Below are 56,357 nucleotides of genomic sequence, written 5' to 3'. Positions count from 1 at the left end.
AGGGAAAGATATGATGCGCAAAACGCTGCTGGCGGCAGTCCTAACGTTCACGGCGATGGCCGCACATGCCGATTATCAGTGCAGCGTCACCCCGCGTGACGATGTGATTTTGAGCCCACAAACTGTGCAGGTGAAGGGGGAGAACGGCGACCTGGTTATTACCCAGTCCGGTGATGTTACCTTTAACGGTAAACAGTACAACCTGAACGCCGCACAGCGTGAGCAGGCCAAAGATTATCAGGCGGCGTTGCGTAGTAGCCTGCCATGGATTGATGAAGGTGCCAGAGCGCGCGTGGAGAAAGGTCGCGTGGCGCTGGACAAAATCATCGCCAAAGAGGTCGGCGAAAGCAGCAACATGCGTGGCCGCTTAACCAAGCTGGATGCGCAGTTGAAAGCGCAGATGAACCGCATCATTGAGCATCGTACTGACGGCCTGACCTTCCATTATAAGGCGATTGATCAGGTTCGCGCGGACGGACAACAGTTGGTGAATCAGGCGATGGGCGGTATTTTACAGGACAGCATCAACGAGATGGGGGCGAAAGCCGTGCTCAAAGGCGGTGGTAATCCGCTGCAGGGCGTACTCGGAAGCCTCGGCGGTTTGCAGACCTCAATTCAGAACGAATGGAAGAATCAGGAACAAGACTTCCAGCAGTTTGGTAAAGATGTTTGCGCCCGCGTCGTGACGCTGGAAAACGATCGTAAAACGCTGGTTAGCGCTCTGAAATAATCTTCACCTCTTTTTAACGGCACAGAAACATTCTGTGCCGTTTTATTTTGTACTTTTCTGTTTTTTTGATATCCATCTCTAAGAATGACAATTTGATGGAGATATAAATCTGGTTAATTGGATGGCGTCACATTATTCATCTGTAAGATAGACATAATGCTGCAAATTCAAGTAACTGGAGAAATAACATGGAGTTTTTCAAGAGAACGGCACTTGCCGCACTGGTTATGGGTTTCAGCGGCGCGGCGCTGGCATTGCCAAACATCACCATTTTAGCTACTGGCGGAACGATTGCCGGCGGCGGTGATTCCGCGACAAAATCTAACTACACGGCAGGCAAGGTCGGCGTAGAAAATCTGGTTGATGCCGTACCTCAGTTGAAAGATATCGCCGTTGTGAAAGGCGAGCAGGTGGTGAACATCGGCTCCCAGGATATGAATGACGAAGTCTGGTTAACACTGGCGAAAAAGATTAATACCGAGTGTGATAAAACCGACGGCTTCGTGGTAACTCATGGTACGGATACCATGGAAGAAACCGCCTATTTCCTCGACCTGACCGTCAAGTGCAACAAGCCGGTGGTGCTGGTCGGCGCAATGCGTCCGTCTACAGGTATGAGCGCTGATGGCCCGTTCAATCTGTATAACGCAGTGGTTACCGCAGCAGACAAAGCCTCTGCCAACCGCGGTGTGCTGGTGGTGATGAACGACACCGTTATGGATGGCCGCGACGTGACCAAAACCAACACTACCGATGTCGCCACCTTCAAATCCGTTAACTATGGCCCGCTGGGCTACATCCATAACGGTAAGATTGACTACCAGCGTACGCCTGCGCGTAAGCACACCACGTCTACGCCGTTCGATGTGTCTAAGCTGACCGAACTGCCGAAAGTTGGGATTGTTTACAACTACGCTAACGCATCCGATCTGCCGGCAAAAGCGCTGGTGGACGCGGGTTACGCTGGGATCGTCAGTGCGGGTGTAGGTAACGGTAACCTGTATAAAACCATTTTCGATACGCTGGCAACTGCCGCGCACAAAGGTACCGTTGTGGTGCGTTCATCCCGTGTACCAACCGGCTCCACCACGCAGGATGCTGAAATTGATGATGCGAAATACGGGTTTGTGGCTTCAGGCTCTCTGAACCCGCAAAAAGCGCGTGTTCTGCTGCAGCTTGCGCTGACCCAAACCAAGGATCCTAAGCAGATCCAGGAAATGTTTAATCAGTATTAATCGATGAAGGTGGCTGCGCTTATCGCCCTAACCCTGTAGGTCTGATAAGCGCAGCGCCATCAGGCAATTTGTCGGATGGCGGCTCAAGGCCTTATCCGGCCTACATCGTTACCGTATTACTCCGCCAGAAACAGCTCCAGCAGCGAATTCAAAAACAACTTACCGTGTTGGGTGATCTGCCAGTACTCATCGCATTCAATCAGGTAGCCCTGGGCGATAGCCTCATCGATCTGCCGGCGAATAACGTCTTCGGTAAGCCCGGTATATTGCGTGAACTCTGCACGCGGCGCGGCTTCCAGTAACCGGAAACGGTTCATAAAGAACTCGAACGGCTTGTCGGCTTCGGCAACATCACGCTGGCTTTCCAGGTAACGCCCTTGCATGTATCCGCGTGGGTGCCGCGTTTTGGTGGTGCGCAGGATGCGTCCGTCCGGGAACGTGATTTTGCCATGCGCGCCGCAGCCAATACCGAGATAGTCGCCAAAACGCCAGTAATTAAGGTTGTGCTGACACTGATAGCCTGGTTTCGCATAGGCTGAGGTTTCGTACTGCTGATACCCTGCGGCGGTCAGCAACTGGTGGCCTTGCTCAAAAATATCCCACAGCGCATCATCGTCCGGTAACACCGGCGGTCGGGAACCGAACAGCGTGTTGGGTTCGATGGTCAACTGATACCAGGAAAGATGCGGCGGGTTGAGCGCGATGGCCTGCTGTAAATCGCCCAAAGCTTCTTCCAGCGTCTGATCCGGTAAACCATGCATCAGGTCGAGGTTAAAGCTGCGTAGCTCCAGACCGCTCGCCAGGTTTGCCGCTCGTTTGGCTTCTTCCGGCCCGTGAATACGTCCCAGACGCTCGAGTTTGGCGGAGCTAAAGCTCTGTACGCCAATCGAGATGCGGTTGACACCAGCGCGTTGATAATCAACAAAGCGATCGGCTTCCACCGTCCCGGGATTCGCCTCCATCGTGATTTCTGCATCTGCGGCCAGATTCAGCCGTGCGCGTACGCCGTCGAGCAGCGTTTGCATTGCCGGGCCAGAAAGCAGGCTCGGCGTACCACCCCCGATAAAAATCGTCTTTACTTCACGTCCCTGGGCGTGAGCCACCTCAGTATCCAGATCGCTCAGCAGATGCTGCACATAGTCGTCATGAGGGACTTCGCCTTTTAGCGCATGCGAGTTGAAGTCGCAGTACGGGCATTTCTGCACGCACCACGGGATGTGAATATAAAGACTTAGCGGCGGAAGCTTAACCATTACGCAGGGCATCCAGCAGCAGCTTCAGCGCCTGTCCACGGTGAGAAATCGCACTTTTTTCTTCACGGGTCAGCTCGGCGGCGGTTTTCCCTTCAGACGGTACAAAGAAGATGGGGTCGTAGCCAAAGCCACCGTTTCCGGCAGGTTCGCGGGTAATCACGCCCGGCCAGCTTCCGTGACAAACTAAAGGAGTAGGATCGTCTGCATGGCGCATATACACCAGCACGCAATGGAATTGTGCCTGACGCTTGTCATCAGGAACATCCTGCAGGGTGTGAAGCAGTTTTTCCAGGTTCTGCCGATCGGTCGCATCTTCGCCGGAGTAGCGGGCTGAATAGATGCCTGGCGCGCCGCCAAGGGCATTTACCGCCAAACCTGAGTCATCAGCAATGGCCGGTAAGCCGGTAATTTGCGCGGCATGACGCGCCTTCAGAATGGCGTTCTCAATAAACGTCAGTCCGGTCTCTTCTGCAGAATCAACACCCAGATCCGTTTGGGCAACAACATCAAGACCGAAATCACTCAGAAGAGAGGCGAGTTCACGCACTTTACCGGCATTGCCGGTCGCGAGGACAACTTTTTGCATGGGATACCTAATCAGTTAGCGCCGCAATTTCGGGCGGGATCTGTTGCGGATGAATGATTTTAACCTGTTTGTGACGACCAAGCTCGCCCTTCTCAATGACGACCTGGCTTTTTGCTACGCGGAACTGTTTACCGAGAAACTTCACCAGATGGCTATTGGCTTGTCCATCAACCGGTGGGGCGGTAATGGCGACTTTTAGCTCGTCGCCATGTAAACCCACAATACTGTCACGGCTGGCTTTAGGCTGAATGTAGAGCCGTAAAACCAGACCGTCGTCGCAGGGTGTAACGGCACTCATAGCGCCATCCACAGCCCCGGCAGCAGCATGTTGCCTGTCGCCTGTAACACTTCTGCGATGCCCATATTAATGACATAGAGCAGCAGAACCAGAATCATTGGCGAGAAATCGATCCCGCCCATGCCTGGAAGTATGCGACGGATAGGGCGCAGCAGCGGATCTGCCAGTTGAATCAGCACGTACTCCACGGGGCTGCGGCCCTGGCTGACCCAGCTCATAATCGCCATCACCAACAGTACCCAGAAAATCAGCAATCCGATGGTCTTCAGGACAATCAGCACGGCGGCGATCCAGATGATCGGCTGGAACGTGACCACCTTAAACAGCACGATTGCTTTGATAAAGCTGAGAATCAGCGCCACTAATGCCGATGCGCTGTCGATCGGTCCCATCGGGGGAATAATGCGGCGTAACGGCCCAATAATAGGTTGAGTGATTTTCACTATAAACTGCGAGAACGGGTTGTAAAAATCGCAGCGAGACCATTGCATCCACACGCGCAGCAGCAGCGCCATGGTATACAGCTCAATTACCGTTGAGAGCAGGAAGGTCAACGTATTCATGGTGTTCCTTAGTTTTCCTTATTTTTTAGTGTAATCACGAGCACCAAAAATGGCAGTGCCGATGCGCACCATCGTGCTACCCGCCGCGATTGCGGCATCCATATCATCAGACATCCCCAGTGAGAGCGTGTCGATACTTGGGTAACGTGTTTTCAACCCAGCAAATGCTACCGCCATTTGCTGTGCAACTTCAAACTGCCTTACATAATCTGACTCTGGCGCCGGGATTGCCATCAAACCACGTAGGGTAATGCGCGGCAGTGCAGCGACGTCAGCGGCCAGTGCCTCAAGCTCTGCCAGCGGAATTCCTGACTTACTGTTCTCATCGCTGATATTAATTTGAATCAGTACATTGAGCGGTGGCAGTTGTGCCGGGCGCTGTTCGCTCAAACGGGCAGCGATACGCAGACGGTCGATCGTATGGCACCAGTCAAAATGTTCCGCGACCAGACGACTTTTGTTGGACTGCAGTGGGCCAATAAAGTGCCACTGCAGATCGTTGACGCCTTTTTCCTGGAAGTAGCGGATTTTATCCACCCCTTCCTGCACATAGTTTTCACCGAAGGCACGCTGCCCTGCGGTAATGGCTTCTTCGATGGCGCTCGCAGGTTTGGTTTTGCTAACTGCAAGCAACATAACTTCTTCTGAAGACCGCCCGCAACGCGTCGCGGCGGCTGAGATTTTGTCCCGGACATGTGCCAGGTTATGCGCGATATCGTTCATTTTCCGAGGATGTTCATATGAATATGGAAGAAATAGTGGCCCTTAGTGTAAAGCATAACGTGTCGGATCTACACCTGTGCAATGCATGGCCTGCGCGCTGGCGCATACGTGGAAAAGTCGAAATCGCGCCATTTACTATGCCTGGTGAGGCTGCAGATAGGCTGAGTATAAAATGTGAGTCTGTAGGAGGACGTAAACAGATTTAACTGACAGAATTTTCATTTCATTTTATTCAGCTCCAGTTTGCTGTAGTGTGAATATCCTGCAGTTATAAAATTATTTATGAGGTTTGTTTATAATAAAACAAAAATATTAGATGATTGGTAAGGTGAATATTATAGCTTCATTTGTTATCAAGCGATAATATACATTGCAAATATAAATTGTGGGGGTATTTGTGATGTCAATGAATAGAATTTGAAGCATTTAATGTTCAAGGTGATGGTTCGCTTTGTGATATTTCATACTCTTCGTCTATAAATGAGGTGTTACAAATGTGGAATAAAGAAGCCGCTATAAATTTTGTTAGGCACAATGCTCATGCGCACGCTACTGGTTATTGTGCCAGGGCAGTAACAGCAGCTATCGAACATGGCGGCGTATCCTTGCATCATGATAATGCTAAAAATATGGGGAAATATTTAGTATTAGCTGGTTTTCGTGAAGTATATGGCGATCCTATTAAAGGTGATGTTGCTATAATTCAACCATATACTGGAGGAAATACAGCAGGGCACATGGCGATTTTTGATGGGCATTACTGGTGGTCGGATTTTAAACAGGAACATGGCGTGTATCCCGGACCGGGTTATCGTAAAAGTCAGCCTTCATATAAAATCTATAGGCATAACTGATGAAGCGATTAATATTATTTACTTTTCTAGTCTCATCGTTTGCTATGGCAGGAATAATACCTGCTGGTACTCAGGCATTAAAGTTCAATACCTGGTATATCAAGCTGGTTACTCATAATATCATCCCAGTTGCAGATAATCCGACGGCATTAGAACCTTATGTTATTATCGATACATTGAATAAATTAAAGCAGGCATATATAAGCGATAATCTTGAAGAGGATTATTTCCTAAAAGTTCAGGATGTTGCAGATGAAGACTGGAGTAATCATATTAGTATTGATCTAATTATAACTGATCCTATTTGTACCAATGTCTATTTGACATTTGGAACGGGTGAGTCATCTCAAAAAGTTATTGACTGCATGGTAGAAGAAAAAGGTGTATGGAAAATCAAGAGTGTCGCTACTCGCCATTAGTCGTTGTTTTCACCAATTGAAAATAATCCTGCGACGATGGCTTCTTCGATGGCGCTCGCAGGTTTGGTTTTGCTGAATGCAAGCAACATAACTTCTTCTGAAGACCGCCCGCAACGCGTCGCGGCGGCTGAGATTTTGTCCCGGACATATGCCAGGTTATGCGCGATATCGTTCATTTTCCGAGGATGTTCATATGAATATGGAAGAAATAGTGGCCCTTAGTGTAAAGCATAACGTGTCGGATCTACACCTGTGCAATGCATGGCCTGCGCGCTGGCGCATACGTGGAAAAGTCGAAATCGCGCCATTTACTCCGCCTTGCGTGGAGGATCTGCTGATGTGCTGGCTCAGCGAGCAACAACAGGTACAGTGGCGGAAACAGGGGCAGATTGATTTTGCTATTGCGCTGGCAGATTCCCGACGTCTGCGCGCCAGCGCTTTTGTTCATCAACAGGGAACGTCGCTGGCGCTAAGATTGCTCCCGCTTGATTGTCCACGTTTAGACGATCTCCAGACTCCCGAGGCCATACCTGAGCTGCTGCACAGTGAACATGGATTGATTCTGGTCACGGGAGCCACCGGCAGCGGTAAATCAACGACCCTGGCAGCGATGGTGGAGTACCTTAATCAGCATATTGCGGGGCATATTCTGACGCTGGAAGACCCGATTGAATATCGCTACACCAGCCAGCGCTGTCTTATTCAACAACGGGAGGTGGGCGTACACTGTGCTTCTTTTGCCGCTGGCTTGCGCGGCGCGCTGCGTGAAGATCCTGACGTCATTTTGCTGGGCGAACTGCGCGACGTGGAAACCATTCGTCTGGCATTAACGGCAGCGGAAACCGGGCACCTGGTGCTGGCAACGTTACATACGCGAGGGGCTGCGCAGGCTATCGCACGGCTGGTGGATACCTTTCCCGCGCAGGAGAAGGATCCGGTGCGTAATCAACTGGCAGACAGCCTGCGGGCAGTGCTTTCGCAAAAGCTGGAGGAAGATAAGCTGGGAGGACGCGTGGCGCTATTCGAGCTGCTCGTCAACACGCCCGCCGTGGGCAATTTGATTCGTGAAGGGAAAACGCATCAGCTACCCGGCGTAATTCAAACCGGGCAGCAGACAGGCATGCAGACGTTTGCACAAAGTCTGCAGCAGCGACAGGCGCAGGGGCGGCTTTAGTAGCCCTGCTCGAAATAGCTTTCGAGGATGACCACGGCAGAAGCGGAGTCTACTTTGCCTTTATTCAATGCCCGGTATCCGCCTTGCTCAAACAGGCCAGAGCGGGCTTCGACGGTGCTCAAGCGTTCATCGTGCAGCGTTACGGTAACGCCAAAGCGACCGTGAATGCGGTTAGAGAACTTGCGCGCGCGCGCAGTAAGGGGTTGTTCGGTGCCATCCATGTTGAGCGGCAGACCTACGATAATTTCGTCCGGCTGCCACTCTTTGAGCAGACGTTCAATCAAACTCCAGTCCGGCGTACCGTCCTGCGCTTTGATGGCGGGCAAGGGTCTTGCCGTACCGGTAATGCGTTGGCCAACCGCGACGCCGATACTTTTTGTACCAAAATCAAAAGAGAGTAATGTTCCGCTCATCAGGCATGTCCCGCCACGCCAGGCATGGTCTGAATATCAATCCCGATAAGCTTCGCCGCATCGCGCCAGCGATCGGAAATCGGCGTTTTGAATAAGATGTTGAGGTCTGCGGGGGCCGTGAGCCAGGCGTTATCCAGTAGCTCTTGCTCCAGTTGACCTTTTTCCCATGATGAATAACCCAGCGCAACCAGCACTTCGGACGGTTGCTCTTGCGTACCCAGGGTTTCTAATACATCGCGGGAGGTGGTGATGATGGTGTTATCTGAGATGCGGATACTGGATGCAAAGCGTGACGGCGGGGTATGCAGAATAAACCCACGGTCTTCCGCCAGCGGTCCGCCGAGCATCACCGGTTTATCCAGACGAATGGCCGGATCGCGTTCTTCTGGCGTAATCTTCAGCTTTTCCAGAATTCCTTCAATCTGTAAGTTTTCCAGAGGCTTATTAACGATAATCCCCATTGCTCCGTTCTCATTATGTTCACAGATGTACACCACGGAACGGCGGAAAATCGGATCCTGGAGAGCAGGCATGGCAATCAGAAAGTGATGCTGTAAATTCATTGTCAGAGGTTCTGTTTCCTGGTTCAAAAAAGCAACAGAGCCCAGTATGTGGGCAAAGCTCGAAGATGTCACCCTCTGAAGATAGCTTTGCCGGATGGCGGCTTCGCCTAATCCGGCCTACGGGGTGTAATTCCAGGCCGAATAAGACGCGATGGCGTCGCTATCCGGCAACATATTTATTTCTGCAAACGCGCTTCAATGGCATCCATCAGCATACCGGTAATCGAAACCGGGAACTCCGCTTCAATTTCACGAATACAGGTTGGGCTGGTGACGTTAATTTCTGTCAGGCGATCGCCAATGATATCCAGACCGACAAAAATCAAACCTTTCGCTTTCAGCGTTGGCCCAATGCGGCGTGCGATTTCCCAGTCGCTGTCGGTTAATGGACGCGGCTCGCCACGGCCACCGGCGGCCAGGTTGCCACGGGTTTCACCGCCCTGTGGAATACGCGCCAGGCAGTACGGAACGGGTTCGCCATCGACCACCAGCACGCGTTTATCGCCATCTTTAATTGCTGGCAGATAGTTCTGCGCCATGCAGTAGCGGGTACCATGCTCGGTCAGCGTTTCAGCAATCACGCCGAGGTTCGGATCGCCTTCCTTCACGCGGAAAATAGATGCGCCGCCCATGCCGTCCAGCGGTTTGAGAATGATGTCGCTGTGTTTTTGCCAGAAGGCTTTCAGCTGCGCTTTGTTACGCGTGACCAGCGTTTCCGGCGTCAGGTCGGCAAACCATGCGGTGAACAGCTTTTCGTTGCAATCGCGCAGGCTCTGCGGTTTGTTGACGATTAGCGTTCCTTTCTCTTCTGCACGTTCCAGAATATAGGTCGCGTAGATGAACTCGGTATCAAACGGCGGATCCTTACGCATCAGAATGACGTCCAGGTCTGCCAGCGGGAGATCCTGCTCGCTCTTAAACTCATACCACTTGTCGTAGTTCTGCTCTACGCTCAGGGTATGTGTGCGGGCGCGGGCTTCACCGTTTTCCAGATAAAGATCGGCCATCTCCATATAATGAATTTCGTAACCGCGACGTTGCGCTTCCAGCAGCATAGCGAAGCTGGAATCTTTCTTGATGTTGATGCTTGCGATGGGATCCATCACGATGCCGAGCTTAATCATGTTCTTCTCCGTTTATGCCTTAGCCCAGATCGCCAAAACGCACTTGTAGCGCGGTAATAGCGGTGAGCGCAGTTGTCTCAGTACGCAGAACGCGAGGTCCTAACAGAATATCAGTAAACTGATAGCGTGCGGTCATGGCAATTTCATCTGCTGACAACCCGCCTTCCGGGCCAATCAGCAAGCGGATGCGTTCCACCGGCAGCGGCAGCGTATTGATGCTGGCGCTGGCGCGCGGATGCAGGTTCAGTTTCAGACCTTCATCCTGTTCCGCGCACCACGCTTCCAAATCCATTGCCGGGCGAATTTCAGGCACCCGGTTACGACCGCACTGTTCGCAGGCGGCAATAGCGATTTTCTGCCACTGCTGGAGCTTCTTGTTCAGGCGTTCGCTGTCCAGTTTAACGCCGCAGCGCTCAGAAAAAAGTGGCGTAATGAGGCTTACACCCAGTTCGATCGATTTCTGGATAGTAAATTCCATTTTTTCTCCGCGCGACATCACCTGACCCAGGTGGATGTGCAACGGCGATTCACGATCGTCGAGTTCGGCGTTAAGCACCTTCACATCCACGCTTTTTTTACTGGCGTGGGTGATTTCAGCGTCGAATACCTGATTGCTGCCATCAAACAGCTGTAGCGCCTGGCCCGGTCCCATACGCAGCACGCGGCCAATATGGTTGGCTGCATCTTCACACAGTGATATTTGGCTGCCGGAAGTGAGTGGCTCAGGGTGATAAATGCGAGGAATGCGCATAGTTTAACATCCGCGTCTTAGCCCTGGGCTACGAAAGGCCAGGGCATGGTTAAAAATATTGACGCTAGTGTAGGTTAGCTCTTTTGCGCCTGGCAAGCGCGTTGCACATATGGGTTATGGTTACCCTGTACCTTCGCGATGCGTTCGTCGCGCTCACACTCCCAGTCGGTGACCGGATATTGCTTATTCCAGGCATTAAAAAGCTGGGTTTGCTGGCGAGAGAGCGTCAGGTCGTACTGGTCACGCATGTAAAAATAGGTGCGTGCGATGGCGCCGCGGGCGCGGGCTGGTGGTTCGGCAACTTTCTCTTTGAAATCAACCTTCATAGTGCATTGCCCATACTGACCTTCGCCACCGTTCCACTGGCTGTACATAAAGTTTGCACGATCGCCATTTACTTCACCGACCGCAGGCTGCAGGTTATGCATATCGCTTTCCATTTTGCGATAGACCGGATCTTTGGCGCAGTTTTTGCGCCCTCCATCCTGCCAGCACTGGCGCTGATGACCAAATTGCCAGGCGGGGACAACGTGCTCCCATTCAATTCGGCTGGCGCGGTTTTCATTTTTTCGTACTTTATAGCCACATGATTCGAGGTCAACGACCCCTTTTTTGCCTTGCCAGTTAATTTTACAGCCACAATAGAAATCGCCCGGCGCATCGGCGTTAACTTTGACGCCTGCCGCTTTTGCCTGAGAAAAGCTGTTGATGCCTTCGGCTAAAACCGGACCTGAAAACGCTGCGGCTAACAGGGCCGCAGCAAAAGAAAGATTACGGTACATCACGAACTCCGTGTCAAAACGAGCCCGCAACGTAGCGAAAGTTATTCCTGTATGCAATCAGTTAGATCAGAAAAGTTCCTGATAATTCTGAAGATTATTCCACAACCAGCGGTTCGCCACAGTGAACGCAGCGGTAGGTGGCCTCACCACGTACAACACGGTTATGTCGACGAACGGTCAGTTGGTGTTCCTGACACTTACAGCGGTAAGTAAAGGTCTTACGCTGCACCGATTGCAGTTCAAATTGATGCGTACGCCGGGCTGGTACGCCCAGCACGCTCTCCATCATCCATTTCCACTCTTTCCCGTGCGGCGACACGCGGCCAAAGTGCTTCCACACCAGTAAATGCGCCAGTTCGTGGGGCACCACTTCGTTAACGAACGCGTCGACATTCTCCATCAGCAGGACGGGGTTAAGGCGAATTTCATAGGTTTGTAGCCACGCGGTACCCGCGGCGGTTCCGCGCTGTTGGTAAACCAGCTTTGGCTCCGGGTATTGGCGTTCCAGCTTGAGATTGGCCTGGGCGAGTTTTTCCCGCAGGCTGCGCATAACGGCTTGCTGGATGGCGATAGGGAGACGGGAGGTTTTCATAACGGCAGAGGATAGTGCGACAAGGAAGGGACTGCAAGAGGTAGGCTTCCTCCCGCTGGGGGAGAAAGCCTTTCGTGATTAGTCGTGTGCGCCAATTTCGCGCAGTTTACGACCTTTCATCAGGTTACGTTCAATGTGTTCCAGAGAGACGTTTTTAGTTTCAGGGATCAGCCACAGAGTCAGGAAGATGAACAGTACGTTCAGGCCACCGTAGACCCAGAAGGTGTTGGCGCTGCCCAGCGAGTTCAGCATCGTCAGGAAGGTTGCGCCGACGATCATGTTGGCAATCCAGTTGGTTGCGGTAGAGCAGGTGATGCCGAAATCGCGACCTTTCAGCGGCTGGATTTCAGAGCACAGTACCCAAATCAGCGGACCGGCGCTCATCGCAAAGCCAACGATAAACATCAGCAGCATCAGCACTGCGAAGTATTGTGCGGCAGCCGAGTGAATCCCCACGTGCATCATTGTACCCAGCACGCCCATACCGACGGCCATGACGATAAAGCCGAGGATCAGCGTAGGCTTACGGCCCCAACGGTCAACCAGGCCAATGGCGATAAAGGTTGCCAGCACGTTGGTCAGGCCAACGATAACCGTTCCCCACATCTGCTCGGTGGTGTTGGTATAACCCGCCAGTTCAAAGATTTTTGGCGCGTAATACATAATGACGTTCATCCCGGTGAACTGCTGCATCACCTGTAACAGCACGCCAAGGAACACTGCGCGGCGGAAGTTGCTGTTCTCTTTAAACAGCGCCCATCCGCTCTGCTTCACCTGCAGGCTTTCACGAATTTCATCCAGCTCACGTTTAGCTTCAGCACTGGTGTCACGCAGACGCAACAGTACGCGTTCGGCATCGACAAAGCGGCGTTTAGCAGCAAACCAACGCGGGCTGTCCGGCAGGAAGATGACGCCAACCAGCAACAGCAAGGCAGGGATGATGATCACACCCAGCATCCAGCGCCATGCGCCGCTGTAGCTAAACGCTGTATCGGAAAGATACGCACCTAAAATACCGATGGTAATCATCAACTGATACATAGAGATCATGCTGCCGCGAATTTTTTCCGGGGCAATTTCAGACAGGTACAGCGGCGCGGTATAAGACGCAACGCCTACAGCCAGGCCGAGCAGGACGCGGGAAACCAGCAGCACTTCAACGTTTGGCGCTGCGGCGGAGAACAGCGAACCGGCAACAAACAGAATTGCGCCGATCATCAGACTCTTTTTACGACCCAGCTTGAAGGAGAGCCAGCCGCTGCCGACGGCGCCCACTGCCGCACCAAACATCATGGAACTCACCACCCATTCCTGAGTGTGCGGGGTAATTTGAAACTCGTCGGTGATGAAAGGTAAAGCACCGGCAATAACACCGATATCCAGGCCAAAAAGTAATCCAGCCAGGGCTGCCAGGAAGCAGACAAAAAATGTCATAGCTTTGTTGGAACGCCCCGTTTTTTTATTGTCAGGCATGATGCCCTCCGGTTGGGTAGCTAGTTTTGTTGATGTTAAGGGTAGGTGAGTACGGGGTAAAAAAATGCGAATCACATCACATTAGTGTAATCGGTTACACTGACATTCATACGGATTATTGATTAATTATTTGAAAGTTAACATTATTTATTTAGGGCTGGAAAAGTTGGTTGCCTGATTTTAAGACAATACTGAAATATAATGTAACGGTGATGCAGCTTTAGTAGTAAAGGTGTGTTAAGTCAAGGTGGATAGAAATACTGAGCTATGTAATCGCTTTCATTTGTTGTTTAATGCAATGGAAATCAAGGTTGTTTTAGCAATGAGGTAGGAGAGAGAAAAGGACATAAAAAAAGACCAGCGCGAAGCTGGTCTTATAAGCGTTGAGCTGTGGGGGAAATTACTTCAGACCGGCAGCTTCACGCAGCAGAGCGGCTTTGTCGGTTTTTTCCCATGGGAAATGTTCGCGACCAAAGTGACCGTAAGCAGCGGTTTCTTTGTAAATCGGGTGCAGCAGATCCAGCATCTGAATCAGGCCATACGGACGCAGGTCGAAGAACTCACGCACCAGCAGGGTCAGCTGTTCTGAAGGCACTTTTTCAGTACCGAACGTTTCCACCATGATAGAGGTCGGTTCAGCCACGCCGATTGCGTAGGAAACCTGAATCTCGCAGCGGTCAGCCAGGCCTGCGGCAACGATGTTTTTCGCTACATAGCGGGCTGCATAGGCTGCGGAACGGTCAACTTTAGACGGATCCTTACCAGAGAATGCGCCGCCACCGTGACGTGCCATACCGCCGTAGGTATCAACAATGATTTTACGACCCGTCAGGCCGCAATCACCCATTGGGCCGCCGATAACGAAACGACCGGTTGGGTTGATGAAGAATTTGGTCGAAGCGGTCAGCCATTCAGTCGGCAGCACCGGCTTGATGATCTCTTCCATAACGGCTTCTTGCAGCGATTTCTGGTCGATATCTTCAGAGTGTTGAGTAGACAGAACAACTGCATCGATACCGACGATTTTGCCGTCATCATACTGGAAGGTGACCTGGCTTTTTGCATCCGGACGCAGCCAGGATAAGGTGCCGTTTTTACGCACTTCAGCCTGACGCTGCACCAGACGGTGAGCATAGGTTATTGGGGCAGGCATCAGCACGTCGGTTTCGTTGGTTGCATAACCAAACATCAGACCCTGGTCGCCTGCGCCCTGTTCCAGCGGATCGGCACGGTCAACACCCTGGTTGATGTCCGGAGACTGTTTACCAATCGCGCTGAGTACCGCACAAGAGTTGGCGTCAAAACCCATGTCGGAATGCACATAGCCAATTTCGCGAACTGTGTTACGGGTGATCTCTTCGATATCAACCCATGCGCTGGTGGTGATCTCACCGCCAACTAAAACCATGCCGGTTTTGACGTAGGTTTCGCAGGCAACGCGTGCTTTCGGATCCTGCTCCAGGATTGCATCCAGCACAGCATCAGAGATTTGGTCAGCGATTTTGTCAGGATGCCCTTCTGATACGGACTCGGACGTAAAAAGGTGTTTTGCCATATTTAATTTCACCTAAGGAGAATTTGGTTAGCTCAAACTGTCGAGTGGAATAGCCATGTGTAGAAGATTCTACCATGAGTCTGCAGATGACGAACACTGGCAGTCTGAGTGTTAATCGGTATAGATGGATTAACATCTGGACGGCTATTTTAGGACAGTTCTTCGCCTGATTTCCAGCTTTTTTTGATTGAGGTCGCATTGTACTGAAAATGAAACTGGAAATTTTTCCTGACGGTGCTGGCAATGTGCATATTTATCTTTTGCATTTTCGTACTGTTGTCGGTATAAAACGCGGCGCGCGGCTCATATCCGTCATACTTCAAGTTGCATGTGCGTTGGCAATACTCGCCCCGTCCCTGGGGCTCGCCCTATGGGCGCTGTGGACAGCGTTCAAATCCGTTCCTGACGGATTTGTCTCGCTCGCCCCAGTCACTTACTCATGTAAGCTCCCGGGGACTCTCTGCGTTGCCGCCTTCCCACAACTCGAATTATTTAGGATAGACAAAAGCACACGACGTTTTCATCGTGTTGCCACTTCCAGCCGGGTTAAAACTTTAGCTTTGGCTTGTGGGTTCGTTCCGTAAGGAGCAACCGTGGAGGTGATACGAGATAATGAACCGTTGTATTCTGCTGAATCTGTCGCACCGTTCTGGTGTACATATGTTCCCCGCAATCTGCATCTCTGCTTTGCATACCTGTCGATGTTATATACACAAAATCATTCATGCTGGTCGAGGCTGCATGAAGGATGAAGTGTGTACCCATCTCGGCGTATCTCAGGACTCAAGAGCCGGTAACGGTCACTAAGAACTGAACAAGGGCGCTCTTGGTAAACAAGAGTTTTCTCGTGGTTTCGCCGAACCGTCAGCATTAAGTTCGGTTACGTGTTTACATTGATATGAAAAAGAAACCGGTCGCACAGTCGGAGCGTCAGCACTATCTGCTGGAAATTCTGCCTGTATTTGGGTTGTTATCGCGTCTTCGGATTGCGATAGTAGTCAACTGTTTTACACTTGTTAATAAAATTTGAGGTTCGCTATGTCTGACGACATTTCTTTGGGTTCGCCTTCGTCAGCAGGCGAACACGGTGTACTACGCTCCATGCAGGAGGTTGCAATGAGTTCCCAGGAAGCCAGCAAGATGCTGCGTACTTACAATATTGCCTGGTGGGGTAATAACTACTATGACGTCAATGAACTGGGTCACATCAGCGTGTGCCCGGATCCGGACGTACCCGAAGCGCGCGTTGACCTTGCTGAGCTGGTGAAAGCCCGTGAAGCACAGGGCCAGCGTCTGCCTGCATTGTTCTGCTTCCCGCAGATCCTGCAACACCGTCTGCGTTCGATTAACGCCGCCTTTAAACGCGCCCGTGAATCTTACGGCTACAACGGTGACTATTTCCTCGTTTACCCGATCAAGGTCAACCAGCACCGCCGCGTGATTGAATCGCTGATCCACTCCGGCGAACCGCTGGGACTGGAAGCGGGTTCTAAAGCTGAACTGATGGCCGTTCTGGCCCACGCCGGAATGACCCGTAGCGTGATCGTGTGTAACGGTTATAAAGACCGCGAATACATCCGTCTGGCGCTGATTGGCGAGAAAATGGGCCATAAGGTCTATCTGGTCATCGAGAAGATGTCTGAAATCGCTATCGTGCTGGATGAAGCTGAACGCCTGAATGTTGTTCCGCGTCTGGGCGTGCGTGCGCGTCTGGCGTCGCAGGGCTCCGGTAAATGGCAGTCCTCCGGCGGTGAAAAATCGAAATTCGGCCTGGCGGCAAACCAGGTGCTGCAACTGGTAGAAATTCTGCGCGAGCGCGGCCGTCTGGACAGCATTCAGTTGCTGCACTTCCATCTCGGCTCCCAGATGGCGAATATTCGCGATATCGCCACCGGTGTGCGTGAATCTGCCCGTTTCTACGTTGAGCTGCACAAGCTCGGCGTGAACATCCAGTGCTTCGACGTCGGCGGTGGTCTGGGCGTGGATTACGAAGGCACTCGTTCGCAGTCCGACTGTTCCGTAAACTACGGCCTCAACGAATACGCGAACAACATTATCTGGGCCATTGGCGATGCCTGCGAAGAGCACGGCCTGCCGCACCCAACTGTTATCACCGAATCCGGTCGTGCGGTTACCGCGCACCATACCGTGCTGGTGTCTAACATTATCGGCGTTGAGCGTAGCGAACACACCGAAGCAACGCCCCCGGCTGACGATGCGCCGCGTGCCCTGCAAAGCATGTGGGAAACCTGGCAAGAGATGCACGAGCCGGGAACCCGTCGTTCGCTGCGTGAATGGCTGCACGACAGCCAGATGGATCTGCACGATATTCACGTTGGCTACTCTTCAGGCTCCTTTAGCCTGCAGGAACGCGCGTGGGCAGAGCAGCTCTATCTGAACATGTGTCACGATGTGCAAAAACAACTCGACCCAAGCAACCGCGCGCACCGACCGATTATCGACGAGCTGCAGGAGCGTATGGCGGATAAGATCTACGTCAACTTCTCCCTGTTCCAGTCGATGCCGGATGCGTGGGGGATCGATCAGCTGTTCCCGGTAATGCCGCTGGAAGGACTGAACCAGGCGCCAGAGCGTCGAGCGGTGCTGTTGGATATCACCTGTGACTCTGATGGCGCTATCGACCACTACGTTGATGGTGATGGCATTGCGACCACCATGCCGATGCCGGAATACGACCCGGAGAACCCGCCGATGCTGGGCTTCTTTATGGTAGGGGCGTATCAGGAGATCCTTGGCAACATGCACAATCTGTTCGGTGATACCGAAGCGGTTGACGTGTTCGTCTTCCCTGACGGCAGCGTAGAAGTTGAGCTGTCTGACGAAGGAGATACCGTGGCGGATATGCTGCAGTACGTGCAGTTGGATCCAAACACCCTGCTGACGCAGTTCCGTGACCAGGTGAAAAACACCGATCTGGATACCGAGCTACAGCAACAGTTCCTCGAAGAATTTGAAGCGGGTCTGTACGGATACACCTATCTGGAAGACGAGTAAAGCTGTGCGGGTTCGCTTGAATCCGTACAAATTAACGGCGATAATTCGGCAATACAAGTAGTCACGTAAATCAATCCCTTCCTCGTCGGGCTTAACGACGCGGAGGGGATTTTTTTTCATCGATTTTTAAAGAGGTCAGTACATGAGCACCTTAGGTCATCAATACGACAACTCCCTGGTTTCTAACGCCTTTGGTTTTTTGCGTCTGCCGATGAACTTCATGCCGTACGACAGCGACGCCGACTGGGTGATCACCGGCGTACCGTTTGATATGGCAACGTCTGGCCGCGCGGGCGGTCGTCATGGTCCGGCTGCGATCCGTCAGGTTTCCACTAACCTGGCGTGGGAGCACAACCGCTTCCCGTGGAACTTCGACATGCGCGAGCGTCTGAACGTGGTGGACTGCGGCGATTTGGTTTATGCGTTCGGCGATGCGCGTGAAATGAGTGAAAAACTGCAGGCGCATGCTGAAAAGCTGCTTTCTGCTGGTAAGCGCATGCTCTCCTTTGGCGGCGACCACTTCGTCACGCTGCCGCTGCTGCGCGCACACGCTAAGCACTTTGGTAAAATGGCGCTGGTACACTTTGATGCCCACACCGACACCTACGCTAACGGCTGTGAATTCGACCACGGCACCATGTTCTACACTGCGCCGAACGAGGGTCTGATCGATCCGAATCACTCAGTGCAGATTGGTATCCGTACCGAGTTCGACAAAGATAACGGTTTTACCGTGCTTGACGCGTGCCAGGTGAACGATCGCGGCGTAGATGACATCATTGCGCAGGTTAAGCAGATTGTTGGCGATATGCCGGTCTACCTGACCTTTGATATCGACTGCCTGGATCCGGCGTTTGCTCCGGGTACCGGTACGCCGGTCATCGGCGGTCTGACGTCTGACCGCGCGATTAAGCTGGTGCGTGGTCTGAAAGATCTGAACATCGTCGGGATGGATGTGGTGGAAGTGGCTCCGGCCTACGATCAGTCGGAGATCACCGCGCTGGCGGCGGCTACGTTAGCACTGGAAATGCTGTATATTCAGGCGGCGAAGAAAGGCGAATAATAGTCGGACTATTTTACTCGTCATTTTGGGTCCGGGCAGTGCTCGCCACCCTCACGTACTACGTGTACGCTCCGGTGGCTGTGCGCTGGCCGGGCCCAAACTGACTTCGCCAATTACGTCCGATAATGGGATGAAATCTGTAGGCCGGATAAGGCATTCACGCCGCCATCCGGCACTGTTTGAAGATTACTTAATTCCGTCTGCGCTCATGCGATCGCGAATATGTTGCGCACGTTCTGCGGAAGCCGGGTGATCGTCAAACATTGAGCTTTGACGTCCCGCTTCCAGTTTTGCCAGTTTCTCAAAGCTGGTGGCTAAGCCTGCCGGACTGATCCCTCGTTTGCGCAACAAATCATACGAGTAATCATCCGCCTCGGATTCCTGACGCTGGGAGAACTGCGAGTTCACCAGTTTCTCGCCAAGATCGCCCAATTGCGACTGTGACAGGCTGCCGACAATGCCGCCAGCTGACGCCGCCGCTGCACGTACGGCGTTTGTACCCAGCGCAACCTGCATGCCTTTTTTCACGTGGCCCAGCGCAACGTGGCCCATTTCATGGCCGATCACCGCTTCAACTTCGTTGTCGGTCATCATATCCATCAGGCCGCTGTACACGCGGATACAGCCGTTCGCCATGGCAAAAGCATTCACATCTTTCGCCATATAGACTTTGTAGTTCACCGGCTGGCCGTTAATGTTATCGCCAAGCGCGGCGGCGATTTTACCCAATCGCGTTGCGTACTCGCTTCCAGCCGGGGCGATGGTAGCTTTGCTGTCCATATCCTTACAGGCCTGATCGCTCAGCGCTTTTACCTGCGCATCGCTCAGGCTGTAGGCCTGAAAAGCCTCTGCGCCAGAAGAAAGCAGTCCGTTAGAGTCCATGTTCTGGCAGCCGGTCAATGCCGCCGCCATGCTCGTAGCAAGCAGTAAAGCGCGAATTTTCATTTTTTCTCTTCCGCACAAAGTCAGGATTATTCTAAAAAATGCGTCGTTTGCAGGTGAACCGACGCCCGGCCTAAGTATAAAGAAAAGAACAATAAGCGGGCGAGAAGATTGCGCAACTTGCGCGCACGATCCAGAGATTTCTGAAGCGGTAAAAGGATGCTCCATGTACATGACACGCGGCTTGGGTTACATTGTTGGCACTTTTTTCCGGCGTAGCCCAAAACGCGCTGTCGTCAAGTCGTTTAGGGCGTGGCCTTCATTATCCGATCTGGAGTCAAAATGTCCTCACGTAAAGAGCTTGCCAATGCTATTCGTGCGCTGAGCATGGACGCAGTACAGAAAGCCAAATCCGGTCACCCGGGTGCCCCGATGGGTATGGCTGACATTGCCGAAGTCCTGTGGCGTGATTTCCTGAACCACAACCCGACTAACCCGTCCTGGGCTGACCGTGACCGCTTCGTGCTGTCTAACGGTCACGGCTCCATGCTGATTTACAGCCTGCTGCACCTCACCGGCTACGATCTGCCGATGTCCGAGCTGCAGAACTTCCGTCAGCTGCACTCCAAAACTCCGGGTCACCCGGAAGTGGGTTACACCGCGGGTGTTGAAACCACTACCGGTCCTCTGGGTCAGGGCATTGCGAATGCAGTGGGTATGGCTATCGCTGAAAAAACGCTGGCGGCGCAGTTTAACCGTCCAGGTCACGACATCGTTGACCACTTCACCTACGCTTTCATGGGCGACGGCTGCATGATGGAAGGTATCTCTCACGAGGTATGTTCCCTGGCCGGTACGCTGAAGCTGGGCAAACTGGTTGCGTTCTACGATGACAACGGCATCTCTATCGATGGCCACGTTGAAGGCTGGTTCACTGATGACACTGCTAAGCGTTTTGAAGCTTACGGCTGGCACGTGGTTCGCGGCGTTGATGGCCACGATGCTGACGCGATTAAACGCGCAGTTGAAGAAGCACGCGCTGTGACCGACAAACCGTCTCTGCTGATGTGCAAAACCATCATCGGTTTCGGTTCCCCGAACAAAGCCGGTACCCATGACTCTCACGGTGCGCCGCTGGGCGATGCAGAAATCGCACTGACCCGTGAACAGCTGGGCTGGAAATACGCGCCGTTCGAAATCCCGTCTGAAATCTACGCGCAGTGGGATGCGAAAGAAGCAGGTCAGGCAAAAGAAGCGGCATGGAACGAGAAGTTCGCTGCTTATGCGAAAGCCTTCCCGCAGGAAGCGGCTGAATTCACCCGCCGTATGAAAGGTGAAATGCCGGCTGATTTCGACGCCAAAGCGAACGAGTTCATCGCTAAGCTGCAGGCTAACCCATCCAAGATCGCCAGTCGTAAAGCGTCTCAGAACGCGATTGAAGCGTTCGGTCCTCTGCTGCCGGAATTCCTTGGCGGCTCTGCTGACCTGGCACCTTCTAACCTGACTCTGTGGTCGGGTTCTAAAGCGATCAACGAAGATACCGCTGGTAACTACATCCATTACGGTGTGCGTGAATTCGGTATGACCGCTATCGCTAACGGTATCGCGCTGCACGGTGGTTTCCTGCCATACACCTCTACCTTCCTGATGTTCGTAGAATATGCCCGTAACGCGGTGCGTATGGCTGCGCTGATGAAACAGCGTCAGGTGATGGTCTATACCCACGACTCAATCGGTCTGGGCGAAGATGGCCCGACTCACCAGCCGGTAGAGCAGGTTGCTTCTCTGCGCGTGACGCCGAACATGAGCACATGGCGTCCGTGTGACCAGGTTGAATCTGCCGTGGCATGGAAATACGGCGTAGAGCGTCAGGACGGCCCGACCGCGCTGATCCTCTCCCGTCAGAACCTGGCACAGCAGGAACGTACCGAAGAGCAGCTGGCGAACATCGCTCGCGGTGGTTACGTGCTGAAAGATTGCGCCGGTCAGCCGGAACTGATCTTCATTGCTACCGGTTCTGAAGTTGAGCTGGCTGTGGCTGCATGGGACAAACTGACGGCTGAAGGCGTTAAAGCGCGCGTGGTTTCCATGCCGTCTACCGACGCATTCGACAAGCAGGATGCCGCTTACCGCGAGTCCGTACTGCCGAAAGCGGTTTCCGCTCGCGTTGCAGTGGAAGCTGGTATCGCTGACTACTGGTTCAAATATGTGGGCCTGAACGGCGCTATCGTCGGTATGACCACCTTTGGTGAGTCTGCTCCGGCAGAGCTACTGTTCGAAGAGTTTGGCTTCACCGTCGACAACGTCGTCGCGAAAGCAAAAGAACTGCTGTAATTTCGATTACAGGTAAAAACGGGTCGCTCAGGCGGCCCGTTTTTTAATCAGAGGATGTTTATTTATCCCTGTGCAACCTTTCATTGTAGATCTACGTCACAAATATGATATTTATCCTTGTTTGGTATTTGCAGGCGATGTCACATAATTAGTATTGCTTTTTATTTTTAACTTCTTAACCCTCTGTTTTTAAAGGCCTCATCAAAAAACATTCTGCGCTGTCTGTATTTTTCTCCTCGATTGATTTCATTTTGTCGTGCGCGTATTTTATTTTTAACGCTAACTCGTACCCTAAAAATAAAATAAGGAAAATGTATGCGGCTGATTGATTACTTTCCAGAATCATCTATCTCAATAAAAAATTCAGCAAAGAACTGGCAGGAGGCAATTGACTTTTCTATGTCATCCTTACTCGCCAATCATTATGTCAATTCAGATTATATTCAGGCCATTAAAGATTCAACGGTTAACAATGGACCTTATTATATTTTAGCCCCTGGCGTTGCCATGCCACACGCTCGCCCAGAGTGTGGTGCATTAAAGACCGGAATGTCATTAACGCTTCTCAAACAGGAAGTAAAATTTGCCGAAGATGATGAAGGTATCAGATTATTAATCGGACTATCGGCAGCAAATGCTGATTCACATATTGGTGCTATTCAGGCTTTGAGTGAATTGTTATGTGAAGAGGAAGCGCTAACCGCTTTGTTATCAGCTAAATCAGAAAAACAACTGGCGGATATTATCGCCCACGCATAATTCACAGTTTCCTTTCAGGACATTATTATGGAAAACAAGTCTGCTCGTGCCAAAGTCCAGGCTTTTGGTGGGTTTTTGACTGCCATGGTCATTCCCAACATCGGCGCGTTTATTGCCTGGGGTTTTATAACCGCATTGTTTATTCCTACCGGTTGGATGCCGAATGAGCATTTCGCCAAAATTGTCGGTCCGATGATTACCTATTTACTGCCCGTCATGATTGGCTCCACAGGGGGACATCTGGTTGGCGGGAAACGCGGCGCAGTAATGGGGGGCATTGGTTCTATTGGCGTTATCGTGGGCGCGGATATCCCGATGTTCCTTGGTGCGATGGTGATGGGACCGCTTGGTGGCTGGGTGATTAAGCATATCGATCGTCTGCTGGAAAAACGCATTCCTGCAGGTTTCGAGATGGTTATCAATAACTTCTCTCTTGGTATTGCGGGAATGCTGTTATGCCTGCTGGGGTTCGAAGTCATTGGCCCGGCGGTTCTCATTGCCAATAATTTTGTGAAGGAATGTATTGAAGCGTTGGTTCATGCGGGTTATCTGCCGTTGCTATCCGTAATCAATGAACCGGCGAAAATCCTCTTTCTGAATAATGCTATCGATCAGGGCGTATATTATCCGCTGGGAATGCAACAAGCTTCAGAAACGGGAAAATCGATTTTCTTCATGGTGGCATCTAACCCAGGTCCAGGGTTAGGTCTGTTACTTGGCTTTGCAATCTTTGGCAAAGGGATGAGTAAAAAGTCTGCGCCAGGCGCCATGATTATCCACTTTCTCGGCGGTATTCATGAACTGTATTTCCCGTATGTGCTGATGAAGCCTCTGACCCTGATTGCGATGATTGCCGGGGGAATGACCGGGACGTGGGTATTCCACCTGCTGGACGGTGGGTTAGTTGCGGGACCGAGCCCTGGATCAATATTCGCCTATCTGGCATTAACGCCCAAAGGTTCTTTCCTCGCGACCATAGCAGGAGTCACTGCGGGTACAATAGTGACTTTTGTTATTACCTCTGTAATCCTGAAAATGGAAAAGAGCGTCGAAACGGAAAGTGAGGATGACTTTGCTGAGTCAGCCAGAGCCGTCAAGGCGATGAAGCAGGAAGGTAAATTCTCTTATAAAAATATTAAACGCGTTGCTTTTGTCTGTGATGCGGGAATGGGTTCCAGCGCGATGGGGGCAACCACGTTTCGTAAACGTCTGGAGAAAGCGGGATTGAATATTAACGTGACACATTATGCCATCGAAAATGTTCCACAAGATGCCGATATTATTGTCACCCATGCCAGTCTTGAAGGTCGTGTTAAACGTGTAAGCGAAAAGCCATTAGTGCTGATTAAGAACTATATTGGTGACCCACTGTTAGACGATTTATTTAAACGCATTACGGCGAACTAGCCTTATTCTATTTTATGGAGTGAATATGAAAACGAAAGTTGCTGCCATTTATGGCAAGCAGGATATTCGTATCCGCGAGTTTGAGCTACCTGCAATTACAGATAATGAATTGTTGGTAAGCGTAATATCCGATAGCGTTTGTTTATCTACCTGGAAAGCGGCGGCATTAGGGAGCGATCATAAACGCGTACCGGATGACCTGGAAAACCATCCGGTTATTACCGGGCATGAATGTGCAGGTATCATCGTTGAGGTTGGAAAAAACCTGACGGATAAATATAAGAAAGGCCAGCGTTTTGTTTTGCAACCCGCGATGGGATTGCCAAGCGGTTATTCAGCGGGATACAGCTACGAATATTTTGGCGGTAATGCGACATATATGATTATCCCGGAGGTGGCGATTAATCTGGGGTGTGTTTTACCGTACCACGGGTCTTATTTTGCCGCAGCATCCCTGGCGGAGCCGATGTGCTGCATTATTGGCGCTTATAACGCGAATTTTCACACCACGCCTTACGTTTATGAGCACCGTATGGGGATTAAGCCGGGGGGAAGTATTGCGCTTCTGGCCTGCGCCGGGCCGATGGGGATTGGCGCTATAGATTATGCCATTAACGGCAGCATTCAGCCGTCACGTGTGGTGGTGGTCGACATTGACGAAGCGCGACTGGCGCAGGCTAAAAAACTGTTGCCGGTTGAGTTAGCGGCAGAAAAGGGGATTGAGCTTATCTATGTGAATACTACAGGCATGGATTCTCCGACCGCGATGCTGCGTGCTCTTACCAATGACGCAGGTTTTGATGATGTCTTTGTGTATGCGGCAGTGCCAGCCGTCATTGAAATGGCTGATGATTTACTTGCGGAAGATGGCTGCCTGAATTTCTTTGCCGGCCCTACGGACAGTAACTTCAAAGTGCCGTTTAACTTTTATAACGTGCACTACAACAGTACTCACGTTGTCGGAACGTCCGGCGGTTCCACGGATGATATGAAAGAGGCTATTGCGCTCAGTGCAACTGGCCAACTGCAACCGTCGTTTATGGTGACGCACATTGGCGGCCTTGATGCGGTTCCGCACACCGTATTGAACTTACCTGCGATCCCCGGCGGTAAAAAGCTGATATACAACGGCGTTACCATGCCACTGACCGCCATTGCTGATTTTGCGGAGAAAGGGAAAACGGACCCATTATTCAAAGAACTGGCGCTGCTGGTGGAAGAGACGCACGGTATCTGGAATGAAAAGGCAGAAAAATACCTTTTAGCACACTTTGGCGTTGATATCGGGGAGGCGGCGATATGATGTCGCTGGCATGGCCGCTATTTCGTATCACGGAACAGGCTGCGCTGGCAGCCTGGCCGCAAACCGGGTGCGGCGATAAAAACAAGATTGATGGTCTGGCGGTGACGGCAATGCGTGAAGCATTGAACAGTATTGCCATCCGTGGACGAATCGTCATTGGCGAAGGGGAGATTGATCAAGCCCCGATGCTGTGGATTGGCGAGGAAGTGGGAACCGATACCGGACCTGAGGTAGATATCGCCGTCGATCCTATTGAAGGAACCCGAATGGTGGCGATGGGTCAAAGCAATGCGCTGGCCGTCATGGCGTTTGCACCTCGAGGTTCACTGTTACACGCTCCTGATATGTACATGAAAAAACTGGTTGTTAATCGCTTTGCAAAAGGGGCGATTAATCTGGCGCTGCCGTTGGCAGACAATCTGCGTAATGTGGCTGAGGCGTTGGGCAAACCGCTGGATCGACTGCGGATGGTGACGCTGGATAAACCGCGTCTTCAATCAGCGATTGCCGAGGCGACGCGGCTTGGCGTCAAAGTCTTTGCTCTGCCCGATGGCGATGTGGCCGCCAGCGTATTGGCCTGTATGCAGGAGAATCCTTATGATCTGATGTATACCATTGGCGGGGCGCCTGAAGGGGTTATTTCGGCCTGTGCGGTTAAAGCGCTGGGGGGAGATATGCAGGCTGAGCTGATTGATTTTTGCGAAGCGAAAGGAGATAGCGCAGATCATCGCCTGATTGCAGCACAGGAACGTCAGCGCTGCGCGGAGATGGGCGTTGAAATCAACCGTATCTATGCGCTTGACGAACTGGTAGGGGGAAATAAGATCCTTTTCAGCGCGACGGGGGTAACAGGCGGCGATCTTGTTAAAGGGATCCAACAGGTTGCAAATGGTGTGCGCACACAAACTTTACTGATCGGTGGCGCGGATCGAACGTGTAATATAATAGACTCTCTGCATTCATGGTGATTTATCGGATAACTAATGACGACGCTGACAGAAGACGATGTGCTTGAGCAACTGGATGCTCAAAATAATTTACTCTCGTTTATGACGACGGCACATAACATTTTGCTCCAGGGCATTAAGCGTTTTTTACCGTCGCTGTTCGTTAATAACGATGAAGAAATCGTGGAATATGCAGTGAAGCCGTTACTCGCCCAGAGTGGACCGCTTGACGATATCGACGTTGCGTTACGACTGATTTATGCGCTGGGAAAAATGGATAAATGGCTTTATGCCGACATCACCCATTTCTCTCAGTTTTATCAGTACCTGAACGAGCAGGATAATATCCCCGGTTTTGCCGATGATATTACCTGGGATTTTGTCAGCAACGTGAACAGTATCACCCGCAATGCGACCCTTTATGGTGCGCTGGAGTCGATGAAATTTGCCGACTTTGCTGCGTGGTCTGAAGTGCGCTTTAGCGCCATGGTCAAGACGGCAATGACGCTGGCAGTAACGGCGATTTTAAAGGAATTAACGCCGTGAAAATCGAACTAACGGTGAATGGGCTACAAGTTGAAGCGCATTACCATGATGATGAGATAGAGAACGTTCATAAACCGTTATTGCATCAGTTGGCAAAAATACACGCCACTAACCCGCAGCGACGAACGATTGTTTTTCTTAGCGCGCCGCCGGGTACGGGGAAATCGACGCTGACCACCTTCTGGGAATATCTCTCCCATCAGGATCCTGACCTGCCGGAGATCCAGACGCTGCCGATGGATGGCTTCCATCACTATAATACCTGGCTGGATGCCCATAACCTGCGGGCATACAAAGGTGCGCCGGAAACCTTTGATGTGGATAAGCTTGCGCAGAATCTACGCCAGATAAAGGAAGGGGAAGGATCCTGGCCGCAATATGATCGGCAAAAGCACGTTCCGGTAGAAGCGGCCATCACCGTGACGGCACCGATCGTGATTGTGGAAGGAAACTGGTTATTGCGCGATGACGAAAGGTGGCGAGCGTTAGCTGAGTTTTGTGATTGCTCGTTGTTTATTCGCGCCCCCGCCAATGCGCTGCGCATGCGACTGGTAGGTCGTAAACTGGCTGGTGGACTCTCACAAGCTGACGCTGAGGCGTTTTATGAGCGTACCGACGGACCGAATGTTCGTCGGGTACTGGATGGGAGTCGGTCAGCAGACTTTATGCTGGAGATGACGGTCGATGGTGCATATCGGGCTGTGTGATATTTTTATTGTGTAGACGTACCACGCGCGAGAAATGACGCTGCGTAAACGCCGCGTCATGACTGATCGCTACAACGCTTGTACCACGCGTACGACATACCGCCAGCCAGTTTTCGAAGACGCCAAGCCAGTGCGCATCAAAATCCCGGCTGGGTTCATCCAGCAGTAGAATCGCGGGCGCGAGTGCTTCCAGACTGGCGACGGCAACCATTCGTCGTTGAGCAGTATGCAGATCCAGTGGGTGTGCGTCGGCAACGTCCTCTAGCTGACATAACTGCAGTGCTGCCGACGTACGTTGCGCAATCTCAGCTACCGGGAGCTTCTGTAGCCGTAATCCGAAAGCCACTTCCTCTGCTACCTTGCTGTGAAAGATTTGATTTTCCGCCTCCTGAAACAGCACGCCGATCGCCCTGGCGCGCTCCCGGTTTTTCAGTTGCGCAATCGGACGGTTTTGTACCGTTACTGAGCCAGAAGACGGAAATAGCAGCCCGGCCATAATACGCAGCAGCGTAGATTTACCGGCGCCATTATCGCCTGTAAGCGCCAGCCATTCCCCTTCATGGAGTTCAAGTGAAATATTGCACAGGCAGTCATCGGCGGCGTTCGGCCAGCGATAGCTGACCTGGTTTAACGTTAGCATAGCGGTGACAATGCTCCATCGCGCAGTTGCCACGCCTGCTGGCAATGGCTGAGAAAAGGGGAATGATTGCGTTCGAAAAGCACCACCAAAGCATGCTGTTCCTGCGCCCATTGTTGCAGTCGCTTGAGTAGCATCACAGTCGCCTGCGCTGTCAGGCGGCTGAATGCTTCGTCCAGAATCAATATTTTCGGCTGCATGGCGAGCGCGCTGGCAATCACCACCCGCTGGGTTTCTCCGCCGGAAAGCGTGCCAGGATGACGACGGCGCAGAGGCTGACATTCCGTCAGCGTCAGGGCTTCATCAATGCGCTTCATAATTTCGGCCTCGGTAAGGCAGAGATTTTCCGGACCAAACGCCACTTCTTCCTCTACGCTGAATGTACAACCTGAAAGCTGCAGGTAAGGTGACTGCTGTACAAGCTGGACAGTACTCGACTGCTCGACCAGTGACAGTTTCCCGATGGGGGTACCCAGCAGCGTTCCTGTGCCCTCAATTTCTCCGGGCAGGAAATCGGGGTACCAGCCTGCCATCAGCTGTGCCAGCGTACTTTTTCCACTGCCGTTATCGCCAAAAATAGCTACCATTCCGGGCTCGGCATAGTGGAAATTGTAGCAAGCGGGGGGCCGCGCGGCATGCGTCGGAAGATAGCGAAACTGTTCTAACGTAACCAAATCCAGACTCCTGTCTCAACCATCATCAGAACTATCATGGCGTAGCGAGCCAGACGCTGCAGGGGGCTGTCTGGCGGCGCCCACAGCGTGGTGCGTGAGTGATGCAGGCGAAATCCTCGCATATCGAGCGCCGCGCCGCGGACGGCTAAATCATTGAGCGCGTTATGGGTAAGCGGAACAATCAATGCTGGCATGGCGCGTAAACGTTGGTACCAGGACTCATCCAGCGGTACGCCGCGTGCGCGCTGGGCCTCATGAATAATCGCCAACTGGCGTTTGAACTGTTCAACGACCAGCAACGGCCCGGCAAACAGGTAGGCCACACCTGGCGGCAGCCGAGAAGCAAACAGGGCGCGTATAAAACGCGAAACCGGTACGTACTGCATCCATATCTGCGATGTTGACACAATAGCCAGGATCCGCAGCCAGAGCGTAATGGCATCGGCCCAACGTTCTGGCGTGCGTGGTTGTCCGCTGAGCCATTCGGTAAGCCATCCGCCGTGCACCAGCCATAGCCCCAGTCCTAAGGGGATCATCAGCCAGAGTACGTATTTCGCCCGCGACCGCGTAGCCTTCATACACAACAAACTGGCAAACGTCGCGGCGCTGTACAGACTAAGCGGCGCTCCGGTTGGCAGCAGGAGCGTGGAGCAGGCGGCGAGTGCCCACAGAGTTAACGACGTAAACGGGTGCATTTAGCGCACGGCAGACATCGTAGGGAAATGCCGCGTTGTGCGCAGCGGGAGCTGGCGGAGTAGCACCCAGACGATGATTGCCGTGAGGATTTTATCGACCAGATTCGCACCGATGACGGTGATGGCGACGGACTCCACCAGGTTCTGACCGACCGAGTGCATCCACGCGACAAAAAGATCGGCACCGCTGCCGGTAACGCCGCCAAACAGGGTCGTGCGAATAGGCACGGCAACGAGGGTAACAGCAAGCGTAATAATCACACCGCTGACAACGACTTTGGGTAAGGTGCGAAACCATCCCGCCCGCGCCAGCCAACCGGCGACCAGTCCAATCACCATGGCGACGGGCGCAAAGGCGGCGGCGATCGGATCGGTCAGTAACCCCCATAACAGGTTAGTGAGTAATCCGGTGAGCATCCCCACCACCGGACCTAGCAGCACTGCGCTAATCAAGGTACCAATCGAGTCGAGAAAAATAGGTAGTTTCAGCATGCTGATAAGCTGCCCACCGACCATATTGATGGCGATAGCAATGACAATCAGTACCAGAGACTGGCTGGAAAATTGGCGACGCGCCATAGAAAACCTCTTTCAAGTAAAACGTTAGCGGGATGAAATAACCAGTTCGTCATAACCGGAAACGGCGCAGGGCTGACGGCTGAATGCCAGAGACGTCAGCTCGCCAATCACCAGTTCCAGCGTGGTGCGCACGGTACAGCCCGGCATCATGTGGCCGCCCAGCATCGCGCCGCGCGGGTCGGCAACCGCCAGATGGAGATGCTCACCGGTAAGTTCCAGCGTGCCGTTCAGAGAGATAATTTCCCACGAATCGGTGAGTAACGTGGTTTCTTCGCGTCCAGCGAAGCGCAGGGCTATGTTGCTCAGACTGCCGGTGCAACCCGCTATCCAACCAGCCTGTAGCTGATGTTGTTGTACAAAAGCGTGTAGCGCTGAAAAGACTTCCTGACCGGGTAATAACCGCAGCGCATGAAAGCGAGCTTCAGATGATGGGGGATAGAATATAGCCATAGTTGAGGGACTCCGAGACTCGGACGTAGCGCTGATAATATAGACGCGGGCTAGGGAGCTTCCTGATATAAATCAGGATTTGTGACATGGCAACGAAATAATCTTGCTACGGTTATTCGTAATTCTGGAATATGGAATAAATTTAGCGCTGAAGGGCGTTAAAATGTGACGTAAGTCAGATAACTGTGTTCTGTTGCTGGACAATCATTCCTTTTATTCCGCGTTTCGCTTATTCTAGCTGAAGCGTTTCAGTCGATTAAATGTTCGACAATTAACCAATTAGTCGCAGTTTGCGACAGGTAAGGTTTCCCTGAGCGATTTGCTGCATTACTCTGTCAGCCACATCGTTTCTGAGAAATCCTTGCAGGAGACCTATGACCGTACGCGTAGCGATTAATGGTTTCGGTCGCATCGGACGCAACGTGGTTCGTGCTTTGTATGAATCCGGGCGTCGGGCGGAAATCACCGTGGTGGCAATCAACGAACTGGCCGATGCTGCAGGCATGGCGCATTTGTTGAAATATGACACCAGCCATGGACGTTTTGCCTGGGATGTTCGTCAGGAACGTGACCAGCTCATTGTTGGCGATGACGCGATTCGCATTCTGCATGAGCGAACACTCGATGCACTTCCATGGCGCGAACTGGGTGTCGACATCGTGCTGGATTGTACGGGGGTCTTCGGCAACCGCGAACACGGCGAGGCGCATATTGCCGCTGGTGCAAAAAAAGTGCTCTTTTCACATCCTGGCAGTCACGACATCGACGCAACCGTTGTGTATGGCGTTAATCAGGATCAGCTGCGCGCTGAGCACCGAATTGTATCCAACGCCTCCTGCACCACGAATTGTATAATTCCCGTCATTAAATTGCTGGATGATGCTTACGGCATTGAGTCTGGTACCGTCACCACGATCCACTCCGCGATGCACGATCAGCAGGTTATTGATGCTTATCATCCCGACCTGCGTCGCACGCGAGCGGCCAGTCAGTCGATTATTCCGGTGGATACCAAACTGGCGGCGGGCATCACGCGAATTTTCCCGCAGTTTAACGATCGTTTTGAAGCGATAGCGGTGCGTGTACCGACCATAAATGTGACGGCGATCGACTTAAGCGTGACGGTGAAAAAACCAGTAAAAGCCAGTGAAGTCAACCAGTTGCTGCAAAAAGCAGCACAAGGTGCATTTCATGGTATAGTTGACTATACGGAATTACCGTTGGTCTCTGTAGATTTTAACCACGACCCGCACAGCGCCATCGTTGATGGTACGCAAACGCGCGTGAGTGGCGCTCACCTGATCAAAACGCTGGTCTGGTGTGATAATGAATGGGGCTTTGCTAACCGTATGCTCGACACAACGTTAGCGATGGCTGCTATTGGTTTCAGGCTCGACGCTTGAGCGTCGACAAAACTTTATGAATCAACGAGAGGATTCACCATGTCTGTAATTAAGATGACCGATCTGGATCTGGCTGGTAAACGCGTTTTTATCCGTGCGGACCTGAACGTACCAGTTAAAGAAGGGAAAGTAACCAGCGATGCGCGTATCCGTGCTTCCCTGCCAACCATCGAACTGGCCCTGAAACAGGGTGCTAAAGTGATGGTAACTTCCCACCTGGGTCGTCCTACCGAAGGCGAGTACAACGAAGAATTCTCTCTGCTGCCGGTTGTTAACTATCTGAAAGACAAACTGTCTGCTCCAGTTCGCCTGGTAAAAGATTACCTGGACGGCGTTGAAGTCGCTGCCGGTGAACTGGTTGTTCTGGAAAACGTTCGCTTCAACAAAGGCGAGAAGAAAGACGACGAAGCGCTGTCCAAAAAATATGCTGCGCTGTGCGATGTATTCGTCATGGATGCTTTCGGTACGGCTCACCGTGCGCAGGCTTCTACCCACGGTATCGGCAAATTTGCTGACGTAGCGTGCGCTGGTCCGCTGCTGGCTGAAGAGCTGGATGCGCTGGGTAAAGCACTGAAAGAACCTGCTCGTCCGATGGTGGCTATCGTTGGTGGTTCTAAAGTTTCTACCAAACTGACCGTTCTGGATTCTCTGTCAAAAATCGCTGACCAGCTGATCGTTGGCGGTGGTATCGCGAACACCTTCGTTGCCGCTCAAGGCCACAACGTGGGTAAATCCCTGTATGAAGCTGACCTGGTTGACGAAGCTAAGCGCCTGCTGACCACTTGCGACATCCCGGTCCCGACCGACGTTCGCGTAGCGACTGAATTCTCTGAAACTGCACCGGCTACTCTGAAATCCGTTAGCGATGTGAAAGAAGACGAGCAGATCCTGGACATCGGCGACGCTTCTGCACAGCAACTGGCTGACATCCTGAAGAATGCGAAAACCATTCTGTGGAACGGCCCGGTTGGCGTGTTCGAATTCCCGAACTTCCGCAAGGGTACTGAAATCGTGGCTAACGCCATCGCAGACAGCGAAGCGTTCTCTATCGCAGGCGGCGGCGACACCCTGGCAGCTATCGACCTGTTCGGTATTGCTGACAAAATCTCCTACATCTCCACTGGCGGCGGCGCATTCCTCGAATTCGTGGAAGGCAAAGTACTGCCAGCAGTAGCGATGCTCGAAGAGCGCGCTAAAAAGTAAGCATTTAATGGGCAGGGTAACCTGCCCAATTATTAGCGCGCTTTAGAGCGCGCGCCCTTTCCAAGGCCGAAGATACAGGACTCGCAACATGTCTAAAATTTTTGATTTCGTAAAACCAGGCGTAATCACTGGTGATGACGTACAGAAAGTTTTCCAGGTAGCTAAAGAAAACAACTTTGCTCTGCCAGCTGTTAACTGCGTTGGTACCGACTCCATCAACGCCGTACTGGAAACCGCTGCAAAAGTTAAAGCGCCGGTAATCGTACAGTTCTCCAACGGTGGTGCTTCTTTCATCGCGGGTAAAGGCGTGAAGTCCGACGTTCCTCAGGGCGCTGCAATCCTGGGTGCTATCTCTGGCGCGCATCACGTTCACCAGATGGCTGAACACTACGGTGTTCCGGTTATCCTGCACACTGACCACTGCGCGAAGAAACTGCTGCCGTGGATCGACGGTCTGCTGGACGCGGGTGAAAAACACTTCGCAGCAACCGGCAAACCACTGTTCTCTTCTCACATGATCGACCTGTCTGAAGAGTCTCTGGAAGAGAACATCGAAATCTGCTCCAAATACCTGGCGCGCATGTCCAAAATGGGCATGACCCTGGAAATCGAACTGGGTTGCACCGGTGGCGAAGAAGACGGCGTGGACAACAGCCACATGGACGCTTCTGCACTGTACACCCAGCCGGAAGACGTTGATTACGCCTACACCGAGCTGAGCAAAATCAGCCCGCGTTTCACCATCGCAGCTTCCTTCGGTAACGTACACGGCGTTTACAAGCCGGGTAACGTTGTTCTGACCCCGACCATCCTGCGCGACTCTCAGGACTATGTTTCTAAGAAACATAACCTGCCGCACAACAGCCTGAACTTCGTCTTCCACGGCGGTTCCGGTTCTACTGCTCAGGAAATCAAAGACTCCGTAAGCTACGGCGTAGTGAAAATGAACATCGACACCGATACCCAATGGGCTACCTGGGAAGGCGTTCTGAACTACTACAAAGCAAACGAAGCTTACCTGCAGGGTCAGCTGGGCAACCCGAAAGGCGAAGATCAGCCGAACAAGAAATACTACGATCCGCGCGTATGGCTGCGTGCTGGTCAGGCAACCATGATCACTCGTCTGGAACAGGCTTTCAAAGAACTGAACGCGGTTGACGTTCTGTAATTAACGCCGTTCTACGTGACATGAGGCCCGCAAATGCGGGCCTTTTTTATTGCAATGTCAATGTGCTGCTGACAGAGAATTCTGTGATCTGTTTGGCAAAATCCAGGTTTATTGTTTACCCTTGTCAGGTTGCCAGTCCCGTGAGGGCGGCTTTATTTCTCCCGTTTGGGTAAGCAAAAAAGGAATAGTGAATGGAAGATTTGAATGTTGTCGACAGTATAAACGGTGCGGGCACCTGGCTGGTCCGCAATCAGGAGCTGCTGTTGAGCTATGCCGTCAACATCGTGGCGGCCATCGCCATTGTCATTATCGGTATGATCGTGGCGCGCATCGTATCTAACACTGTTAACCGCCTGATGCTGGCGCGTAAAATTGATGCAACCGTTGCCGACTTCCTCTCCGCACTGGTGCGCTACGGTATTATCGCTTTCACGCTGATTGCCGCTCTGGGCCGCGTTGGGGTACAAACCGCCTCCGTGATTGCCGTTCTCGGTGCCGCTGGTTTAGCCGTTGGTCTGGCGCTGCAAGGTTCGTTATCCAACCTCGCCGCTGGCGTGCTGTTGGTGATGTTCCGTCCGTTCCGCGCGGGTGAGTATGTAGACCTCGGCGGCGTAGCGGGAACCGTGCTCAACGTGCAGATTTTCTCCACGACCATGCGTACCGTTGACGGTAAGATTGTGGTGATCCCAAACGGTAAAATCATTGCCGGGAACATCATTAACTTCTCTCGCGAGCCGGTCCGTCGTAACGAATTTATCATCGGCGTAGCTTACGACTCCGATATCGATCAGGTGAAAAAAATCCTCACTGATATCATCCAGTCTGACGAACGAATCATTAAAGATCGTGAAATGACGGTGCGCCTGAATGAGCTGGGCGCTTCCTCGATTAATTTCGTCGTACGCGTCTGGAGCAACAGCAGCGATCTGCAAAGCGTCTATTGGGACGTTCTGGAGCGTATTAAACGCGAGTTTGACGCCAACGGCATCAGCTTCCCGTATCCGCAGATGGATGTGAACTTCAAGCGTGTGAAAGAGAGCGCTGCAGAGTAATCGCGTGCCCGGTGGCGCTATCGCATACCGGGCCTACAAAATCTCCAGGCCGGACAAGGTGCTAGCCGCCATCCGGCATCTTCCCTCCTGGTATTAATTCCTCTTATCCCTGATTAAAATTATCAATTTCCGCTAATGATTTTCCCGCGCTATAGTCTGCTCCTAAGAGAAACAGTTCGGGATGATTAACGTGTTATCGTATTATTTTCAAGGGCTTGCACTTGGTGCGGCCATGATACTTCCGCTTGGTCCACAAAATGCTTTTGTGATGAATCAGGGGATCCGTCGCCAGTATCACATCATGATCGCTTTACTTTGCGCTATCAGCGATTTGGCGTTGATTTGCGCGGGGATCTTCGGCGGTAGCGCCTTGCTGATGCAGTCGCCGTGGCTGATGGCGCTGGTCACCTGGGGCGGCGTCGCCTTTTTACTCTGGTACGGTTTCGGTGCGTTAAAAACGGCGATGAGTAGTAATCTGGAGCTGGCCAGCGCTGAGGTGATGAAGCAGGGCCGCTGGAAAATCATTGCTACTATGCTGGCGGTGACGTGGCTCAATCCCCATGTTTATCTGGATACTTTTGTGGTGCTGGGGAGTCTGGGAGGGCAACTGGACGTTGAGCCTAAGCGCTGGTTTGCGCTGGGAACCGTCAGCGCTTCGTTCCTGTGGTTCTTCGGCCTGGCATTGCTGGCGGCCTGGCTTGCTCCGCGCCTGCGTACTGCTAAAGCACAGCGCATCATCAATACGCTGGTAGGATTAGTGATGTGGTTTATCGCTTTTCAGCTGGCAAAAGAAGGTGTTGCGCACGTTCATGCGCTGTTCAACTAAGTGTTGTCTGATGGACAACGCAGCGAGATCGGCTAAGCTTGCCTGCATGTGCCCTGAGTTTCGGGGTAATTAATGAAACATGGAGGAACGACCGTGAAGTTCAAAATAATGGCCCTGGCGGCATTAGTCGGATTCAGCGCACTATCGGTACAGGCAAATGAGTTGCCAAATGGACCGCACATCGTGACTTCCGGAACGGCAAGCGTGGATGCGACACCAGACATCGCCACTCTGGCGATTGAAGTGAACGTTGCTGCAAAGGATGCGGCTTCAGCGAAGAAGCAGGCCGATGAACGCGTGGCGCAATATCTCTCCTTCCTTGAACAGAACCAGATAGCGAAGAAAGACATTAGCGCTGCAAACCTGCGTACCCAGCCGGACTACGACTACCAGAACGGCAAAAGCATCCTCAAAGGCTATCGTGCGGTGCGTACCGTTGAAGTCACGCTGCGTCAGTTGGACAAACTCAATGCGCTGCTTGATGGCGCACTGAAGGCCGGTCTGAATGAGATTCGTTCGGTATCGCTCGGTGTTGCCCAACCGGATGCTTATAAAGACAAGGCGCGTAAAGCAGCAATTGATGATGCTATTCATCAGGCTGAACAACTGGCCGCGGGTTTTAACAGTAAACTGGGTCCCGTTTACAGCGTGCGCTATCACGTATCCAATTATCAACCGAGCCCGATGGTACGGATGATGAAAGCGGATGCTGCGCCTGCGACATCCGCTCAGGAAACCTACGAACAGCCGGTTATTCAGTTTGACGATCAGGTTGATGTCGTCTTCCAGATTGAGCCGACGGCGGGGCAGCCAACAGCAACGCCAGCCAAAACCCAGTAATCGTTCCAGACCCGGCTTTCCAGCCGGGTTTTTTATGTGACCAACTGTAAAAATGAGACCTCACATCCGGTCTTTTTTTTCGCCGTAATGAGGATAGGCCATAGCGATTTTTAAGGGGACGCTATGGATATTTTTATCTCGAAAAAGATGCGTAATTTCATTCTGCTGGCGCAAACCAATAACATCGCCAGAGCGGCAGAAAAAATACATATGACCGCATCGCCATTCGGTAAAAGCATTGCTGCACTGGAAGATCAAATCGGCTATACGCTGTTTACCCGCAAAGATAACAACATCAGTCTGAATAAAGCGGGACAGGAGCTGTATCAGAAGCTGTTTCCCGTTTATCAGCGCCTCTCTGCCATTGATAACGAAATCCATAACGCCTCTCGTCGTTCGCGGGAAATCGTTATCGGCATCGACAATACCTACCCAACGATTATTTTTGACCAGTTGATAAGCCTTGGTGATAAGTACCATGGTGTGACGGCCCAGGCCGTGGAGTTCAGTGAGAATGGGGTGATTGATAACCTGTTCGATCGCAAACTCGATTTTATCATCTCGCCGCAGCACGTTTCCCCCCGCGTCCAGGAGCTGGAAAATCTGGCGATCAATGAACTCCCTCCGCTGCGTCTGGGTTTTCTCGTTTCCCGGCGCTACGAAGAAAAACAGCCGCAGGATCTGCTGCGCGAGTTGCCCTGGCTGCAAATGCGCTTCCAGAATCGCGCCAACTTTGAGGCGATGCTGGATGCCTACATGCGACCTTGTGGGATTAACCCGACGATTATTTACCGTCCATACAGCTTTATGGCCAAGATTAGCGCGGTGGAGCGCGGGCAGTTTTTGACGGTGATCCCTCATTTCGCCTGGCGGCTGGTGAATCCGTCGACGCTAAAGTATTTCGACGCGCCCGGTAGCTCCATGTATATGCAAGAATTTCTCTATTCACTGAAAAATCATCGCTATACCGCCACCATGCTCGAGCATATTGCTGAGGATCGTGACGGTACGGCAAGTTAACCAAGCATTGAACCTGTTTCGAGCAGGTTGCGATGCAGATCGAAAGCATGGCTGAGATCGTGATGGATATGCCCGCCGGGCGCTTTCTCCAGATAGCGGTGCAGGTAATCCCGGTAAAGAGGGTGCGCACAGTTATCGATAATCGTGTGCGCCCGCTGCATCGGAGATAACCCACGCAGATCGGCAATCCCTTGTTCGGTCACGATCACTTTAACGCTATGTTCGCTGTGATCGACATGGCTGCACATCGGTACGATGGTGGAGATTTTCCCGCCTTTGGCAATCGACGGCGCCATAAAGATAGACAGGTAGGCGTTGCGCTCGAAATCCCCGCTGCCGCCGATGCCGTTCATCAGGTTCACGCCCGCAACGTGCGTGGAATTGGCATGGCCGTAGATATCAAATTCCAGGCCCACGTTGAGCGCGATAACCCCCAGCCGTCGAATGATTTCTGGGTTATTGGAGATCTCCTGCGGGCGCAGCACAATACGGCTGGCGAAGAAGTCCATGTTGTCGTAAATCTTCTGTAGCGAGGGGGCTGAAATGGTCAGGCTGGAGGCGCTGGCGCCGGTTATCTTGCCCGTTTCCAGCAGATGCACCACCGACTCCTGCAACACCTCCGAATACATCATAAAAGGCGGGATATCCGGGTTTTCCCCCAGCCGCGCCATCACCGCGTTGTTGATATTGCCCACGCCGCTTTGTAAGGGTAGAAACTCAGCTGGAATGCGTTTGTGCGCCATTTCTGCCAACAGGAAAGTGACGACGTTATCGGCAATTTGTTGGCTGACCGGATTAGTTTTATCCGCTGTATTTCCTGCATCGGGCAGGTCGGTATCCACTATCGCGACCACTTTCTGCGGGTCTATCTGCACGCACTGACTGCCCACGCGATCCATGGTATGAAATATGGGTACGCTGTTACGCCGCGGCGGTGCGCCGGGTATCACGATGTCGGCAAACTCCGCCACGCGAGGATTATGGTAATGATTCAGTTCAATGATCACTTTTTTCGCCCGCAGAAGCCAGGTGGGCGCATTACCAATACCGCTGGAAAGCCAAATCCGTCCATCTGGCGCAATGGCGGAAGCTTCAATGACGGCAACATCGATCTCGCCAAAAAAGCCGTAATTAACCATTTGCGCAACCTCGCTCAAATGGAGATCGACAAACCTCACCTGGCCCTGATTAATTTTCTCGCGCAGGCCCGATGAGGTTTGATAAGGCGCGCGCCAGGAAACGGCATCCGCCGCGGATAGGACATCATCAGCAGCAGCGCCAATTGATGCTCCGGTCAGCAGGCGGATCTGAAAAGGCTGCCCGAGCTGATGCTGTTCGCATGCGCGTTGGGCAATTGCGCTGGGTAACGCTTTTGGCGAACCTGCGGGGGTAAAGCCGCTGAATGCCACCATATCATCGTGCTGGATAATTTCTGCCGCCTGTTCGGCGCTCATCCGTTTCATGGCCGTCTCCTTTCTCGGACGTGATTAATGGCCGACAAAATTGGGTTTACGTTTTTCCATAAACGCGTTCATCCCTTCCTGATAATCCTCGCTGTCGTACACCGCGCGGCGCATGCCCTGAATACGCTCGAACTCATCGGAATTCATGGTGTGCGCTTCACCCAGCACGCGCAGTTCTTCTTTGATGACGGCGATTGCCAGCGGCGCTTTTTCCGAGATGTGGTGCGCCATTTGCAGGGTGAAATCTTCCAGTTCCTCGGCGGGTACGACATGGTTGAGGATCCCGACCGCCATGGCGCGTTGAGCGGTGATGGGCGAGGCGGTAAAAATCAGTTCTTTAACGATGTGAAAACCAGCGTCGCGGGTCAGATTGTGGATGCCCACAAGGTTATACGGCACGCCGAGGTTGACCGGGGTCATTGAGAAGGTGGATGTGCTGGCTGCGATGATCAGATCGGAACTCATGATCATCTCAAACGCGCCGCCCCAGACGCTGCCTTCGACCATGGAGATCACCGGCTTCGGGTATTTTTGGATCATACGGGTTATCTGACGCAGCGGATCGTCATAGGAGAGCGGATCGCGACGTCCGGTGGGGAGCTCATGAATATCATGCCCGGCAGAGAACACTTTGGCCCCGCTCGGAGCGCGTAGAATGATGCAGCGAATGTCAGCACGATTGAGGTCGCTCAGCGCCTGCATCAGATCGTCAATAAACACTTTGCTCAGGGCATTGAGCTTGCGCGCGTAGTTGAACTCAATAACCGCGACTTTCTGGATGATGACCACGTTGACGTATTGATAAGACATAATGTTCTCTTTATTGAAAGTAATGATGCTGGATAAATTCGCTGATATGCCGCAGACCGGTGCGCGGCGAAAGATCATTGTTTTTGACAGCCTGCAGCGTCTGCTGGAAATAACGGTCGAAATCAGCCCGGGCAAACAGCAGATGCAGCGCTTCTTCTTCAGCCTGCTGATGTAACCAGTCCACCGCCTGCTGCTGGCGAACTTTTTCCAGTCGACCGCTGGCGGTCAGGCATGTTTTAAAGTCGGTTATCGCCTGCCAGATTTCCTCAATGCCGCGTTTTTCCAGGGCGCTACAGGTCAGAACCCGCGGCTGCCACTCGTCATATTTACGGCGCAAAATGTGCAGGGCGGATTCGTACATATGGCGGGCGATCGCAACGCTGGTATGGTTCTCGCCGTCGTCTTTATTGATGACGACCAGATCCGCCATTTCCATCAGGCCTTTTTTGATACCCTGTAAATCGTCGCCACCGCCAGCGATTTGCAGTGAGATAAAGCAATCCACCATACCTGCGACTTCGGTTTCTGACTGTCCAACGCCGACGGTCTCTACAATCACCACGTCAAAGCCAGCTGCTTCGCACAGCAGCATTAATTCGCGTGCGCGCTGGCTGGCGCCGCCTAAATGACCGCTGGAAGGGACCGGGCGAATAAATGCAGATTCTGCGCGGGCAAGCTCCGTCATGCGGGTCTTATCACCAAGAATGCTGCCGCCGCTGACCGGGCTGCTGGGATCGACGGCGATCACCGCCACCCGTAATCCGTGGCGGATGAGCAGCATACCGAATGCTTCCAGGAACGTACTTTTACCCGCGCCCGGCGTGCCGGTGATCCCTAAGCGCAGGGCGTTACCGGTGAACGGCATAATCGCGTCCAGCAATTGCGTACTTAACGGCTGGTGGCGCGGGTGGTTGCTTTCGACCAGCGTCATTGCCTGGGCGAGTGTGGCTCTTTCACCGAGTCGCAAGCGGCGGACGGTATCCTCAAGCGTGGCGGCGTTAATCATGATGTTGACTGATACGGGTCAACACATCGCGGACGCTGTCGAGCATTGGCGTGCCGGGGCCATAAATGGCTGCTACACCATGCTCGTGCAGGAAGGCGTAATCCTGTGGCGGAATAACGCCTCCTGCTACCACACAGATATCTTCACGCCCCCATTTTTTGAGTGCGGTAACCAACTCCGGGATCAGCGTTTTATGGCCTGCCGCCAGTGACGATGCGCCTATTACATGCACATCGTTTTCTACCGCCAGACGGGCGATCTCTTCTGGTGTGGAGAACATCGGGCTGAGATCGACATCGAAACCGAGATCGGAGTAGGCGCTGGCGATCACCTTCGCGCCGCGATCGTGGCCGTCCTGGCCCATCTTGGCGATCAGAATGCGCGGGCGACGGCCATTTTCCGCGAGGAAGCGTTCGGTTTGCGCAACGATAGCGTCAAACTCATCGGCGGATTTATCAGACTGGTGATAGCTTTGCGCAATCACGCCGGTAACGCACTGGCTGGGAACCAGATATCGGTCAAAGGCGACTTCCAGCGCGTCGGAGATTTCACCGAGCGTGGCGCGAACGCGGGCGGCGTTGACGGCGGCTGCCAGCAGGTTTTCATTATGCTGCGCGGCGTGGGTCAGCGCGGATAGTGCGGTTTTAACGGCATCGTTGTCGCGGGTGGCGCGGATATGCTGCAGCGAAGCAATTTGCTCATTACGCACCTTCACGTTGTCGATCTCCAGTACCGACGTCTCGTCTTCTTTATCCAGCTTGTACTTGTTCACGCCAACAATAACGCGCTTACCCTGGTCGATCAGCGACTGTTCGCGCGCGGAAGCTTCCTCGATCATCCGTTTAGGGAGCCCGGCTTCGATCGCTTTCGCCATGCCACCTGCCTCGTCAATCTGCTTGATGATCGTACGCGCCTGCTTGACGATTTGATCGGTGAGTGACTCGACGTAATACGATCCGGCCAGCGGATCGACGGTGCGGCAGATCTCTGATTCTTCCTGAATGATGATTTGCGTATTACGCGCAATACGGGCGGAGAAATCGGTGGGCAAACCGAGCGCTTCATCAAAGGCGTTGGTATGCAGCGACTGGGTGCCGCCGAGCGTAGCGCCGAGCGCTTCAATGGTGGTACGTACCACGTTGTTGTAAGGATCCTGCTCGGTCAGACTCCAGCCGGAGGTCTGGCAGTGGGTACGCAGAGCGAGAGATTTTGGGTTCGTCGCGCCAAAACTGCTGACCGCTTCGCTCCACAAATATCGCGCCGCGCGCAGCATGGCGACGTTCATAAACAGATCCATGCCGATGCCGAAGAAGAACGACAGGCGCGGGGCGAAGTCATCTATTTTCAGTCCGGCGGAAAGTGCGGCTTTGATGTATTCAATACCGTCTGCCAGCGTAAAGGCCACCTGCTGCACGCAGTTTGCCCCAGCTTCACCCATGTGATAGCCGCTGATGCTGATGGTGTTAAAGCGCGGCATGTTGCCGGAGCACCAGGCGATGATGTCGGCGATAATGCGCATAGACGGTTTTGGTGGATAAATGTAGGTGTTGCGACACAGGTACTCTTTCAGAATATCGTTCTGAATGGTCCCGGTGAGCTGTTCCGGCGTTACGCCTTGTTCTTCTGCTGCGACGATATAAAACGCCAGTACCGGCAGCACCGCGCCGTTCATGGTCATCGATACCGACATCTTATCCAGCGGGATCTGGTCGAACAGTACCTTCATATCTTCGACGGTATCGATCGCCACGCCGGCTTTACCGACGTCTCCCGACACGCGTGGGTTGTCTGAGTCATAGCCACGATGGGTGGCAAGGTCAAAGGCGACGGAAAGCCCTTTTTGCCCGGCGGCGAGGTTGCGGCGGTAAAAGGCGTTGGACTCTTTGGCGGTAGAAAAACCGGCGTACTGACGAATGGTCCACGGCTGTGCGGTATACATGGTGGCGCGTGGGCCGCGCACGTAAGGCGGCAGGCCGGGAAGGGTGCCCGTGACTTCCAGATTATCGAGGTCTGCTTCAGTGTACAGCGGCTTGATGGCAATCCCTTCCGCTGTCTGTCTTTCCAGCGACTCGACGGTTTTTTCCCGTCGGCTGAGTTCTTTATTGGCGAGTGTTTGCCACTCCTGCACGTTTGCCATTTTTTGCTCCGTATTACGCAATAAGTTGAATCTTTGCGAATACGGTGTGCTTTTTCATTTGGCTTGTCGCCAGCAAAAAATAGCCAACAGGACGTCGTTTTTTGCCGCGCGGCGTGTTTTATTTTGTGATGTATTTCAAAGACGTGGCGGGAATAGCATGAAAAGAGGGTATAAGGCTTGTAGGCCGGATAAAGCGTTACGCCGCCATCCGGCACTCAGGAGGAATAAACGGTTTAATCCTGACGCAGCACGTTGTGGCCATAGGCCAGCAGCGCATCGGTGACGTTGCGCATCATGCGGCTTTCCGGCGCAAAGCGATGCCAGTACAGCATCCGACGCTGGAACAGGCCCGGTGTTAAGTCGATAAGTTCGCCGCTTGCCAGCTCTTTCTCAATCTGTAAATGTGGGATCATGCAGCAGGTGGTTCCCTGACGAGCCAGTTGAACGAAGGCTTCAGACGAGTTAACGATATGGCATGGTACGCTGCCTGGCGGCAGGTCGAAATTTTGTTGCAGGAACGCCTGGTGCATATCATCAAGATGGTCAAACGCTACCGCCGGGGCTTTCAGCAGGGCAGAGCGGGTGACGCCGTTAGGGAAATAACGCTCGGCGAAAGGTTTTGATCCAACAAACAGATAGTCCAGTGCGCCAAGTTTATCCACCAGACAGCTTGGCAGTGCCTGATGCTGAATACTCACCGCACCGACCACTTCACCACGACGCAGACGTTCCTGGGTGCGCGTTTCATCCTCAACCTGCAGGTTCAGGCGAATCGGTGAATTTGCCAGTACCGGGGCCAGCGCCGGAAGTAACCAGGTTGCCAGACTGTCGGCGTTCACCGCCAGCGAGAGCAGCAGCGGCGTTGAGCCGGTTTGTTCATCGCCCAGCCACTCGTCTTCCAGCAGTTCAACCTGACGCAAAAGCGCCAGCAGTTTCTGCCCTTGCTCGGTTGGGCGTGGTGGTACGGTACGCACCAGCAACGGTTGTCCGAACATATTCTCAAGCTGTTTTATGCGCTGTGAAACGGCGGATTGCGTGATGCACAGCTTTTGCGCCGCGCGCTCAAATCCTCGTTCACGAATAACCGCATCCAGTGCTTGTAGTGTTCTGTAGTCCGGACGTTTCATTGCTTTGACGCACTCCTGAAATTTTTGCTTGTTCTGCACTATGACACAATTTTTGATTGGGTAAAGACGAAATCCGCCGCTTGCGAGCGGGTGTGGGGACATTTTTCTGCGCAATGTTCTATAATGCGCGTGAATTTTCCCACCACAGGCGAAACGATCATGACGCAGGATGAACTGAAAAAAACAGTAGGATGGGCGGCACTTAAGTATGTACAGCCCGGTACCATTGTGGGCGTAGGTACAGGTTCAACAGCCGCACACTTTATTGATGCGCTGGGCACAATGAAAGGTCAGATTGAAGGTGCGGTATCCAGTTCGGACGCCTCGACCGAAAAACTCAAAAGCCTTGGCATCCACGTGTTCGACCTTAACGAAGTTGACAGCCTCGACGTATACGTTGACGGCGCGGATGAAATTAACGGCCACATGCAGATGATCAAGGGCGGCGGCGCAGCGTTGACCCGTGAAAAAATCATTGCTTCCGTAGCGAAGAAATTTATCTGTATCGCGGATGCGTCTAAAGAAGTCGATATTCTCGGCAACTTCCCGCTGCCGGTTGAAGTGATCCCAATGGCGCGCAGCGCTGTGGCTCGCCAGTTGGTGAAGCTGGGCGGTCGTCCTGAATACCGTCAGGGCGTCGTGACGGACAACGGCAACGTGATCCTCGATGTATACGGTCTGGAGATCCTCGACGCCATCGCGCTGGAAAATGCCATCAACGGGATTCCGGGTGTGGTAACCGTCGGTCTGTTTGCCAACCGTGGTGCGGATGTCGCGCTGATCGGTACGCCAGATGGCGTGAAAACTATCGTAAAATGATCTGACGGGAGCGTCTTCTCCCGTTAAAAAAATTTTGGCAGGGCAAATTTGGTGACTTGTGTCACGTTTATAATATTGTCCTGCCGATCTCTCCAAAGAAAAAGTTATCGCCAGTATTTTCCTCTGACATTTCTCGTTGAATGACATTTCTTCAGCACGGCGACGCAAACGTTCATATTGCCGCAATATTATTTTTTGATATGTTGAAGAGACGGATGAAAATCCCACACACAACACATCAGTTTGAACAAAAAAAGACAGGGTCGGGGAAATGGCAAAGGTATCACTGGAGAAAGATAAGATTAAATTTCTGCTGGTTGAAGGCGTACACCAAAAAGCGCTCGAAAGCCTTCGTGCAGCAGGTTATACCAACATCGAGTTTCACAAAGGCGCTCTGGACACTGAACAACTGAAAGAGTCCATCCGTGATGCCCATTTCATTGGCCTGCGATCCCGTACCCATCTGACGGAAGATGTGATTGACGCCGCAGAGAAACTGGTCGCGATTGGCTGCTTCTGCATTGGCACCAACCAGGTTGATCTGTCCGCTGCGGCAAAACGCGGGATCCCCGTGTTCAACGCGCCATTCTCTAACACGCGTTCCGTTGCGGAACTGGTGATTGGCGAACTGCTGCTACTGCTACGCGGCGTACCCGAAGCGAACGCCAAAGCACACCGCGGCGTGTGGAATAAACTGGCTACCGGCTCGTTTGAAGCGCGTGGTAAAAAACTGGGGATCATCGGCTACGGCCACATTGGTACTCAGTTGGGCATTCTGGCGGAATCGCTGGGGATGCATGTCTATTTCTATGATATTGAAAATAAACTCCCGCTTGGCAACGCCACCCAGGTTCAGCATCTTTCCGACCTGCTCAATATGAGCGACGTGGTGAGCCTGCACGTACCGGAAAACGCCTCCACCAAAAATATGATGGGTGCGCATGAGATTGCGCTGATGAAACCAGGCGCACTGCTGATCAACGCCGCACGCGGTACGGTTGTCGATATTCCTGCGCTGTGTGATGCGCTGGCAACAAAACATCTGGCGGGAGCGGCCATCGACGTCTTCCCAACGGAACCTGCTTCTAACAGCGATCCGTTCACCTCGCCGCTGTGTGATTTCGACAACGTGATCCTGACGCCGCATATCGGTGGGTCCACGCTGGAAGCACAGGAAAACATCGGTCTGGAAGTGGCTGGGAAACTGACCAAGTATTCCGACAACGGCTCTACGCTGTCTGCGGTTAACTTCCCGGAAGTTTCGCTGCCGCTGCACGGTGGTCGTCGTCTGATGCACATTCACGAAAACCGTCCGGGCGTTTTGACCGCGCTGAACCAGATTTTTGCCGAGCAGGGCGTCAACATTGCCGCGCAGTATCTGCAGACTTCCGCACAGGTAGGTTATGTGGTTATTGATATTGAAGCGGATGAAGATGTGGCGGAGAAAGCGCTGCTGGCGATGAAGGCCCTTCCGGGAACCATTCGCGCGCGTCTGCTGTACTGATTTCCTCTACATGGGCAGGCGGTTGACCTGCCCATCTTTCCTCTGATTTCCCGGCCTCAAAATTTCTTTCTGTAACGCATACATTCTGTTTTCGAGCCTTGCCGCAATTGGTAACTAAAGGCAGCGTTGCGTGTTGTACAGCACTAAAAGGAATTTACGATAGAGGCGCAGCATCGCGCTGAAACGGGAAAGCCCCTACCGAAGCAGGGGCTCTAAAAAGGAAAGGGACGATGATGAGATACGTCATCATGCTGCTGATCCTGTTAATCATCGCTTGCCCAGCATATTAACAGAGAGTACGCAGGAGGGAGGTTCGCCTCCCTCACCCTTCACCGAGGAATTTAGGTCAAAAAAACGGCGCTGTCAATCGGCAAAAAACGGCTACCACTCCCAAATTTTGGACGGCGTTACCACCGCAGGCAGTGGGATATCCCACTCTTCGACAGGCAGCTTTTCCACTAACTGGCAATCATGTGCGTAGCCCACGGGTTGGATCTTATGCTGTTGCCAGTTTTGCAACGTACGGTCATAAAATCCGCCGCCCATGCCCAGTCGTTGTCCACCCTCGTCAAACGCCACTAACGGCGTAATCAGTACATCCAGCTGTGACAGCGGCAATACGTCGCGGACATCAAGTCGTGGTTCCTGAATCTTTAAGCGATTGGTTACCAGGTCGCTGTGCGGATGATAGTGCAGGAACAGCAGGTTGCCAGGGCTAAAGGGATGAAGAACCGGAAGGTAGACGCGCTTACCCGCTCGCCACAGCTGTTCGATCAACGGTTGAGTGTCGAGTTCGCCATCAAACGAGAGGAATACCGCAACGGTATGAGCGAGTACAACAGGGGGATAACTGAGCATTCGGGTCGCGGCTTGCTGACCGTATTGTCGTTGCTGTTCGGAGGTAAGCGCACGACGACGCTGACGAATCAGTTGACGGATTTCTTGTCGGGATAAAGGGAGTTCAGAAAGTAATGTCATGGCTGTTGCCAGGTAGAAGGGAATCTCCGAGATGCCGCCGCAGGCTGTAACCCTTGAACCCTTGGTTCAAGGTGAATGTGTCGTCACAGTTTTAAGGCTTCTCGGACGGGCCGAGCATGCTCACCAACCATGGAGCGCCACATTCTTGTGGTATGAAATATCGGCTCAGGGGACTGGCCCGCTTGCAAACATCTCAGAGAAATTTTGTCTTCACGGTCACTCTACCACAGTAAACCGAAAAGTGTTATTCAAAGTTTTGGCCCGTTTTTTCGGTTATGCGACCCTGATCAAGCAACGCCTGTTCGATGGTCTGTTGTAGCATCCGAATACGTTGTTCCATGCTCGCCGCGTACTCACGCGTCTTCGCTTTTTCCTGAGTTAATTCATAGCTGATGTTCAACGCGGCGATGAAAACCAACTGCTCAGTATTTGTGACTCTAGTGCGAACTTTCAGATCTTGCAATCGCTGATTGAGATCGTCCGCAGCCTGATTCAACGCATCCCTTTGTTCAGGCGGGCAATTCACTCGCAGTGAACGGCCAAATATTTGGATATCGACGGGTTGTGCAGACATGCCACCTTCCTGCTGATTGACTGCGCTGCCTTCGTCTCCAGACCTTGGGTCCGCGAAGGGGCGACACTATAGCTACCCTGGTATCAAGATACAAGCCCTTTTCTGGTCCACCAGGGTCCAAAGTGGTAGCATACCATGAATATTCCTCCCTTTGATGACGAATGCTTATGTCTATACAGAACGAAATGCCTGGCTACAACGAAGTTAGCCAGTTTTTGAACCAACAAGGGGCTGGATTAACCCCGGCCGAAATGCACGGCTTAATCAGCGGGATGATTTGCGGCGGCAACAACGACAGCTCATGGCAGCCGCTGCTGCACGACCTGACGAACGAAGGTCTGGCCTTCGGCCACGAGCTGGCTCAGGCACTGCTGAAAATGCACTCTGCTACCAGCGATGCCCTTGAGGACGACGGCTTCCTTTTTCAGCTTTATCTGCCAGAAGGCGATGACGTCAGCGTGTTCGATCGCGCCGATGCGCTGGCGGGGTGGGTAAACCACTTTTTGCTGGGGCTTGGCGTGACGCAGCCGAAGCTCGACAAAGTGACCGGTGAAACCGGGGAAGCGATTGACGACTTGCGCAATATCGCCCAGTTGGGATATGACGAAGACGAAGATCAGGAAGAGCTGGAAATGTCGCTCGAAGAGATAATTGAATACGTGCGCGTTGCCGCTTTGCTGTGTCATGACACGTTTACGCGTCAGCAGCCGACCGCGCCGGAAGTCCGTAAACCGACTCTGCACTAAGAACGAAACGCAAAGGAGAGTGTGATGAGCGAGATATCTCAGCAAGAATTCCAGCGTCGTCGCCAGGCATTACTGGCACAAATGCAGCCTGGCAGCGCCGCGCTGATTTTTGCCGCGCCTGAAGCGACGCGTAGCGCGGACAGTGAATACCCGTACCGCCAAAGCAGTGATTTCTGGTACTTCACCGGTTTTAACGAACCTGAAGCCGTGCTGGTGCTGATTAAAAGTGATGACACTCATAACCACAGCGTTTTGTTCAACCGGGTTCGCGATCTGACGGCGGAGATCTGGTTTGGCCGCCGTCTGGGCCAGGATGCCGCGCCGGAAAAACTCGGCGTTGATCGGGCGCTGGCCTTCAGTGAAATCAACCAACAATTGCACCTGTTGCTCAATGGCCTGGACGCGGTGTATCACGCGCAGGGCGAGTATGCCTGGGCGGATGAGATTGTGTGCACGGCGCTGGATAAACTGCGTAAAGGCGCCAGACAAAATCTGCACGCGCCCGCCGCGATTATCGACTGGCGCCCAATGGTGCATGAAATGCGCCTGTTCAAATCAGCGGAAGAAATTGCGGTCATGCGCCGTGCCGGAGAGATCACCGCGCTGGCGCATACCCGCGCGATGGAAAAATGTCGTCCGGGAATGTTTGAATACCAGTTGGAAGGTGAGATTCACCACGAATTTACCCGCCATGGCGCGCGTTATCCGTCCTATAACACGATTGTCGGCAGCGGTGAAAACGGCTGTATCCTGCATTACACCGAAAATGAAAGTGAAATGCGCGATGGCGATCTGGTGCTGATTGACGCTGGCTGTGAATACAAAGGCTATGCGGGCGACATTACGCGTACCTTCCCGGTAAACGGTAAATTTACCCCGGCACAGCGTGAAATTTACGACATTGTGCTGGAATCCTTAGAAACCAGCCTGCGTCTGTATCGTCCCGGAACGTCCATCCAGGACGTCACCGGAGAGGTGGTGCGCATCATGATTACGGGTCTGGTGAAGCTTGGCATTCTGCACGGCGAGGTCGACCAGCTAATTACCGAAAATGCGCACCGCCCATTCTTTATGCATGGTCTTAGCCACTGGCTGGGGCTGGATGTGCATGACGTCGGCGTTTACGGTCAGGACCGTTCACGCATTCTTGAGCCAGGAATGGTACTCACCGTCGAGCCGGGGCTGTATATCGCGCCGGACGCCGATGTACCGCCTGCTTATCGCGGTATTGGCATTCGTATTGAAGATGACATCCTCATCACCGAAGACGGCAATGAAAACCTGACCGCCAGCGTGGTGAAGAGAGCGGATGACATTGAAGCCTTAATGGCCGCGGCTCGACTGCAATGAGCGTGATTATCGTCGGTGGTGGTATGGTTGGCGCGACGCTGGCGCTGGCTATTTCTCAGCTCAGCCATGGGACTCTGCCGGTTCATCTTATAGAAGCGAGCGAACCTGAAACTGACCGCCATCCTGGGTTTGACGCCCGGGCGATCGCGCTGGCGGCAGGGACCTGCCAACAGCTGGCGCGAATTGGCGTATGGCAAGCGATTGCCGATTGCGCAACGGCAATCAAAACGGTTCACGTCAGCGATCGCGGCCATGCCGGATTTGTGACGCTGGATGCGCAGGAATACCGTATTCCAGCGCTGGGCCAGGTGGTAGAACTGCACGATGTCGGGCTGCGTCTGTTTGCGCTGCTGCGTAAAGCGCCGGGCGTCACGCTGCATTGTCCCGATCGCGTAGCCAGCGTGGCGCGTACGCAGGAACATGTTGAGGTCACGCTGGAGAATGGCGAGGTTATTACCGGTCGCGTGGTGGTCGCCGCTGACGGTACACGTTCCGCGCTGGCTACCGCCTGCGGCGTTGACTGGCAGCAGCAGCCCTATGAACAACTGGCAGTAATTGCCAACGTCACGACTTCTGTTGCGCATGACGGGCGGGCGTTTGAACGCTTCACGCAATATGGTCCGCTGGCAATGTTGCCGATGTCTGATGGCCGCTGTTCGCTGGTGTGGTGCCATCCGCTGGAACGGCGTGATGAGTTAATGGCCTGGTCCGACGAACGGTTTTGCCGTGAACTGCAAACCGCGTTTGGCTGGCGGCTGGGGCGTATTACTCAGGCAGGTAAACGCAACGCCTATCCGCTTTCGTTAACTTCGGCGCAAAAAGCGATTACCCATCGTACCGTGCTGGTTGGGAACGCAGCCCAGACGCTGCATCCTATTGCCGGACAAGGTTTTAACCTTGGTCTGCGTGACGTAATGAGCCTGGCTGAGACGTTGACGCAGGCGCAAAACAACGCGGAAGATATCGGTGATTATGCGGTGCTGGCACGCTATCAGCAGCGTCGCGAACGCGATCGCGAGACGACGATTGGTGTGACCAACAATTTAGTGTATTTGTTTGCCAATCGCTGGGCTCCGCTGGTTGTTGGGCGCAACGTCGGGCTGATGGCGATGGAATTATTCACACCCGCGCGCGATGCGCTGGCGGAGCGGACCCTGGGTTGGGTCGCGCGATAAATATGGCCAGTAGACCGGATGGCGGCGTAAACGCCTTATCCGGCCTACGGTTTTGATTGTTCCGGTTTCCAGGAGTAAACAGTGCAAAGTGTTGATGTAGCAATTGTTGGTGGCGGCATGGTAGGACTGGCGGTTGCCTGCGGCTTGCAGGGCAGCGGGTTGCGCGTTGCTGTATTAGAACAACATGTTCCACAGCCGTTGACGGCGGATGCACCTCCTCAGCTTCGCGTTTCGGCCATTAATGCCGCCAGCGAAAAACTGCTTACCCGTCTTGGCGTCTGGTCCGACATTGTTGCCCGTCGCGCTTGCTGCTACCACGGCATGGAAGTCTGGGACAAAGACAGCTTTGGCCGTATTGCGTTTGATGACCAAAGCATGGGCTACAGCCATTTGGGTCACATCGTTGAAAACTCAGAGATTCATTATGCGCTGTGGCAAAAGGCGCAGCGTTCAGCGGATATTACGCTGATGGCGCCCGCCGAATTACAGCAGGTGGCCTGGGGGGAGAACGAGGCATTTCTGACTCTCAAAGATGGCGCAATGCTGACGGCGCGTCTGGTCGTCGGTGCCGATGGTGCTAACTCCTGGCTGCGCAATAAAGCTGACATTCCGCTCACCTTCTGGGATTACCGCCATCATGCGCTGGTGGCGACTATCCGTACGCAGGAAGCGCACGGCGCGATTGCCCGTCAGGCGTTTCACGGCGAGGGGATCCTGGCATTCCTGCCGCTCAGCGATCCGCACCTGTGTTCTATCGTCTGGTCGCTCTCTCCGCAGGAAGCAGAACGTATGCAGCAGGCAAGCGTTGATGAGTTTAATCAGGCGCTGAATATCGCTTTTGATAATCGTCTGGGGCTGTGCAGCCTTGAAAGCGAACGTCAGGCGTTTCCGCTGACGGGACGCTATGCCCGTCAGTTCGCCGCCCATCGTCTGGCGCTGGTGGGGGATGCGGCGCATACTATCCACCCGCTGGCGGGTCAGGGGGTTAACCTTGGCTTTATGGATGCGGCGGAGCTGATCGATGAACTTAAGCGGCTACAACGTCAGGGTAAAGATATTGGTCAGTATCTCTATTTACGCCGCTACGAGCGCAGCCGTAAGCACAGCGCAGCAATGATGCTGGCCGGAATGCAGGGCTTTCGTGAGCTGTTTGCCGGCGAGAATCCGGCGAAAAAACTGCTGCGTGATATCGGGCTGAAACTGGCCGATACCCTGCCTGGTGTAAAACCACAGCTCATCCGTCAGGCGATGGGGCTGAACGATCTTCCTGAGTGGTTACGCTAGCGTCCGTAAGGACAATCTCAAGAGTTTGAGACCCGTCACACTTTCCTCTCCCGGCCTGCGCGCCGGGGCACTTCTCTCATTTGAAATAATCTAATTCCACGCCTTTTTTCGCATTAGTTTTTTTTATATTACGTTTTTTTCATAACGCCATTTTTGACATTTTTTCCACATTTAATGTGGATTGGTGCGGTAAATTCGCGTTTATCTTTGATTGTTATTCTGGTTAATCGCTATATCTCTGGAATTTTATTCTGCTGGCGATCTGGCCGTTTTTGGCCATAAGCTAATGTGATGGTTAATTTTGACTTATGGTTTAGCGCCTGTTTCGGTGGTAAGTTCAGGACAAAGAGAACGTTTGCGTCGTAGCCCCTGGAGCGGCTGCGGTGCTGGGTTTCGTGGCGAAAATTTCACCGCGAAAGAGTTGGTAGCCCCGCTTATTCAACGAGGAAAAGATGGCTCAACAGACTCCTTTGTACGAACAACACACGCTATGTGGCGCGCGCATGGTAGATTTCCATGGCTGGATGATGCCACTGCATTACGGTTCTCAGCTTGATGAACACCATGCTGTTCGCACCGATGCCGGAATGTTTGATGTGTCGCATATGACCATCGTCGACCTGCGCGGTAGCCGCACCCGGGAGTTCTTGCGTTATCTGCTGGCAAACGACGTCGCGAAGCTAACGAAGACGGGTAAAGCCCTCTACTCCGGGATGCTCAACGCTTCGGGCGGCGTGATAGATGACCTGATTGTCTATTACTTCACTGAAGACTTCTTCCGCCTCGTTGTAAACTCCGCCACCCGCGAAAAAGACCTCTCCTGGATTACCCAACACGCTGAACCTTATGCTATCGACATCACCGTTCGTGACGACCTGTCGCTGATTGCGGTGCAGGGGCCTAATGCGCAGGAAAAAGCAGCTACGTTGTTTACTGACGAGCAGCGCCAGGCGGTAGAAGGCATGAAGCCGTTCTTTGGCGTTCAGGCGGGTGATTTATTTATCGCAACTACCGGTTATACCGGCGAAGCTGGCTATGAAATTGCCATGCCGAATGAAAAGGCGGCAGATTTCTGGCGTGCGCTGGTACAAGCAGGTGTCAAACCTTGCGGTCTCGGCGCGCGCGACACGCTGCGTCTGGAAGCCGGTATGAACCTGTACGGGCAGGAGATGGACGAAGGAATTTCACCGCTGGCGGCCAATATGGGGTGGACCATCGCATGGGAACCGGCTGACCGCGACTTTATCGGTCGTGAAGCGCTGGAAATGCAGCGTGAAAAAGGTCATGAACAGCTGGTCGGGCTGGTGATGACCGAGAAAGGTGTGCTACGTAATGAACTGCCGGTGCGTTTCACCGATGCTTCGGGCAACCAGCAGGAAGGCATTATCACCAGCGGGACATTCTCCCCAACCCTGGGTTACAGCATCGCGTTGGCGCGTGTACCTGCGGGTATCGGTGAGACCGCAATCGTACAGATCCGTAACCGTGAAATGCCGGTAAAAGTGACTAAACCTGTTTTTGTGCGTAACGGCAAAGCCGTCGCGTAATTCATCCTTTTTTGGAGATTGATTGATGAGCAACGTACCTGCAGAACTGAAATACAGCAAAGAACACGAATGGCTGCGCAAAGAAGCTGATGGCTCTTACACCGTGGGTATCACCGAACACGCTCAGGAGCTGTTAGGTGACATGGTTTTCGTTGACCTGCCCGAAGTTGGCGCTACCGTCAGCGCGGGCGATGACTGCGCCGTTGCGGAGTCCGTAAAAGCGGCATCCGATATCTATGCGCCAGTAGGCGGTGAGATTGTTGCGGTTAACGACGCGCTCAGCGACTCCCCGGAACTGGTCAACAGCGAGCCGTATGCGGGTGGCTGGATCTTTAAAATCAAAGCCAGTGATGAAAGCGAAATTGAATCGCTGTTGGATGCGACCGCATACGAAGCATTGTTAGAAGACGAATAAATACGCTTCATTCTTCACGTTGCAGGTGTGTTGGCTTCCTCGCCCACCCCAGTCACTTACTTATGTAAGCTCCTGGGGATGCGCTGCGTCGCCGCCGTCCTGCAACGCGAATTATTTTGCGTATTCAGGTAAGTAGAGACACCTACGATTCACTGCACGTTTCAGGAACCATCGCCCATGACACAGACGTTAAGCCAGCTTGAAAACAGCGGCGCTTTCATTGAACGCCACATCGGACCGGACGCCGCGCAGCAGCAAGAGATGCTGAATGCGGTTGGCGCCGAGTCGTTAAACGCGCTGATCGGCCAGATTGTGCCGAAAGACATTCAGCTCGCAACCCCGCCGCAGGTTGGCGAGGCGGCGACCGAATACGCTGCGCTGGCTGAATTAAAAGCCATCGCCGGGCGTAACAAGCGCTTCACGTCCTACATTGGCATGGGCTACACCGCCGTGCAGTTGCCACCGGTTATCCTGCGTAACATGCTGGAAAACCCAGGTTGGTACACCGCATACACGCCGTATCAGCCGGAAGTCTCTCAGGGACGTCTGGAAGCACTGCTGAACTTCCAGCAGGTGACGCTGGATCTGACCGGTCTGGATATGGCCTCCGCCTCTCTGCTGGATGAAGCCACTGCGGCGGCTGAAGCCATGGCGATGGCCAAACGCGTCAGTAAACTGAAAAATGCCAACCGTTTCTTTGTGGCGGCTGATGTTCATCCACAAACGCTGGACGTTGTACGCACCCGTGCAGAAACCTTTGGCTTTGACGTCATAGTTGATGACGCGGCGAAAGCGCTGGATCACCAGGATGTGTTTGGCGTGCT

At 53.0% G+C, this 56,357-nt stretch carries 58 protein-coding genes, 1 other RNA gene and 2 pseudogenes (1 of these 61 running past the window's edge); 32 read left to right on the top strand and 29 right to left on the bottom strand.

Features of this window, described 5'->3' with window-relative positions:
- Nucleotides 1-10: 10 nt before the first annotated feature.
- Both LA337_19415 and ansB read left to right on the top strand, forming a co-directional pair.
- Nucleotides 11-730 (top strand): DUF2884 domain-containing protein, encoded by a 720-nt coding sequence (locus tag LA337_19415; protein UBI15308.1) that lies wholly within the window; start codon nucleotides 11-13, stop codon nucleotides 728-730.
- A gap of 188 nt (nucleotides 731-918) precedes the next feature.
- Entirely contained in the window at nucleotides 919-1,965 is a 1,047-nt protein-coding gene (ansB, locus tag LA337_19410) for an L-asparaginase 2 (GenBank protein ID UBI15307.1), read from the top strand.
- A 116-nt stretch (nucleotides 1,966-2,081) separates the two neighbouring features.
- On the opposite strand, the gene hemW is transcribed toward ansB, so the two are convergent.
- From hemW to LA337_19385, 5 genes are read right to left on the bottom strand one after another with little or no spacing between them, the layout of a single operon-like run.
- Nucleotides 2,082-3,218: a radical SAM family heme chaperone HemW gene (hemW, locus tag LA337_19405; GenBank protein UBI15306.1), complete on the bottom strand. Its 1,137-nt coding sequence runs from the start codon at nucleotides 3,216-3,218 to the stop codon at nucleotides 2,082-2,084.
- Nucleotides 3,211-3,804, bottom strand: a complete 594-nt coding sequence (locus LA337_19400) for an XTP/dITP diphosphatase (protein UBI15305.1) — start codon at nucleotides 3,802-3,804, stop codon at nucleotides 3,211-3,213. Before LA337_19400 ends, hemW begins: the two co-directional genes overlap by 8 nt.
- Before the next feature lie 7 nt (nucleotides 3,805-3,811).
- Nucleotides 3,812-4,102: a DUF167 family protein YggU gene (gene yggU / locus LA337_19395; protein ID UBI15304.1), complete on the bottom strand. Its 291-nt coding sequence runs from the start codon at nucleotides 4,100-4,102 to the stop codon at nucleotides 3,812-3,814.
- The gene (locus LA337_19390; protein ID UBI15303.1) at nucleotides 4,099-4,665 is read right to left on the bottom strand and encodes a YggT family protein; all 567 of its coding nucleotides are present in this window, start codon (nucleotides 4,663-4,665) and stop codon (nucleotides 4,099-4,101) included. Before LA337_19390 ends, yggU begins: the two co-directional genes overlap by 4 nt.
- 18 nt (nucleotides 4,666-4,683) lie before the next feature.
- Nucleotides 4,684-5,388: a YggS family pyridoxal phosphate-dependent enzyme gene (locus LA337_19385; protein ID UBI15302.1), complete on the bottom strand. Its 705-nt coding sequence runs from the start codon at nucleotides 5,386-5,388 to the stop codon at nucleotides 4,684-4,686.
- Nucleotides 5,389-5,405: 17 nt separating this feature from the next.
- Between LA337_19385 and LA337_19380 the strand changes: the two are divergent.
- The 3 genes and pseudogenes from LA337_19380 to LA337_19370 all read left to right on the top strand — a co-directional run bounded on the left by LA337_19380 (nucleotide 5,406) and on the right by LA337_19370 (nucleotide 6,661).
- Nucleotides 5,406-5,522: pseudogene (locus LA337_19380) on the top strand (type IV pili twitching motility protein PilT).
- A 360-nt stretch (nucleotides 5,523-5,882) separates the two neighbouring features.
- On the top strand, nucleotides 5,883-6,242 hold the full coding sequence (locus LA337_19375; protein UBI15301.1) for a hypothetical protein: 360 nt from the start codon (nucleotides 5,883-5,885) through the stop codon (nucleotides 6,240-6,242).
- Nucleotides 6,242-6,661 (top strand): YbjP/YqhG family protein, encoded by a 420-nt coding sequence (locus LA337_19370; GenBank protein UBI15300.1) that lies wholly within the window; start codon nucleotides 6,242-6,244, stop codon nucleotides 6,659-6,661. Before LA337_19375 ends, LA337_19370 begins: the two co-directional genes overlap by 1 nt.
- Nucleotides 6,662-6,666: 5 nt before the next feature.
- On the opposite strand, the pseudogene LA337_19365 reads toward LA337_19370, so the two are convergent.
- Nucleotides 6,667-6,837 (bottom strand): annotated as a pseudogene (locus LA337_19365) (YggS family pyridoxal phosphate enzyme).
- A gap of 17 nt (nucleotides 6,838-6,854) precedes the next feature.
- On the opposite strand from LA337_19365, the gene LA337_19360 reads away from it, so the two are divergent.
- Nucleotides 6,855-7,835 carry a type IV pilus twitching motility protein PilT gene (locus tag LA337_19360; protein UBI15299.1) on the top strand — a complete coding sequence of 327 codons (981 nt, stop codon included), beginning with the start codon at nucleotides 6,855-6,857 and terminating at the stop codon, nucleotides 7,833-7,835.
- On the opposite strand, the gene ruvX is transcribed toward LA337_19360, so the two are convergent.
- The 9 genes from ruvX to LA337_19315 all read right to left on the bottom strand — a co-directional run bounded on the left by ruvX (nucleotide 7,832) and on the right by LA337_19315 (nucleotide 15,781).
- On the bottom strand, nucleotides 7,832-8,248 hold the full coding sequence (gene ruvX, locus LA337_19355) for a Holliday junction resolvase RuvX (protein UBI15298.1): 417 nt from the start codon (nucleotides 8,246-8,248) through the stop codon (nucleotides 7,832-7,834). The genes LA337_19360 and ruvX overlap by 4 nt on opposite strands.
- Nucleotides 8,248-8,811, bottom strand: coding sequence for a YqgE/AlgH family protein (locus LA337_19350; protein ID UBI15297.1), 564 nt, complete (start codon nucleotides 8,809-8,811; stop codon nucleotides 8,248-8,250). Before LA337_19350 ends, ruvX begins: the two co-directional genes overlap by 1 nt.
- Nucleotides 8,812-8,987: 176 nt before the next feature.
- Complete coding sequence (gene gshB / locus LA337_19345; GenBank protein ID UBI15296.1) at nucleotides 8,988-9,935, bottom strand: glutathione synthase; 948 nt, start codon at nucleotides 9,933-9,935, stop codon at nucleotides 8,988-8,990.
- A 19-nt stretch (nucleotides 9,936-9,954) separates the two neighbouring features.
- Entirely contained in the window at nucleotides 9,955-10,686 is a 732-nt protein-coding gene (gene rsmE, locus LA337_19340; protein ID UBI15295.1) for a 16S rRNA (uracil(1498)-N(3))-methyltransferase, read from the bottom strand.
- Between the two features lie 74 nt (nucleotides 10,687-10,760).
- Nucleotides 10,761-11,468, bottom strand: coding sequence for a deoxyribonuclease I (gene endA / locus LA337_19335; GenBank protein UBI15294.1), 708 nt, complete (start codon nucleotides 11,466-11,468; stop codon nucleotides 10,761-10,763).
- Nucleotides 11,469-11,562: 94 nt separating this feature from the next.
- Nucleotides 11,563-12,060: a SprT family zinc-dependent metalloprotease gene (locus tag LA337_19330; protein ID UBI15293.1), complete on the bottom strand. Its 498-nt coding sequence runs from the start codon at nucleotides 12,058-12,060 to the stop codon at nucleotides 11,563-11,565.
- 78 nt (nucleotides 12,061-12,138) lie between these two features.
- A complete protein-coding gene (gene galP / locus LA337_19325) occupies nucleotides 12,139-13,533 on the bottom strand; it encodes a galactose/proton symporter (protein UBI15292.1) in 1,395 nt (464 codons plus the stop codon).
- A gap of 400 nt (nucleotides 13,534-13,933) precedes the next feature.
- Entirely contained in the window at nucleotides 13,934-15,088 is a 1,155-nt protein-coding gene (metK, locus tag LA337_19320; GenBank protein ID UBI15291.1) for a methionine adenosyltransferase, read from the bottom strand.
- A 546-nt stretch (nucleotides 15,089-15,634) separates the two neighbouring features.
- The gene (locus LA337_19315) at nucleotides 15,635-15,781 is read right to left on the bottom strand and encodes a hypothetical protein (GenBank protein UBI18516.1); all 147 of its coding nucleotides are present in this window, start codon (nucleotides 15,779-15,781) and stop codon (nucleotides 15,635-15,637) included.
- A 205-nt stretch (nucleotides 15,782-15,986) separates the two neighbouring features.
- Between LA337_19315 and yqgB the strand changes: the two genes are divergently transcribed.
- From yqgB to speB, 3 genes are all read left to right on the top strand, one after another.
- Complete coding sequence (gene yqgB / locus LA337_19310; protein UBI15290.1) at nucleotides 15,987-16,118, top strand: acid stress response protein YqgB; 132 nt, start codon at nucleotides 15,987-15,989, stop codon at nucleotides 16,116-16,118.
- An 8-nt stretch (nucleotides 16,119-16,126) separates the two neighbouring features.
- Nucleotides 16,127-18,103, top strand: a complete 1,977-nt coding sequence (speA, locus tag LA337_19305) for a biosynthetic arginine decarboxylase (protein UBI15289.1) — start codon at nucleotides 16,127-16,129, stop codon at nucleotides 18,101-18,103.
- 142 nt (nucleotides 18,104-18,245) lie between these two features.
- On the top strand, nucleotides 18,246-19,166 hold the full coding sequence (speB, locus tag LA337_19300; GenBank protein UBI15288.1) for an agmatinase: 921 nt from the start codon (nucleotides 18,246-18,248) through the stop codon (nucleotides 19,164-19,166).
- Between the two features lie 186 nt (nucleotides 19,167-19,352).
- On the opposite strand, the gene LA337_19295 is transcribed toward speB, so the two are convergent.
- A complete protein-coding gene (locus tag LA337_19295) occupies nucleotides 19,353-20,111 on the bottom strand; it encodes a M48 family metallopeptidase (GenBank protein UBI15287.1) in 759 nt (252 codons plus the stop codon).
- 279 nt (nucleotides 20,112-20,390) lie between these two features.
- Here LA337_19295 and tkt point away from each other — a divergent pair, with 279 nt between their 5' ends.
- From tkt to LA337_19260, 7 genes are all read left to right on the top strand, one after another.
- On the top strand, nucleotides 20,391-22,382 hold the full coding sequence (gene tkt / locus LA337_19290) for a transketolase (GenBank protein UBI15286.1): 1,992 nt from the start codon (nucleotides 20,391-20,393) through the stop codon (nucleotides 22,380-22,382).
- A gap of 315 nt (nucleotides 22,383-22,697) precedes the next feature.
- A complete protein-coding gene (gene cmtB, locus LA337_19285; GenBank protein UBI15285.1) occupies nucleotides 22,698-23,141 on the top strand; it encodes a PTS mannitol transporter subunit IIA in 444 nt (147 codons plus the stop codon).
- Between the two features lie 27 nt (nucleotides 23,142-23,168).
- A complete protein-coding gene (locus tag LA337_19280) occupies nucleotides 23,169-24,548 on the top strand; it encodes a PTS mannitol transporter subunit IICB (GenBank protein ID UBI15284.1) in 1,380 nt (459 codons plus the stop codon).
- Between the two features lie 25 nt (nucleotides 24,549-24,573).
- Entirely contained in the window at nucleotides 24,574-25,851 is a 1,278-nt protein-coding gene (locus tag LA337_19275) for a zinc-binding dehydrogenase (protein ID UBI15283.1), read from the top strand.
- Nucleotides 25,848-26,819 (top strand): class II fructose-bisphosphatase, encoded by a 972-nt coding sequence (gene yggF, locus LA337_19270; GenBank protein UBI15282.1) that lies wholly within the window; start codon nucleotides 25,848-25,850, stop codon nucleotides 26,817-26,819. Before LA337_19275 ends, yggF begins: the two co-directional genes overlap by 4 nt.
- Nucleotides 26,820-26,834: 15 nt before the next feature.
- Complete coding sequence (locus LA337_19265; GenBank protein ID UBI15281.1) at nucleotides 26,835-27,344, top strand: transcriptional regulator; 510 nt, start codon at nucleotides 26,835-26,837, stop codon at nucleotides 27,342-27,344.
- Complete coding sequence (locus tag LA337_19260) at nucleotides 27,341-28,051, top strand: nucleoside/nucleotide kinase family protein (protein ID UBI15280.1); 711 nt, start codon at nucleotides 27,341-27,343, stop codon at nucleotides 28,049-28,051. The genes LA337_19265 and LA337_19260 overlap by 4 nt, the downstream gene beginning before the upstream one ends.
- Here LA337_19260 and LA337_19255 read toward each other — a convergent pair.
- The 5 genes from LA337_19255 to LA337_19235 are packed head-to-tail and all read right to left on the bottom strand — an operon-like array spanning nucleotide 28,008 to nucleotide 31,086.
- Nucleotides 28,008-28,691, bottom strand: a complete 684-nt coding sequence (locus tag LA337_19255) for an ATP-binding cassette domain-containing protein (protein UBI15279.1) — start codon at nucleotides 28,689-28,691, stop codon at nucleotides 28,008-28,010. The genes LA337_19260 and LA337_19255 overlap by 44 nt on opposite strands.
- Nucleotides 28,685-29,362 carry an energy-coupling factor ABC transporter ATP-binding protein gene (locus LA337_19250; GenBank protein UBI15278.1) on the bottom strand — a complete coding sequence of 226 codons (678 nt, stop codon included), beginning with the start codon at nucleotides 29,360-29,362 and terminating at the stop codon, nucleotides 28,685-28,687. Before LA337_19250 ends, LA337_19255 begins: the two co-directional genes overlap by 7 nt.
- On the bottom strand, nucleotides 29,350-30,057 hold the full coding sequence (locus LA337_19245) for an energy-coupling factor transporter transmembrane protein EcfT (protein ID UBI15277.1): 708 nt from the start codon (nucleotides 30,055-30,057) through the stop codon (nucleotides 29,350-29,352). The genes LA337_19250 and LA337_19245 overlap by 13 nt, the downstream gene beginning before the upstream one ends.
- Nucleotides 30,058-30,636, bottom strand: coding sequence for an ECF transporter S component (locus tag LA337_19240; GenBank protein ID UBI15276.1), 579 nt, complete (start codon nucleotides 30,634-30,636; stop codon nucleotides 30,058-30,060).
- A gap of 24 nt (nucleotides 30,637-30,660) precedes the next feature.
- Nucleotides 30,661-31,086 (bottom strand): DNA-binding protein, encoded by a 426-nt coding sequence (locus LA337_19235; protein ID UBI15275.1) that lies wholly within the window; start codon nucleotides 31,084-31,086, stop codon nucleotides 30,661-30,663.
- A gap of 374 nt (nucleotides 31,087-31,460) precedes the next feature.
- On the opposite strand from LA337_19235, the gene epd reads away from it, so the two are divergent.
- From epd to LA337_19200, 7 genes are all read left to right on the top strand, one after another.
- Nucleotides 31,461-32,489: an erythrose-4-phosphate dehydrogenase gene (gene epd, locus LA337_19230; protein ID UBI15274.1), complete on the top strand. Its 1,029-nt coding sequence runs from the start codon at nucleotides 31,461-31,463 to the stop codon at nucleotides 32,487-32,489.
- Between the two features lie 39 nt (nucleotides 32,490-32,528).
- Nucleotides 32,529-33,692: a phosphoglycerate kinase gene (gene pgk, locus LA337_19225; GenBank protein UBI15273.1), complete on the top strand. Its 1,164-nt coding sequence runs from the start codon at nucleotides 32,529-32,531 to the stop codon at nucleotides 33,690-33,692.
- 88 nt (nucleotides 33,693-33,780) lie between these two features.
- Entirely contained in the window at nucleotides 33,781-34,860 is a 1,080-nt protein-coding gene (fbaA, locus tag LA337_19220) for a class II fructose-bisphosphate aldolase (protein UBI15272.1), read from the top strand.
- 191 nt (nucleotides 34,861-35,051) lie between these two features.
- Nucleotides 35,052-35,912, top strand: coding sequence for a small-conductance mechanosensitive channel MscS (locus tag LA337_19215; protein UBI15271.1), 861 nt, complete (start codon nucleotides 35,052-35,054; stop codon nucleotides 35,910-35,912).
- A gap of 190 nt (nucleotides 35,913-36,102) precedes the next feature.
- Entirely contained in the window at nucleotides 36,103-36,738 is a 636-nt protein-coding gene (argO, locus tag LA337_19210) for an arginine exporter ArgO (protein UBI15270.1), read from the top strand.
- A 93-nt stretch (nucleotides 36,739-36,831) separates the two neighbouring features.
- Nucleotides 36,832-37,578: an oxidative stress defense protein gene (locus LA337_19205; GenBank protein ID UBI15269.1), complete on the top strand. Its 747-nt coding sequence runs from the start codon at nucleotides 36,832-36,834 to the stop codon at nucleotides 37,576-37,578.
- Between the two features lie 123 nt (nucleotides 37,579-37,701).
- The gene (locus LA337_19200; protein ID UBI15268.1) at nucleotides 37,702-38,598 is read left to right on the top strand and encodes a LysR family transcriptional regulator; all 897 of its coding nucleotides are present in this window, start codon (nucleotides 37,702-37,704) and stop codon (nucleotides 38,596-38,598) included.
- Here LA337_19200 and LA337_19195 read toward each other — a convergent pair.
- From LA337_19195 to argP, 5 genes are all read right to left on the bottom strand, one after another.
- Nucleotides 38,595-40,061 carry an acetyl-CoA hydrolase/transferase family protein gene (locus LA337_19195; GenBank protein ID UBI15267.1) on the bottom strand — a complete coding sequence of 489 codons (1,467 nt, stop codon included), beginning with the start codon at nucleotides 40,059-40,061 and terminating at the stop codon, nucleotides 38,595-38,597. The genes LA337_19200 and LA337_19195 overlap by 4 nt on opposite strands.
- A 24-nt stretch (nucleotides 40,062-40,085) precedes the next feature.
- Nucleotides 40,086-40,871 carry a methylmalonyl-CoA decarboxylase gene (scpB, locus tag LA337_19190; protein UBI15266.1) on the bottom strand — a complete coding sequence of 262 codons (786 nt, stop codon included), beginning with the start codon at nucleotides 40,869-40,871 and terminating at the stop codon, nucleotides 40,086-40,088.
- Nucleotides 40,872-40,881: 10 nt separating this feature from the next.
- On the bottom strand, nucleotides 40,882-41,877 hold the full coding sequence (gene meaB, locus LA337_19185; GenBank protein ID UBI15265.1) for a methylmalonyl Co-A mutase-associated GTPase MeaB: 996 nt from the start codon (nucleotides 41,875-41,877) through the stop codon (nucleotides 40,882-40,884).
- Nucleotides 41,870-44,014, bottom strand: a complete 2,145-nt coding sequence (scpA, locus tag LA337_19180) for a methylmalonyl-CoA mutase (GenBank protein ID UBI15264.1) — start codon at nucleotides 44,012-44,014, stop codon at nucleotides 41,870-41,872. Before scpA ends, meaB begins: the two co-directional genes overlap by 8 nt.
- A 233-nt stretch (nucleotides 44,015-44,247) precedes the next feature.
- A complete protein-coding gene (argP, locus tag LA337_19175; GenBank protein ID UBI15263.1) occupies nucleotides 44,248-45,141 on the bottom strand; it encodes a DNA-binding transcriptional regulator ArgP in 894 nt (297 codons plus the stop codon).
- A 159-nt stretch (nucleotides 45,142-45,300) separates the two neighbouring features.
- Here argP and rpiA point away from each other — a divergent pair, with 159 nt between their 5' ends.
- Together rpiA and serA are read left to right on the top strand one after the other, a co-directional pair.
- Nucleotides 45,301-45,960 carry a ribose-5-phosphate isomerase RpiA gene (gene rpiA / locus LA337_19170; protein UBI15262.1) on the top strand — a complete coding sequence of 220 codons (660 nt, stop codon included), beginning with the start codon at nucleotides 45,301-45,303 and terminating at the stop codon, nucleotides 45,958-45,960.
- Nucleotides 45,961-46,231: 271 nt separating this feature from the next.
- Nucleotides 46,232-47,464 (top strand): phosphoglycerate dehydrogenase, encoded by a 1,233-nt coding sequence (serA, locus tag LA337_19165; protein ID UBI15261.1) that lies wholly within the window; start codon nucleotides 46,232-46,234, stop codon nucleotides 47,462-47,464.
- A gap of 381 nt (nucleotides 47,465-47,845) precedes the next feature.
- Here the strand turns inward: serA and LA337_19160 are convergent, their stop codons facing one another.
- From LA337_19160 to zapA, 3 genes are all read right to left on the bottom strand, one after another.
- Nucleotides 47,846-48,442 (bottom strand): 5-formyltetrahydrofolate cyclo-ligase, encoded by a 597-nt coding sequence (locus LA337_19160; protein ID UBI15260.1) that lies wholly within the window; start codon nucleotides 48,440-48,442, stop codon nucleotides 47,846-47,848.
- Nucleotides 48,443-48,461: 19 nt separating this feature from the next.
- Nucleotides 48,462-48,645: non-coding RNA, 6S RNA (ssrS, locus tag LA337_19155), on the bottom strand.
- Between the two features lie 41 nt (nucleotides 48,646-48,686).
- Nucleotides 48,687-49,016, bottom strand: coding sequence for a cell division protein ZapA (gene zapA, locus LA337_19150; protein ID UBI15259.1), 330 nt, complete (start codon nucleotides 49,014-49,016; stop codon nucleotides 48,687-48,689).
- A 167-nt stretch (nucleotides 49,017-49,183) separates the two neighbouring features.
- Between zapA and LA337_19145 the strand changes: the two genes are divergently transcribed.
- The 7 genes from LA337_19145 to gcvP form a co-directional block, all read left to right on the top strand.
- Nucleotides 49,184-49,762 (top strand): YecA family protein, encoded by a 579-nt coding sequence (locus tag LA337_19145; protein UBI15258.1) that lies wholly within the window; start codon nucleotides 49,184-49,186, stop codon nucleotides 49,760-49,762.
- A 24-nt stretch (nucleotides 49,763-49,786) separates the two neighbouring features.
- On the top strand, nucleotides 49,787-51,112 hold the full coding sequence (gene pepP, locus LA337_19140; GenBank protein ID UBI15257.1) for a Xaa-Pro aminopeptidase: 1,326 nt from the start codon (nucleotides 49,787-49,789) through the stop codon (nucleotides 51,110-51,112).
- Nucleotides 51,109-52,287 carry a 2-octaprenyl-6-methoxyphenyl hydroxylase gene (gene ubiH / locus LA337_19135; GenBank protein UBI15256.1) on the top strand — a complete coding sequence of 393 codons (1,179 nt, stop codon included), beginning with the start codon at nucleotides 51,109-51,111 and terminating at the stop codon, nucleotides 52,285-52,287. The genes pepP and ubiH overlap by 4 nt, the downstream gene beginning before the upstream one ends.
- Before the next feature lie 81 nt (nucleotides 52,288-52,368).
- Complete coding sequence (ubiI, locus tag LA337_19130) at nucleotides 52,369-53,571, top strand: FAD-dependent 2-octaprenylphenol hydroxylase (GenBank protein ID UBI15255.1); 1,203 nt, start codon at nucleotides 52,369-52,371, stop codon at nucleotides 53,569-53,571.
- Between the two features lie 452 nt (nucleotides 53,572-54,023).
- Nucleotides 54,024-55,118, top strand: coding sequence for a glycine cleavage system aminomethyltransferase GcvT (gcvT, locus tag LA337_19125; GenBank protein UBI15254.1), 1,095 nt, complete (start codon nucleotides 54,024-54,026; stop codon nucleotides 55,116-55,118).
- A 25-nt stretch (nucleotides 55,119-55,143) separates the two neighbouring features.
- Nucleotides 55,144-55,533: a glycine cleavage system protein GcvH gene (gene gcvH, locus LA337_19120; GenBank protein ID UBI15253.1), complete on the top strand. Its 390-nt coding sequence runs from the start codon at nucleotides 55,144-55,146 to the stop codon at nucleotides 55,531-55,533.
- A 177-nt stretch (nucleotides 55,534-55,710) separates the two neighbouring features.
- Nucleotides 55,711-56,357: the 5' end (the start) of an aminomethyl-transferring glycine dehydrogenase gene (gene gcvP / locus LA337_19115; protein UBI15252.1), read on the top strand. It continues 2,227 nt past the right edge of the window; the window shows 647 of its 2,874 coding nt (coding positions 1-647); it begins with the start codon at nucleotides 55,711-55,713; its stop codon lies beyond the right edge, outside the window.

The sequence above is a fragment of the Citrobacter europaeus genome, from assembly GCA_020099315.1.
In the GTDB taxonomy this organism is placed as follows: Bacteria; Pseudomonadota; Gammaproteobacteria; order Enterobacterales; family Enterobacteriaceae; genus Citrobacter; species Citrobacter europaeus.
The sequence above is the reverse complement of the archived record's forward strand: the minus strand, read 5'-3'. Positions and strand labels throughout refer to the sequence as shown.

Excerpts from the sequence above, each read along its gene's own strand:
- LA337_19415 (UBI15308.1), top strand. The coding sequence starts at position 11 with ATGATGCGCAAAACGCTGCTGGCGGCAGTCCTAACGTTCACGGCGATG.
- ansB (UBI15307.1), top strand. The coding sequence starts at position 919 with ATGGAGTTTTTCAAGAGAACGGCACTTGCCGCACTGGTTATGGGTTTC.
- hemW (UBI15306.1), bottom strand. The coding sequence starts at position 3,218 with ATGGTTAAGCTTCCGCCGCTAAGTCTTTATATTCACATCCCGTGGTGC.
- LA337_19400 (UBI15305.1), bottom strand. The coding sequence starts at position 3,804 with ATGCAAAAAGTTGTCCTCGCGACCGGCAATGCCGGTAAAGTGCGTGAA.
- yggU (UBI15304.1), bottom strand. The coding sequence starts at position 4,102 with ATGAGTGCCGTTACACCCTGCGACGACGGTCTGGTTTTACGGCTCTAC.
- LA337_19390 (UBI15303.1), bottom strand. The coding sequence starts at position 4,665 with ATGAATACGTTGACCTTCCTGCTCTCAACGGTAATTGAGCTGTATACC.
- LA337_19385 (UBI15302.1), bottom strand. The coding sequence starts at position 5,388 with ATGAACGATATCGCGCATAACCTGGCACATGTCCGGGACAAAATCTCA.
- LA337_19375 (UBI15301.1), top strand. The coding sequence starts at position 5,883 with ATGTGGAATAAAGAAGCCGCTATAAATTTTGTTAGGCACAATGCTCAT.
- LA337_19370 (UBI15300.1), top strand. The coding sequence starts at position 6,242 with ATGAAGCGATTAATATTATTTACTTTTCTAGTCTCATCGTTTGCTATG.
- LA337_19360 (UBI15299.1), top strand. The coding sequence starts at position 6,855 with ATGAATATGGAAGAAATAGTGGCCCTTAGTGTAAAGCATAACGTGTCG.
- ruvX (UBI15298.1), bottom strand. The coding sequence starts at position 8,248 with ATGAGCGGAACATTACTCTCTTTTGATTTTGGTACAAAAAGTATCGGC.
- LA337_19350 (UBI15297.1), bottom strand. The coding sequence starts at position 8,811 with ATGAATTTACAGCATCACTTTCTGATTGCCATGCCTGCTCTCCAGGAT.
- gshB (UBI15296.1), bottom strand. The coding sequence starts at position 9,935 with ATGATTAAGCTCGGCATCGTGATGGATCCCATCGCAAGCATCAACATC.
- rsmE (UBI15295.1), bottom strand. The coding sequence starts at position 10,686 with ATGCGCATTCCTCGCATTTATCACCCTGAGCCACTCACTTCCGGCAGC.
- endA (UBI15294.1), bottom strand. The coding sequence starts at position 11,468 with ATGTACCGTAATCTTTCTTTTGCTGCGGCCCTGTTAGCCGCAGCGTTT.
- LA337_19330 (UBI15293.1), bottom strand. The coding sequence starts at position 12,060 with ATGAAAACCTCCCGTCTCCCTATCGCCATCCAGCAAGCCGTTATGCGC.
- galP (UBI15292.1), bottom strand. The coding sequence starts at position 13,533 with ATGCCTGACAATAAAAAAACGGGGCGTTCCAACAAAGCTATGACATTT.
- metK (UBI15291.1), bottom strand. The coding sequence starts at position 15,088 with ATGGCAAAACACCTTTTTACGTCCGAGTCCGTATCAGAAGGGCATCCT.
- LA337_19315 (UBI18516.1), bottom strand. The coding sequence starts at position 15,781 with ATGCAAAGCAGAGATGCAGATTGCGGGGAACATATGTACACCAGAACG.
- yqgB (UBI15290.1), top strand. The coding sequence starts at position 15,987 with ATGAAAAAGAAACCGGTCGCACAGTCGGAGCGTCAGCACTATCTGCTG.
- speA (UBI15289.1), top strand. The coding sequence starts at position 16,127 with ATGTCTGACGACATTTCTTTGGGTTCGCCTTCGTCAGCAGGCGAACAC.
- speB (UBI15288.1), top strand. The coding sequence starts at position 18,246 with ATGAGCACCTTAGGTCATCAATACGACAACTCCCTGGTTTCTAACGCC.
- LA337_19295 (UBI15287.1), bottom strand. The coding sequence starts at position 20,111 with ATGAAAATTCGCGCTTTACTGCTTGCTACGAGCATGGCGGCGGCATTG.
- tkt (UBI15286.1), top strand. The coding sequence starts at position 20,391 with ATGTCCTCACGTAAAGAGCTTGCCAATGCTATTCGTGCGCTGAGCATG.
- cmtB (UBI15285.1), top strand. The coding sequence starts at position 22,698 with ATGCGGCTGATTGATTACTTTCCAGAATCATCTATCTCAATAAAAAAT.
- LA337_19280 (UBI15284.1), top strand. The coding sequence starts at position 23,169 with ATGGAAAACAAGTCTGCTCGTGCCAAAGTCCAGGCTTTTGGTGGGTTT.
- LA337_19275 (UBI15283.1), top strand. The coding sequence starts at position 24,574 with ATGAAAACGAAAGTTGCTGCCATTTATGGCAAGCAGGATATTCGTATC.
- yggF (UBI15282.1), top strand. The coding sequence starts at position 25,848 with ATGATGTCGCTGGCATGGCCGCTATTTCGTATCACGGAACAGGCTGCG.
- LA337_19265 (UBI15281.1), top strand. The coding sequence starts at position 26,835 with ATGACGACGCTGACAGAAGACGATGTGCTTGAGCAACTGGATGCTCAA.
- LA337_19255 (UBI15279.1), bottom strand. The coding sequence starts at position 28,691 with ATGCTAACGTTAAACCAGGTCAGCTATCGCTGGCCGAACGCCGCCGAT.
- LA337_19245 (UBI15277.1), bottom strand. The coding sequence starts at position 30,057 with ATGCACCCGTTTACGTCGTTAACTCTGTGGGCACTCGCCGCCTGCTCC.
- LA337_19240 (UBI15276.1), bottom strand. The coding sequence starts at position 30,636 with ATGGCGCGTCGCCAATTTTCCAGCCAGTCTCTGGTACTGATTGTCATT.
- LA337_19235 (UBI15275.1), bottom strand. The coding sequence starts at position 31,086 with ATGGCTATATTCTATCCCCCATCATCTGAAGCTCGCTTTCATGCGCTG.
- epd (UBI15274.1), top strand. The coding sequence starts at position 31,461 with ATGACCGTACGCGTAGCGATTAATGGTTTCGGTCGCATCGGACGCAAC.
- pgk (UBI15273.1), top strand. The coding sequence starts at position 32,529 with ATGTCTGTAATTAAGATGACCGATCTGGATCTGGCTGGTAAACGCGTT.
- fbaA (UBI15272.1), top strand. The coding sequence starts at position 33,781 with ATGTCTAAAATTTTTGATTTCGTAAAACCAGGCGTAATCACTGGTGAT.
- LA337_19215 (UBI15271.1), top strand. The coding sequence starts at position 35,052 with ATGGAAGATTTGAATGTTGTCGACAGTATAAACGGTGCGGGCACCTGG.
- LA337_19200 (UBI15268.1), top strand. The coding sequence starts at position 37,702 with ATGGATATTTTTATCTCGAAAAAGATGCGTAATTTCATTCTGCTGGCG.
- LA337_19195 (UBI15267.1), bottom strand. The coding sequence starts at position 40,061 with ATGAAACGGATGAGCGCCGAACAGGCGGCAGAAATTATCCAGCACGAT.
- scpB (UBI15266.1), bottom strand. The coding sequence starts at position 40,871 with ATGTCTTATCAATACGTCAACGTGGTCATCATCCAGAAAGTCGCGGTT.
- meaB (UBI15265.1), bottom strand. The coding sequence starts at position 41,877 with ATGATTAACGCCGCCACGCTTGAGGATACCGTCCGCCGCTTGCGACTC.
- scpA (UBI15264.1), bottom strand. The coding sequence starts at position 44,014 with ATGGCAAACGTGCAGGAGTGGCAAACACTCGCCAATAAAGAACTCAGC.
- argP (UBI15263.1), bottom strand. The coding sequence starts at position 45,141 with ATGAAACGTCCGGACTACAGAACACTACAAGCACTGGATGCGGTTATT.
- rpiA (UBI15262.1), top strand. The coding sequence starts at position 45,301 with ATGACGCAGGATGAACTGAAAAAAACAGTAGGATGGGCGGCACTTAAG.
- serA (UBI15261.1), top strand. The coding sequence starts at position 46,232 with ATGGCAAAGGTATCACTGGAGAAAGATAAGATTAAATTTCTGCTGGTT.
- LA337_19160 (UBI15260.1), bottom strand. The coding sequence starts at position 48,442 with ATGACATTACTTTCTGAACTCCCTTTATCCCGACAAGAAATCCGTCAA.
- zapA (UBI15259.1), bottom strand. The coding sequence starts at position 49,016 with ATGTCTGCACAACCCGTCGATATCCAAATATTTGGCCGTTCACTGCGA.
- LA337_19145 (UBI15258.1), top strand. The coding sequence starts at position 49,184 with ATGTCTATACAGAACGAAATGCCTGGCTACAACGAAGTTAGCCAGTTT.
- pepP (UBI15257.1), top strand. The coding sequence starts at position 49,787 with ATGAGCGAGATATCTCAGCAAGAATTCCAGCGTCGTCGCCAGGCATTA.
- ubiH (UBI15256.1), top strand. The coding sequence starts at position 51,109 with ATGAGCGTGATTATCGTCGGTGGTGGTATGGTTGGCGCGACGCTGGCG.
- gcvT (UBI15254.1), top strand. The coding sequence starts at position 54,024 with ATGGCTCAACAGACTCCTTTGTACGAACAACACACGCTATGTGGCGCG.
- gcvH (UBI15253.1), top strand. The coding sequence starts at position 55,144 with ATGAGCAACGTACCTGCAGAACTGAAATACAGCAAAGAACACGAATGG.